This is a genomic window from Mesorhizobium sp. M1312, from assembly GCF_040318115.1.
Taxonomy (GTDB): Bacteria; Pseudomonadota; Alphaproteobacteria; order Rhizobiales; family Rhizobiaceae; genus Mesorhizobium.
Map to the genome: position 1 here is coordinate 57,672 of NZ_JAMYLQ010000008.1, position 57,343 is coordinate 115,014.

A 57,343-nucleotide genomic window follows, 5' to 3' on the forward strand; every position below is an offset into this window, starting at 1 on the left:
CGCTTTTTCATGCTCCGCGGCCTCAGCCTTGCGGCGAGCCTCGTCCTCGGCCGCGGCCTTGCGGCGGGCTTCTTCCGCCTCAGCCTTGCGGCGAGCCTCCTCGGCCGCCATTTGCGCCTCCAGCGCCCGCCGCTGCGCGTCAAGGTCCGCGCCCTCCTGCACGGTCTGATCGACATTATCGGCTTGTTGCGTGCCGTTCTGGTCGTCAGCGGGTGGCGGCACCACGATCTGGTCGATCGTGCCGTCGGCAGGTTGAGGCGGGTCGTTCAACGCCGGCGGGCGGAACTCTGGCGGATTGAAGTTTTCCTCGCCATCGCTGCGAAGCTCGCGCGATACCGGCTCCCGGGGCCAGTTAAGCCATATCAGCGCGCCTACCAGCACTACGCCGAGGCCGACCAGGGCGATCCTGGTACCCACGCCCGCACCACGGCGCGCGACCGTCGGGCTGCCGTCCAGTTGGTTATAGTCGATCTGCGTCATCACCGCCCTCCGCTGGATCCGAACAGGGTGGAACCGCGTGTCAGTTTCGTTGGACCGTAGACTTGCTCGACCGGATCGATAGCGTTGGGTCGCGCCCGGTTGTAGAGGCAGAGCGTCTTGCCATCAGCCCGCAAGGTGAATTGCCGCGCGACCTTGTCGATGACTGTGTATTTGCCCTGCGTGCGAACGTTGACCAGCGACTCATGGCGCTTGTCGTCGACAACGAAAATCGCCGGAATGTCACCCTTGAACTCCAGAAACACCTTGGTGCCGTCGTCGAATACGGTGCGCGGCTTCAGGCTGTCGTCGCCCTTGTAGGCGTAGTCGTAATTGAGATCGGCATAGTTCAGGTCCTTCAAATCCGAATCGGCGGCGCTCTCCTTGGCCTGTGAGAGCAGGCGCGCGTTGATATCTTCGTCCGGGTATTTGAACCGGACCTGGAAGGATGCTCGGTCACGGCTATTGTTAGTGGCCTGCAGCAGCAGGGAATAGACGCGCCGGTTGGTGACGACGTTGACGTTGGTCCACGCATCGCGCTCCAGCGGCTTGACGAACAGAAACCGCGATCCGCGTTTGGGGATGATCGACCAGCCTTTCGTGTCGCCAGCCGACACGGTTTCGATGACTTCGGTCGGACTGAGTTCGACCATCGTGGAAATGCCAAGAGCGGCGCGCACCGACGTCACGTCGTCATTGTTGAAGGTGACATATCGGATGCGGCCATCGCGTGCGGCCGCGCTGTGCATCGCGCCGAGCAGAAGGGCGGCCGATAGGACGAGGCCCGCGCGCCATCTCATTGCAGGCTCCCCGCGGCCGGCGCCGATTCCTGGTCGCGGCGGTAATCCGTAACCTGAAATCCCAACGGGTTGTCGAAACGCCATTCGTTCTTGAGCGGCGTTGAGGTGTAGCGGAATTTTATGACCGCCACCCAATTGTCGGCGGTGGACGAATTGTCCCGCCGCGTCGTCGTGGCAAAGCGCACCGAGGCTGTGTTGCGATTGAGCAGGGAAACCGACTTGATCTCAACCGAGACAGTGACATTGCGGCCAAAAATCTTGTCCAGCGATTGTGGGTTTGCTGGCGTATAAAGCCATGTCAAATCCTTGGACGCGGCGTCGGTCGAGTAGAGCTGTGCCAGGTCGTAATTCTGTTTCAGTTCACGCGAATCGTAGGTTTCGCGGGCCCTGATGTAGCGTACCAGATTGGCGGCCGTGACGGCCTCGTTCTGGGACAAATCTCCAGGCTTCAGCGCGCGCATGATCTCGAGGTAGCCCGTCGATTTGTCGACCTCGACAACATATGGTTCGAACTGCCGGAGCGGCAGTATCAGCACGAGCGCCAGCAGCGACAGCACCGCAACCAGTCCGGAAACGCCGCTGACGATCCAGGCCAATGTACGCGATCGACGCATTGACCTGTGCGTGTCGTCTTCCCAGGTCGCGCCCGCCCTATAATAGCGCTTGTCGACGAGTTCGCTGCTACGGTCAGCAGCTGTTTCCACTGGCATTGCCACGTTACTATTGCCTCGTTTGCGCGACGCATTCTGATCCACGCCGCGATCGGTGATCGTTCTTGTGTCCTAGGCCAGAGGCCTGGAGTTATCGCGCGCACCTTGCTGGATGGCGGACCGGGTTGCGGCATCCGCCCTGGCTGCTCGCGAAGATCGAAAACTGTTTGCCGCGAGCTGCCGGGCGCCGCGAGCGGCACGGCCCGCGGCCCATCGCGCGCCGGAGTAGCGCACAGCGTTTCTGCCGAAGTTCCTATAAGGGTTGTATGCGCCCACAGTGCTGAGATACCCGCCGCCATTCAGGATCGAAGCAATCGAGGGTATCTGTATGAGAACGTAGATCCCAATGATCGTCACCAGCACCAGCGGCAACACCAGCGACATTTTGCTATCCATGGTCGCTCCGCCGGACGTAGCGGTGTTCAGCGCCGCATTGACGAGCGAGAAGTAGAAACCGAGAAAGCCGTAGATCAGGACTTGCTGGATCATCAGAAAGGTGGTCAGCGAAAGGAAGCCTTCGCTCATGCGCGAGGACCATCGGTAAAGCCAAAGAACGATCCATATCGGCGCCAGGGCCAGCGTGATGAACAACATCACTTTGGCGGCGATGATCGCAGCAATGGCAAGCGCTGCGAAGATGATGGCAGACAGCAGAACGAGCAGCGACAAGAGCGCACCAAAAATGTCATAGAAAGATCCGCTGTAGACCTGATTGGCGACGTCCTGCGCTCCTTGGTAGAGATTGTCGATCAGCGCTGGAATTGCCGCTTGGTCGCTAAGCTGATTGCCGGTGGCCCGCGACACGGCGCCGACGATCACCTTACCGACCTCGTCTGGAATGCTTTGCACGAGCTGATAGATCGTCGCGGAAAATGTGCCCCATCCGGTCAGCAGCAGATAGATGATGACGGCGCGGCCGAGGCGATAGGCCGCTTCGATTGGCGAAATCGACTCTCGTCCGCTCAGGATCGAATAGCCCCACCATATGATATAAAGGGTCAGCATCAGGGTAAAGACGTTGCCCATCGCATTGCCCAACTGCATATAGACGGTGCGAACGAAGTCCTCGCCGATGTTGTCAATGCCACCGAGGATGCTTGCGGCGAGACCGTTCATGGATCCTCGTCAATGATGCTGGCGAAAGGCGTTGAATTGACCGGCTTCAGCGCGCCGCAGTCGTCGGCGTGGGCATACGCCAAAGGCCCGCACGGCGCTTTCAGTTCACGTTTTGCGCAACCGAAAAGCCCTGCGCTGAGCCCAACCACAAGGCATATGCGGACCACACGCCTCGACAAGTGCTAACCTCCGCTCTTGCCAAAGTCCGCGAACGGATTGACGTTGCGCGGCGTCATCATCTTCTGCACCTGGCTCTGGCGAAGAAGATCTCCCTTCAGCTTCTCATTCAAGGCCGCGACCGCACCGTTCTGGACGCCGATCAGTTCGTTGACCGCACGCGCGTTTTCCAGCTGCATTCGTGTGTTCTGGTCCACCGAACCCTTTACGTCCTGCGACTGCCCGATCTGGCCGCTCGCTGACTGCAGAGACTGTTGGCGCTGGGTAACTCCCTGGGAAGCCTGCGAGGTCAATGCGCTTAGCAGCGAGGCCACATTGACGCTGCCGCCATAGGCCGTGTTGACGGCGCTCGTCTCCTTGCCGGCAATCTGCTGGAGCTGCTTGACCAGCTGCAGCCCGTTGATGACCGCGCCGGCGATTTTCTGGATTTCGGGCGACAGGCCACCAAACGAAAGAGTCCCGCCGTTCAGGATCGATCCGAACGACGGAGCCTGGGCGATCGACATGTTGCCGCCAAGGCCCATTTGCCCGATGCCGAGCGAACCGTCACGACTGCCGCTGAGAGCCTGCAGGATCTCCTCGCTCTTTTTCAGGATATCCTTGTTGGAGTCCATGATGGAGTTGGTGTTGTCCGCATTCTTGCGGGCGACATCGAGATTGGCGCCATCAATGACGGCAATCTGTGCGTGGGCCGTGCTTGCCCAAAGCGCCAGACTGGCCGCAATCGCGAATTTCTTCATGTCAGCCTCCTATTGCTGTAACGAATCGATCACGCTGGCAGCACCAGCAGGGTCGGTGGTGATGATCATCGAGCGGCTGTCGGCTGAGCTTGCCCCGGCGTTCTCAAGTGCACATGGTGACCACCGGCCGCGATCGATCTTCAACCGTTCCAGTTCGGCGGGATCACAAGAGAACGGGTTTGGAGAGCCGCTCTTCGGCTGTTGCACCAGTTTGGCCGACTGCGATGCCTGAACGTTCTGCAACGATAGAAGTTGGGCCAGCAACGCCGTGAAGTCACCCGCCTGGGCGAGGTACTGGTTGGTGACATCGGCGTTGATCCCACGAGCCGACGAGTTCAGCTCCCAAGCGTCCTTGTATTCGGTCACCTGGCCAACATTGCCCGCCAGGGCGTCGATCGCCGCATTGTTGGCGCCGATCTGCGATGAGCTTGCATCAAGCCCGCCCGCCGCCTTCCTGACCGTGCCCATGGCCGTGTCCTGGGCCGTGCCGCCCGCGCCGTCGGCCGTTACGATCGAGAACGGTGGCGGCGCGGCGGCCGGAGCCTTGCCGCTCGACACATAGTCGTTGAAGTAGCTGTTCCAACGGCCGACGCCGCCGGCCCACTCTCTTTGCTCGCCTGCGTTCGATCCGTTGTAGAAGGAGGCGAGACAGCTGTAATTCGTCGCCCCGCATTGCTTCACGCCCATCCCGAGATATTTGACGCCGCCTTCGACATTCTGCTCGTTCACGTCGCGGTCCAATCCCATGGACTTGCCGGTGCCCTTGGTCAGCTGCATGACGCCTTTGACGCCGGTGTGGCTCCCGGCGCATGTGTCGAAGCGCGATTCCTGATAGGCAACGGAAAGCGCCAGGCCTTCGGGCACACCGTACTTTTGCGCATAGTAGCGGATTAGCTTTACGTTGCCGGCGTCGCGCTGCAACGCGTCGGCCGGCGATCGGCGAAACATCTGTGAGCGGTATTTGTTCGAATAGGTGCAGACGACGCTTTTCTTCCAGTCGATTTCGTCCCTCTTGGCCCCATCCGACTTCGTGCTGTGCTGCTCGTCCTCTCGCCGCTTGTCGAGGTTCGGCCCGTCGATGACCGCGATCTGAGCGGCAGCCACGCTCATGCTTTCCGCCGTCGCGAGAGCCACGGCCAGACAAGCGCTGCTAAGCCGCTTCGTCATGCTCGTTCTCCCATCCGCAGAAGTACGGCAGCCACATCTCCGGCTCGCCGCCGAAGGTCTCCCGGAGCCGTGCGCATTCCTTGCTGTTGGCTTCGTTTGAGGACAAGACCTTGATGAGATCGGGCATCGCCGACAAATCGAGCTTGGCTACGATCGAGTCGCTGTCGTGCTTGACGAGAAAGGTGCGTGTTTCCTTCGCGGTTCGACGCACGAACTCGAATTCCTTCGCCGTCAGCGAGAAGCGCTCCATGTAGGATTCCTTGCTCGCCTTCGGGTTGGGGAAGAAAATGTTGGTCTTCGTTTGCTCGATCAGTGACGACGAGATGGAGGAACTGACGACGTCTTCGGCTGTCTGCGTGCCAAAGCCAACCACGCCATTGCGGCGACGAATGGTCTTCAGGGTCTCATTGATGAAGGCGGCGAAAACCTCGTCGTCCAGCAGCTTCCAACCTTCATCGAGGAAGAGCATGATCGGCGAGCCATCGATGACGTCCTCAAGACGATGGAAGATGTAGAGCAACGCCGCCGAGCGCAGCTTTCGGTCGCCCAGGATCTTCGTCATGTCGAACCCGACAACGGGTTTCGAGAAATCAACCAGATCGACGGGATTGTTGAAAAGCCAGCCCTTGTCCTTCGGGTCGAGCCAGGGTTGTATCCGAGCGGCCAGATCATTCATGCCAGGCATGAGCGAGCCCCGCAGCACTTCAGGCAGCAGGTCAAAGGTCCGCTGTTCGCGCGGAATCTTGTAGATCATGTCGACGGCGGCGTTGATGACGCGCATCTCCGCCACGTCCAGCGTGCCGCCTTCCGGCGTCAGAATGTAGATGAGCAAATCTTCAAGGAAAGAACGGTTTTCTGCCGTGTCATCAAGCTGCAATGGCGCGAACCCGGTTGGCTGAGAAGGTTCCATCACCTCGTAGCGACCGCCGAGCGCCCGAACGAAAATTTCAGCGCCGCGCATGTAGTCGAAATATACACATCGCGGCCGCGGCGTGATGCGCATGGCCTGCGCCATCAGGAATGACAGCACCACGGTCTTGCCCGAGCCAGTCGGGCCGAACACCGTGAAGTGCCCGACATCGTGAACGTGGAAATTGAAATAATAGGCCGTCTGGCTGGTCGTTTCGAGCAAAGCGATAGGGCGTTTCCAGTGCAGCCTCTCGCGTCGGCCGGACGGGAAATTGTGTCCTGAGAAAAGACCGGCGAAGTTAAGCGACGAGATCAACGCACGTCGCGCGATGTAGCTGAAATTTCCCGGCAATTGCGCCCAGAAGGCCAGTTCCGTGTTGAGCGTCTCGCGAACCGGCACGATCGACATGCGCGAAAGCTCGGCCGTGATGTCGGATAGCGCACGGTTGAGCCCAGTCATGTCCGGTGCCAAGGCCATGACGCTCATGTGATGTTGTCCGAAGACGACTTCGCCGCCGGCCAGCTTGTCGGCGCCGTCGTGGACGGACTCCTCGACCGTCGTGCCCGCCTCGTCTGAGCCCTCAACCTGGTTCGCGATCGTGTTGATCCTGCGCATCGCGGTTACACGGTCTTCGATCGCGAAACTCTGCGTCAGGACAAACTCATGTGGCAGGCGCAAGAGACCGTCCAATGAGCCCGGAGCGGTGAACGGTGGGTATTCCTTGATCGACACCATGGCGCCGAGCTTGCCTTCGTCCGGCCCGCGAAGTTCCAGCGCGGATTTGCCGAAAAACAGCTGTCGTGTCGCCAGCACATCGCCAAGGCTCATGCGCGGCAAAGGCATTTCCAGGTCGAGGCCGCCGGCGAGGATCTTCGCCAAAAATTCCGCCGGCTCGGAAAAGAAGCTGTCGCGGCGCTTTACGACGCCGAGAAGACGCGCACCATAAGCCGTGAAATCCTTGACGACGCCGTCGAGAACGTCACGCAGTTCGGCCATCGCCTCTTCGCGGGTTTCTTCCCCCGCGGTACTGATGCGGAACGCATTGAGCGCCTTGTCCACCCAGCCGACGCGGCCGACCATCGGTCGGCGTATGACCGCCAGATACGCCTCGTTGACGAAAAGGTTTTTCGCCCCAAGCTCATCCATGTAGCGGGCGTCGAGCTCGGCCACGAAAGGATTGTCAAAGGCGCCTTCGATCTCCGGCGTCACGTGGCGGCGGATGATCGTCGTGTAGACCGCAAAGCGAGAGGTCGAGAGATTGCGGAACGTCGTGTTGCGGTTGAACATGCGGCTGTTCAACTCGGCCTGGTCCATCGTCTGGAACGGCAGGCCACTGAGCTGGATGACGCCGACGAGAAAGCCGCTCTTCGTCACGATCAGATTGTCATCGACATGGCGAAGGTAGGGGATGTGCATCGCCGCGGGCTTTTCACGCCGGCGCTCGCGACCAAATTTCAGGTCGGCATCGAGGCTCATGGCGAATAGCTCCTCGCCCCCCAGAAGGTAAGGTTCGCCACCGCTCCGCGCTTAGAGACGCGCCGCTCGAAAATATGAAAGATGTAGGGGTCGCGCTGGCACAGATATGCGCTGACCAGATGCACAGCGCCGAACACGCCAAGGCCCAGCATGAAACTGCTCGTGGCAATGAAGCAGATCACCGCCAGGATGCCATTCAGAGCGAAGACCTCATAGCGCACCCCCCATTTCATCGGGGGGCGCGTCAGCGGCAGGCTGACCGGCTCGACATAGACTTCCTCGTCGTCCATGTGTCAGCCGCCTCCTGCAGTGGATCGAACCGCATCCACCAGCTGGGCAGCGCCGAAGATAAGAGCGATGCCGATGATGATGGAAAAAGCCATCATCCACGCCAGCCGGCCCGTCATGGCTAGGAAGCCGAGAAAACACACCGCGATGATGGCGAATGAGCGCGCTATGTTGCCCTGCAGAACGCCGACGAACCACTCCAGCACATTTTCGACTGGTGCCGCCGACTGCGCATACGCAGTGGCTGGCGCGAGAGCTATTCCGACCGCCGAGGCCAAAGCTAGTTTCAGGGCAAATTTGCCCGCTTTCCCGTATTCCACCCTTGGCTCCTTTCAGTTGCCGAAATCCATGACATGACCATCCTGCCAAGCGTCCTCGCTTGCTGGCGGAGCGGCCGCGAGCGTCTCGGATTTGGTCAGGGCGGACTTCTTCACCACACCGCCGAACTTCCAGCGGTTCAGTATTTTCACGATGTATTCCGCCGTCTCCGGATTCACCGGAATACCCTGCGCCTTGTAGACGCTGTTGGGACCGGCGTTGTATGCCGCCAGCATCAGCAGCGGATCTTGGAATTCGTCATAAAGTGACTTCAGATAGCGAAGGCCAGCCCGGACATTTGCCTGTGTATCGCAACGGTCGCTCACCCCTAGATCGGCCGCCGTGCCCCGCATTAGCTGCATGATTCCCAAGGCTCCGGCCTTCGAGGGACCCTGACTGGCGCCGAGATCGCTTTCGGCCCATGCAATTGCCTCGGCCAGATCGGCGTCGAACCCTTCCTCTTGTGCGATTGAACGCACAAGTTGGGAGACCTCAGCACGATTTACGGTCTTACACGCTCCCGGCGTTTGCGCCCCAACCGCGGCGAAGGCTTGCGCCGGCGTTGCAAAGGCGACTGCCACGCGATCTGATGCCATGTCCTGGCCGAGCGCATTGAACGGGATCGTGGCGCCACACAGGGTTAGCAGGAGAGCGAATCGAGTGTTCATAGTGTCGCCAAAATTTAACACTTTACTATGGCTACACGCAGCCCTAGTAAAGTGTCAACACGATATCGATGCAAGGACGGATTTCGATGAAACAGACGGCCCTTTGCACGGTCTTGCTGCTCCAGGGCACCTTGGCTCATGCTGCCGGCGCCGACGCCCCGAGCGCCTTCGCGCAGCCGTCAGAGCAATACCTGCTCCAGTTCGCGAAGCCGGGCGAGAAGGTGTTCGTCTACGAGCGCTACGATGCAAAAGGCGCGCTCTTTCAGCGCGGTGCGGTGCCCCTCATCTCGCCGGTCAAGGTGCCGTCGGCGACCGAGCGCGTCATCAACGGCGTGACGTATCGACTGCGCGGCCTTCAGGCCTGCCCCAAACCGAAGATTACGTACAAGACGCAGCAATGGGACTGCACGAAGGCCGCGCAGGACTATGAAGAGGCAATCTACAACGATCGTGCATCTGTCGTGCTTTGCAAAACGCTTGTGCTGCAAAGCAAGAAGGGTGAACCCGACGCCGTGTCGTGTTTCTCTCTCGTGGGTGCGGGCAACGCAAACGACCCGCACAACGTCGCCTACGACGATGACGAAATGGTTTTTTTCGATATGGCGGCGATCGGACGTAACAAGGACGGCAAGTCGCTGCGCCCCGATCTCGAGCATTCCGCCGACCTCGGTGGACAGTTCCAGGAATGAAGCAGGCGAGCTTCGCAGTGCTGGCCGCATTTGGTTTGTGCGCTTCGGCCCAGGCCCAGTATGCATCCGAGCCTGCCGTGCCAACGCCCTTGGCGGTATCGAAATCGGCTCAACTGCTGACCGGAGATACCTGGCGTGACGGAGATCACCTTTTCCGCCTCTATGGCGTCCAGTCATGTCTTCGAGGCACGTCAGCTGAAGAGCCAAATGGTAACAAAATCGATTGCGGGAACACCTCGCTGGCGCACCTTGCTGCGCTGTTCGATAGCGCGGCGGTTACATGCCAGCCAATCGGCTACGCCCTGGACAAGGCGGTTTTTGTCGTGTGCGGTGCGCAGCTGAATGGCGAAACGATCGACGTTGGCACCGCGCTCATAGCGACCGGATACGCGTTTGCCGCAATGACAGCAAAGGGCAAAGCCGTCAATGAGAACTACCTCGTCGCGGAAATCAACGCTAAGATGAAACGTGCGGGTTTGTGGGGCACGACGTTTCAGCATCCTGTGCAACTGCTGCTGAGCCAAGGGTTGGAGAGACAACAATGAAGCAAGATGATGAAGCGCACAGATATTACTATCCCGTGGAAGGACGCGGTGACGGTGCTATTGGTGGAGCCGCTGCATTCATCGCGATCATATTGGTGCCGGCAGGACTCTATGCGGCCTGGAATACCGTGGCCTCATGGATTTCAGCGCTCTTCTCCTAGGACTGCAGTTTCGCGAAAGAACCGAGCAACGCGCGAAAATCGTCGACATCAACCTCGCACCAGTCATGAGCCGTCAGCCGTTGAAAGTAAGCAGCCTTCATTTTAATTTCCGCGATAGTGGCTACTGGAGCAATGGCAGCACGCCGTCGCACCGCGGCCTCCTCCGCCATCACCGCGTCCAGTCTCTGACCCAACAAGATCGCGTCCTTCCCCCTCGGCCTCCATCGCTTGCTTGCCGATACGTTCAAGCTCGGCGACGCTCTGACGATGTTCCGCAATCAGTTTCGCGACGTCTTCAGCCGCTTCCATCTTTCCATTGCTGCAGACCTGTTGAAGAGGCATCGTCATCGCCCTGGCGTTCTTCGGTCACATACTGGTACCTCTCGAAATGAGGAAAAAAAGGGATGACACCATCCCTTTTTTGAAGCGACCAATTCTGCGAGACAGGGGTGGGGGGCGCCTGCTTAGAGGAACTGGCTTCCGATGTTTCGTGCCCTGGTGGTCGAAGACCAGACACTAATGCGTCTGGCACTGATGAACGAAGTGCAAGCGAGCTTCGAAAAATGCGTCGTCCTGGGCGCTGAAACGCTGACGATCGCCACTGCCGAGCTTCAAAACAATCATTTTGATCTGGTCGTCATCGATCCTGGCTTGCCCGGCTTTGATCCCACCTCACAGGGCGATCGCGTCGCAGTCGTCGACAAGATCATCGAGGCTTCACCCAGTGCAATTCATATTGTCGTCACCGGTTCCGACAACCGTTGCGAAGCAGATGGCTTTCGGCAAATTGGCGCTGCCGCCTATCTCGGCAAGACCGGTCTTGCGCCCGGCGTGTTCAGCGACGTGCTCGACGATATTTCCACCAAGGGGTTCGCCTTGCGCCTTTCGCGGGTTGTCATGACCAAACCCGATTACCGATTTTCAGTTCTTACACCGCGCGAGCAGGAGGCCATCGACATGATGGCGCACCGCGCACCCGGCGTGAAGCGCAAGGAGATCTTTTCGCTCATGGCCGATCGGCTCGCCATTGATGCCAACTCGGCCGAGAAATACTACAAGCAGGCTCGCGCCAAGCTCATGAGGCAAGGTCATCCGCTACCACATGGGCTATGATCGCGATGGCCTCTCTAACCGTTCATGGAATCAAGGTTCCCGTTGAACCGCAGGATGTTTCGCCGGTAATCTGGCGAGCGCTTCAAAGCCAGAGCTATGAGGCGAAGGAAGCGAAGTGGATCTTCAGGGCGGTCAAGGCGCGCGATCGCGTACTGGAGCTCGGCTCCGGCATAGGCATCATCACCGCACTGATCGCGAAGATCCCCGGCGTTCAGGTGTGGGCTTTTGAAGCAAATCCCGCAACAGCGGAACTAGCCAAGCGCGTGATAGCGGCCAACGATCTCGACAATGTCACATATTCCCAGGGTATGCTCACAGCGGGCCCGCCGCGGTCCTTCACCTTCTACGTTCGCCGCGACCTTTGGATGTCTTCCACGGACAAAGACCAAGGACCCTACGAGCGCGAACTTTCGATCGTCTCGGCCGACGTCGATCGTTTCATCACCGATCATCGAATAAACGCCCTCGTCATGGACATTGAAGGGGCCGAGAAAGAACTTTTGCGTGATGCCGAGCTGCCCGGCGTCGAGCGCATCTTTCTTGAGCTGCACGACCATCTGTATGGCCTTGACGGCATCCGCAACATCACTCTTGCCCTGGCAGAAAAGGGATTTGCCTACGATCCGCGGGGCTCCCGAGGACCTTGCGTGCTCTTCGCTAAGAACGATGGACCCCGCGAATACGAGGATGTGGAAGATGTTGCGTAATGCTCTCGCCGTCATATTTGCAATGGCCCTTCCGCTCGCTGTTGCGGCCGAAGAAATCCCGCTCGATCCCAACGAAGTGTCGGTTCAAGAGGCCAGCGGCAAGACCATCGCCGTTTTTTCGGTAAAACAGCTGCGGGCAGAGTTTCCGCAACAGACCTATGACACGCGTACGCCCTGGACGAGCGACAGCGAGAAAATCGAATATCGTGGGCCCCTGCTTGCAAACGTGCTTGCCAAGGCTGGAATCACCGCCGCGCAGGAGGTCAAAGTTGTCGCCTATGACAATTTCGTTTCCGATATTCGCATGGACGAAATACGGTCTTATAATCCGATCCTGGCGGTCGAGCGTCGTTGCAACGAGAACGACAAGGCCGGCTCGCTTTGCCCGCCGGGCCAGGATTTCCGTCCGATCAGCATGGTAGAGAAAGGCCCCATCTTCATTGTTTGGCCTTTCGACCAGTTGCCCGCCTCATATGTTCCCGCAAGAAACTCGATCTGGGTGTTTTTCCCAGTCATCCTGCGCGCCACGCGATGAAGTTCTTCAACGGCCGTTTGCTTACCGTTCTGCCGTATCTCGGTATGGCGGCAGCGCTTGGCCTGAGTGCGTGGACATTCATCCAATCGAATTGTTACCGTCAGGAGACGGATGCCATCCTCAACCAGACCTTCGAGATTCAGTGGCGCGCGGCACAGATTCGCGAGCGCCTTATACGAGTCTATGGCTATCTTCGCATTGCCGACCAGACGGGCAAGCTTGATGCCGACATCGATCGGCAAATGGCGCTGGTGAGCGTCAACGTCGCGCAGTTGGAAAACCTGCCCTATCTGAACCGCTTTTTTCCCGATCATGACGCCGCACTCCTGGGCGAGGTTCGCCAGACCCTCGAACAGAAAATCGCACCCCTTGTGTCGGCGCGCAAAAACTACACTCAGGCCATTGCCGACATGGCCAAGCTGGAACAGTCAATTTACGAGATTTCCAGCTCCACCGTTGATCACAGTGCCACCTTGCAGCAGACCGCCAGCATCGACATTGCCGCCTCACGCAACTGGTTCATCTTCGCCATCGCGCTTGGCCTAGGTGCCACCTTCTATCTCGTTATCCATCAGCGCTATTCCTCAGCCAACCGCCGCGACCAGCATATGCGCTCGTTCGCGTCGCTCTTTGCGCATACGACCCGATCGCGTGTTACAGCCCTGAGGCTGTTCCTTGAGCATTCACAGCCAAATAGGCAGCCGAGCAGCGAAATGCTTGAGGCGGCGCGCAACGCCGCAACGGAACTGGAATCGATCACCAATAGTGTGCTCCAAATCGCATATGCGCCACAAGATTCCAGCACTGCGCCGCTCGGCCGACTGCTAGAAGATATAATGGGAGAGCGCAGCGGTTTGGTGCAAATCCGGATCGATTCCAAAGCGCATTTGCACCCCGTGCCCTCGGCGCCATTCGGATTGGTGGTGAACGAGCTGATCGAAAACGCTCTGGCAGCTTCGTCGGGCGTCAAAGACGCCCGAGTTCTTGTCTCCGCGACAGTCAAGCGACACCCCTTCCTCCCGCGCACCTATCTAGTGCTTGAAGTGGCCGACAAGGGCTCAGGCATGCCGCCCGCGATCGCTGCAAAAGCGACCAACCCTTTTTTTTCAACGCGAGCCGGGAACCATACTGGCCTTGGCCTGACCGCATGTTCGCAGATGGTCTCGACGCTCAGGGGAAAGCTCATCATCAACAGCGCTCCCGGCGTCGGTACAACCGTAGTGGTCAGAATTCCGCTGGCCTCCGCCGCAGCCAGTTTTTGGCAATCGTTTCGCAAGTACGGGCGAACGAAGGAACACTCGTGGGGCGGCTAGGTGTCAGTTCTCCGCTAGAAGGGTAATGACGCTGGATCGGCTCTCGAATGGAAGGCTACCTCTCCGGCTGATCGGAAACAGGTGGGTCAGTTGTTGGCGGGATCTTTTCGGAAAAGAGGAAGGTCGTTGGATCAAGTTTCAACGCCTTGGCGATCGCGGCAATCGTGTCCACGCTGATGTCGCCGCTCGCGCGTTCCAGTTTCGTGAATGTCGCCTCCGCCACGCCGATGAGTTCGGCCATCTCATAGCGGTGCAAAGTACGTCGTTGTCGCTCAAAATCGATGATGTGCGCCAGCCGCTTGCGGATCGCATTGCCGTCCAACCGATGCGCCCATTCCGGAACTTTCTTACCGCCGGCGAGCAGTCCTGCAAAAGACACTTGCAAGCCGTTTGCCATGATCTGCAGCGTCGTCAATGTGACATTATTTTTCTGACGCACAGTCTGAATATAGGTTCGGTAGGCGAGTTTCTCGCCTTCGGCGGTCCGAAAGAGCTCGGCCATGTGCATATGGGATAGGCCACGTTTAGCTCTCTCCCGCTCAAGCATCAGAGCGATGTTAGCGCGCAACGGGTTGTTGACCACGCCCGCATCGTCTCGTTTCATAAATCGGTGTAGGCGCACAAACCTGCCTTTTCGATCTGTCCTTTTTCGCGCGGATCATCCATAGTAAACTATCAAAATCCGTAGCGAGGAAAAGGCTATGACCATACTCAAATTCCTTTTGGTGGGTGCCGTCGCCATCGCCGGCGCCGCAGCTCTTCCATCCCAATCAAAAGCGTCGGAATGGGGCTGTCAGGTCCTCCTATGTCTGTCCGGCGACTGGCAAGGTACCCCCTCGTGCCACCCACCAATTTACAAGTTGATTGCGGCGATGGAAGCCCCGGGTTTTAACTGGCCGACCTGTCCGCAAGCCAACTCCAGCGCGGCCAGATTTGAGAAGTATGAGGATTGTCCGTCTGGCTGGCAAGCAGTTGGTAGCTACGAATCCGATCGGCCGGGCATAGGTCAAGAACGGAACATCTGCCGCATCGCGTCCGACAGGCTCTCCTTGCCCGTCGTTTTCAAAAACAACGCCCTCGGCGGGCATCATGGAGACGGATCACGTCAGGTCCAAATCGAAATCGACGGTAAGGTGGTTGCGGCAACAATCCAGACCGTGGGGAACGATCGAGGGCATTCCCTTGGTAATGGCCCTACCTATTACACCATCGCTCGGCCCATGCGCGGAAAGCCTTGGTTCATCGAGTATAACGACGCGAACGGCGTGCGCCAGAAAAGCTGGTTCAATCTCAACATGCCATAAGCCAAACGATCACGCAGGACGAGGCATATGAGGTCACAATTCAGGGAGGTTTGTAGTGTTCAAGGCGCTTCTCCTGTCCACTGTGATTATGAACACAGGCGCAGTGTTGACGGCGGCTGGTCAGAGCGACAAGCCGCGATCAAGTATGGACAATCCTATGTGGCCCACTTCACTGAAGTGGGACTGCAAGACCGCTGCCAAAATCGTGTGTGAGCGTGATGGCAGTTGCTCAGTGGCTGAGGACCACACCGGATTTGTACTGAACTACGGCAGCAACGAAGCTGAGTTCCCGGCCAGCAATGTCAGGATCAAACGCCACTATCAACAGACCGTGCAGGCAAGCCCTTTGCAGCAGGAAGTTAAAGTCGAACTGGCCGACAATCGCGTTCTTTGGCTGACGGCCGTGGATGCCAGCCGCACTTATTCGGAAGCGTGGGTCGGCGCACTGAGTGAGTTGAAGGGCGGCGCGGTACTCATGGAATCCGAGGGCGTCTATTGCATGCCGCACAAGTGAGTGCGCCGAGAGAGCAGGCGAGCGAAGCCGCTATGGTCTGACCTGGGGCGCCGCCCCCGGGCGTTTCAGAAAAGTTCAGGGGCTTCCCGTGCAATATCATCAGACGATGGGGCGGTCGAGCCGACCTAACGAGACGCAAGAGCTCGTTGCTGCCGCCCTACGCGATGCCGCGAGCACGGGCAACTGACCCATGGACCTCAGGATTTTCGATTTCGAGCACGGACAGTGCTCGCATATCGTCACCAGCACCAACAGGCACATCCTGATTGATGCGGCCACAACTCGACCACCAATTGGCGGCCGTCGACCTATCTGCCGCCCGGGGCTTACCCAAATCGACAAACTCATTATTTCGAATTTCGACGAACACCATGCGAGCGACCTGCACAACCTGGTTGAGGCCGTCAGCATAGGAACTTTGATGAAAAATCCCTCGGTGTCGCCGCAGAACCTCCGGCACCTGAAGGAATTTGGAGGATTCCACCGACTCAAGCTGCCAGCCTTAGGCGGCTTGGGGGATACCCGAAGTACTCCCGGAACGATCGCGAAAAGTGTGATGGGTTGTCGAAGCCTGTCTCGATTGCAATTTCAAGCATCGGTGCTTGCGTCTCAAGAACGAGCCGTTTTGCACGCTCCAAGCGCACTATCCGGTAAACCGCCGCGGGTGAAGAGTGCAGTTTTGTATGGAAAAGGCGTTCGAGCTGGCGTCTGGATAAGCCGATCTCCGCAGCCAACCGCGAAATCGGTACGGCATGTTCGGTGTAGCTTTCCATGAAAATGAGAGCTGCCTTAATCCGCTGATCAGTGCCGCCATAAAGCGGCGGACTTCCAACTTGTACGTGAGAAGCCGGTCTTGCTCTGTCGATCTGAAGAAAGTTCAGGGCGTTCCGTTCCGCCCTCGCGTTGATGTGTCGCCTCACTATTGTTGCGGCCATGTCGGCGACACCACTGCCACCAACACATGAGCCTCTCCGCCGATCTAAATGGAATAGGCGATCTGGACGCGCCTGTTGATCCGGGAATCGCATCTGGAACTCGGCAATGGAGCCAGCTCACACAGGTGCTATGGCCACGCAAGAGGCCGGCTTCCGCTAATATGAATGTTCCCGTGCATATGCCGATTAACGGGATCCGAGCGTTACCAGCCTGCTTTAGATAATCTATGGTCGCAGCATCAACAGGTTCCGCCACTCTGAGAAGACCCCCTACCACAACTATGTAGTTGAATTTGGTAGGATCCGTGAACCGGGAGGTAGGGGTCACCTCGACGCCGCAGCTCGAGATGATCGGGTTCCTTATGTTCGCCAGCACCTCCCAGTCGGCGAAAACACGTCCGGATTTATCCAGAACATCACTCGCTAGGCGAAGTGTATCCACAAACAAGGCAAAGGCCGAAAGAGTGAAGGACCGGGATAGGATAAAGCCTACAGTCAATTTTGACTCTTGCATCCGGCGCGGTCCTTGTCAGCACGTCAATGTCGGTTCAGCAAATCTAAACAGTACCGAATGGTGAGCTCAGTTGTGGGTCGATGTTATCGGAAACGGCGAACGTCGGGGTATGCAGTCCGGATTGCTAGCCCTTCCCGAGAGCCCTCCCTATGATGTTTCCTTGGAACGTCCGTGCATCTGGTATCCCGAAACGATCGAGCATCGACTTAATCAACTGCTGCGTTTCCGTCCTCGCGGTTCGAGAGTTCCAGTCGCCGATGCATTGCATGACGAAGTTCAATAATCGCCTCGCTTTCCACCGTCGAATGAATCTGATTTTCGCGCATGGTTCGCGTCCCGTTCTTGAACTCGGCTATCGAGACGACCAAGCCGCGTCCCCTGATTTGTCGCGAATTCCCCTAACTTCAGAGCTTTCTTCCGAATGCGCACCTCACCTGCGCAAAAGCTCCTGCCAAGAATTCGCGATGATGACAGACGCCACCGGCACGGAACAGCAAGTAAGACGTGCAATTGGGCCAGTTACCACCGCTAAAGCGAACAGCGACAGACTGGGGACGAACACATCGGTTCTGCGAGGGCTGCAATACCGAACTGCTGCGGGGTCGATGCCAGATTGTTTATCGATGCAGATGCCAGGCGTCCGACCCCGCGCTTCTATTCGATCATTCAGTCCCGACGGAAGCATCAAAAACCATAAAGTATTTCTTTATAGTCTCAGTCTGCTTCCAGACGCCGTTGAATCCAGAAGGCATGAAGAAGCTATCTCCAGCCACGAACGTTTCTTCCCGTCCGTCATGATGGATGATGGTGACGGATCCTTCGATCACATGCATGAACTCGTCCTTCGGATAGTTATCGATCTTCTCGCTGTACGCAGTAGCTTCCGAAACCCCGACGCGTACCTGTCCCCCTGATCGATCGCCGCCAAAAAACTTGTGTCTGCGAACCTTTGCTTCTTTCCCCGCAAGCACACGGTGAGCCGGGATATTTTCCCAATCAGAAAGGCCTTGGACATCGTCCCCGTTGGGTGAGAGACGGATAACACGAAGATTTGACATGCTAAGCTCCTTTGCAATTTCCTAGCGCAAGATGAGGGCTAGGACGGTAGATTTGGCGAGCACGAACTGTTTAGCGCCCGACGGGCGCGTGTAGGCGTTCGCGATCGATCCGAACGAGTGTTTCTTATGCTCACGTTCGGGAATACGAGATAGCCGGCCAGCTAGTGGGATTATTCTGCCAAAGATCAGAGAGGAACGCTCTGACCGATGACGTTGACGATCAACGAGGCACTGGGCTGAAAAAACATCGCCAAACGGTTGACGGAACGGGATTTGCCCGCAGCGAGTCGCACGCGTTCTTCCAATGGTGTAATTCCATAGAACGACTTGTAGGCCTTGCCAAACCACGACGCCGACGAGTATCCGCACGCAACTGCTATGTCAGAGAGAGGAAAGGCAGAATTCAGCAGCAGCGACTGAGCTTTCTGTAGCCGTAACGCAGTGTAAAACTTTCCCGGCGAAACTCCAAATTCGGCTTCAAATTTGCGATGCATTTGCCTGAAAGATATGTTAGCCCGCGCGGCAATGTCCTCTAGTGGGAGGACGACGGATGTTGCCTGGCGCATTGCATCCACAGCTGCGAACAGCCGCTTGTCGCGAACCAGGAGACTGGTATCGGCGTCTTTGAGAAAGAAATGTTGCCGAACAAGTTGCGCTACTTCCTCACTTTCAAATTCAGATAAAAATTCGAGCATCATATCCAGTACGGCCATACCGCCACAGCAGGTAAAAATTCGCCCGCTTCGTTCAATGCCAGAGCCGCGAAAGTCGACGTCCGGAAAGAGCTCTCGCGCGCTTTCAAGGTCATCCCAATGGATTGTAGCCCGCTTGCCCATTAGTAAGCCTGCCTCGGCAAGTAGCAAAGGCGCAGTATCGACCGCAAGTATCCACGCGCCATGCCGATGAGCAGCTCGCAGCCAGTTAAAGAGCTTGTCAGACCGAGCCTCCTCGGGAAAGTAAGATACATTCAAAAAAACAATTTCAGCGGGCGCAACAAGCCCGTCAATTTGCGACTGAGCTTCTAAGGTGAAGCCATTACTAGCGCGGGGTGAACCAGACTGAACCCCTCTGATCTTCCAGTCGAAAGCCCTCCGGCGATGGACCAGGTTGGCAAACCGCAACGCTTCAAGAAAGAGAGTAGCTGTCAACATAGAGAAGCCATCCGCTAAGACGACATCAACCATGGTGCTCTTATTCGTTAGCTCTGTCTGAAGACGGTTTTCCATTCGCAACCTAGATGAAACGGCGAGAGCTGAACGGGGTTAGATCGTAGCTACTACGTCCCATAACAATCAAGTCGCACATTGTCTTTCCGATGATCGGCCCTATGCCAAAGCCGTGGCCACTCAGACCTGCAGCGACGAACAGACCACTCGGGTGCTGCAATTCATCCAGGACCGGCAGCTCGTCAGGCATGTAGTCAATGTAACCAGCCCACGCTCGATCATAGGAAATAGGGCCAGCCCCAGGATATTCCTCCAGGAAAAGTCTAGCTGCCTTCCAAAGGCCCCTCAAGTCGGGTTTAGGATCAAGGGTGCGATGAGTTGTGAAGTCGGAAAACTCTCCTGTGAGGCTCTGCAGCAGCGGTTTGCCAATACTGAACCGAACATTTCGCCAGTTGCGTCGTGCAAGCGGTAGAAACCTGAAGCCAGTGGTCAGGCTTTCCAGCATGAGATCATGGAAGCCATCTTCTGCAACTGCAATATTCAAGCGGCCGTCGGGACGTTGACGATAGGCGCACTTGCCCCAAACGACGAGCTTCCGTATTTCAATAGGAAGCACACCTGTTCGGCCCACAGAGCCGCGTATCCACAGGCTGGGGTGGAAGACGCCAAGAGGTTTCAAAAGGCGACTAGTCCACGCTCCGGATGCTAGGAGGATTGTCTCGCATTCTAGTCGACCCTGCTCTGTTTCCACTGCACACACCGCCCCGTTTGTGGTCTCGATCGCCTTGACCGCAGTGTAGTCCATAATGACAGCGCCGTTTCTCGCAGCCCCTCGCGCGAAGGCTGGTGCCGCCTTTTCGGGCTCCGCATTCCCATCTGTTGGTGTGAACATGGCTCCGTCGCATTTGCTGGCATCAAAATGTGGCAGCAAGTCACCAACTTGGCCCCTGGTAAGGAGTTCGGTCGTGAGACCGAACTCCTTAGCTATGGGAAGGAAAGCTTCAGATCGTTCCCTCATCCCTTTGTCGTAGATGACCCGCATCTGTCCCTGCTGTCGCCAGTCGACGCTTTCGCCCAGCTCCTTTTCGATGCCTCTCCAGATGTCAAGGCAGTCGAGCATCATCGGAATCTCGCTCGGATCCCGCCCTTGGCTCCGAACAGCCCCCCAGTTACGGCTGGATTGCTCTCCCGCTATCCGCCCTTTCTCCAAAAGGGCAACGCGCTTACCAGCCTTGGCGAGATAGTAAGCGGCCGTCGTACCAACAATGCCGCCACCCACCACTACGGCGTCATACTGGGCCTTCATTGAGCGGCCGCCCTAGAGGCTGACTCCGGATAGTGCTCGTCAGCGAAGCCACGCGAGATGAAACCATCCCGTACACTGCAGTTAACTTCAGTTCGCGAGCGTTCTTCGGGCGGGCCGAATCCAGCGCCACCCGGCGAAATAAGTCGAACGGCGTCGCCCTTAGCCATGATCCTGTCAACGACGAACATTTCAAGTTCTTCGACTTCTCCATCGGCTCGATGATATTCGAGCGAGGAGCGCCCACCATCCCCACCCCCGAAGATGCCCGGGGCGGGGCTCTTTTTGCCGTCGGCCTTCGTCGAGACCGACACCCCGTCCACTAGCGAGCCGATGTCCCGGATTATGGCAGCACCTCCCTGGGTTCTACCGGGGCCGACGGTGTCCGTGGCAAGACCATATTCACGGACGATAAGCGGGAATTCGATTTCCAGTGACTCTGCTGGAGTGTTTGAAGTATTGGTGGTCCCCACCTGCGTTCCGTGCATGCCATCCTTATGAAGCGTGGCGCCTACGCCGCCCGCTACGGTTTCGACGTAAACAAAGGGCTCACCGGACTTACGCATCCCGTAAAATGCCATCCCAGTGTTAATATCGGCCGATGGAGCGACTGCACGATCTCGAGGCAGTACCTGTGCAAAGGCAAGAGTGATTGCACGAACAACGCGTTGCGCGGTATATTCGCGGTTGCCAATAGCTGCTGGAAACTTCGGATTTAAGATTGTTCCCACTGGCGCGTTGATACGAACAGGTTGAAACATACCAAAGTTTGCAGGAATGCTCGGATCAACCATCATATTGATACCGCAGAAGGCTGCAGCCAAGAGAGGATACTGGCCCATATTGATAGCGCCTTTGGCTTGTGTGTCTGTGCCTTCGAAGTCTAAGGTAAGGTCGCCATCTAGAATTCGAACCGTAAGGCAGATTTTCTTCCGCGGACCGGGGACGCCTTCATCGTCAGTCCAGGCAATAGATCTGTACTCACCATTTGGTAGCTCTTGCAGCCGCTGGCGCATCCGCCGCTCGGTGTACGTCAGAAGATCGGCCATGCTTTTCTGTACACGTGCAAGGCCGTGTCCGCTCGACAGCTTGCGCAGACTCTCCGCACCTTGGCTATTTGCAGCAATTTGTACCTTGAGATCGAGAATTCGCTCCATAGGATCGCGCGTATTGTGGGCGATCATGTAGAGGAGATCTTCATCAAGTTGACCTTCCCGCACGATCCGAACATGAGGGATGCGAATCCCTTCAGCAAATACACTTGTCAGGATGTGGTCCGTGGAACCAGGGATAACTCCCCCAACGTCCGAATGGTGACCAATGTTGCCAATGAAATATTCAATCTTGTCGTCAATGAATACTGGGGTGATGATCGCAATGTCATTATTGTGGGAACCGCCAGCGAGGTAGACGTCATTGCATATGAACACATCACCCTCACGAATATCCTCCAACTTGCGGGTTTTTAGCAGCGTTTCAACGCCTCCCATCACGCCAGACAGAAGCATCGGAATGTAGAGAGCCTGGCAAATAAGCCGGCCCTTCTTGTCGAAGATCGCCACGGAAGCGTCTTTGCGCTCCTTGATGTTCGTCGAGAACGAAGAGCGGATGAGAGTATTCATGACTTCGTCGGTTATCGACAAAAGGCGATTGTTGAATACTTCCATGTCAATTGCATTGATCTCAGTCATGCGTCCAGCCTTTTCCGGGTCAGAATGATGTTGCGCCAATTGTCGACTCTCGCGGTCCAGGTGGCAGGTAGGACCGTTGTGGCCGTAAGTTCTTCGATAATGGCAGGGCCACTAATCGTCGCGTCGACCGGGAGGCGAGCGCGGTCGAACACCACTGCCTCAGTCCACCCGCCATTGTCGTCGCCCATGTGCACGGACCTCGTGCCAAGTGTTGCGTCCTCGACGGTAGAGGTGACCACCGGCGGCTCTTCAAGCGGGTTCGCTATTTTTCCGATTGCTTCGACGCGCGCATTGACAATCTCGATATCACGATCTTCAACGTGGTAGCCATAAACGTCATCGTTTACATGGTAGAAGGCGCGAATGAAGGCTTCTTTGTCGTCCGTGTCTGCCTCTACGCGAACTTCGAAGTTCTGTCCGATGTACCGGGCTTCAATTACTCGTATGTATTGTCTCAGCTGATCCGGAACTCCTTCGCTGACCAACCACTCTTCTGCTTCAGCGGTCAGTCGCGCGGCTTCCTTAAGGACTTCCCCCCAGCTTTCCTCGGACAATGCGATCACGTGTGACTTAACAAAACTGCGCGAAACGTCCGAAAGCAGCACCCCGCGAGCACACATCGTTCCTGGCGCCTCAGGCACGAGCACGGTGGGAATGCCCACCTCGTCCGCCACGAAGGTCGCATGCAATGGACCCGCCCCACCAAAGGCGACCAGAGCGAAGTCCTTCAGGTCGCAGCCGCGCTCGACCGAAATCGACCGGATAGCGCGCGCCATATTTGCCACTGCAATACGCAGGATGCCATCAGCTGTCTCGTCGGCCGAGGCACCTATCTTCGCTGCGATATCCGCTATTGCCCCTTTGGCTGCTGCTTGGTCGACTGGCATGGCACCGTTGAGGAGAGCAACAGGATTCAGCCGTCCCATGTGAAGATTAGCATCGGTTATGGTCGGCTCGGTGCCTCCGAGCATGTATCCCACTGGACCTGGCACTGCCCCAGCTGAATGAGGGCCTGCCTTGAGTGCTCCAGCATCGTCAACCCATGCTATAGATCCGCCGCCGGCGCCGATGACATGGACATCGACCATAGGGCAGCGAACAGGATAGCCCGCTACCTCCCGAAGCGGCGTGTACGCTCCTCTCCCGTTAAGGATCAAGGAGACATCTGTGGAAGTTCCTCCGACGTCAAAGGTCACCGCGTTGGGAAAGCCTGCGGCTAAGGTTACCTGCGCAGATCCAACAACTCCCGCTGCTGGACCGGACAAGCATGTACGGACAGGGTATGCCTTAGCGGTGTCCATCGACATCAGGCCCCCGTTTGAATGTACCGTGTGCGGAACGGCGCGGATGCCTAATGCCTGAGTCCGCCGCATGAGACGATCGAGATAACCGGCCATCTTAGGCGTCAGGTACGAGTTCATAACGGTGGTAGAAAAACGTTCAAATTCGCGGAATTCCGGCTGCACGTCGGAGCTCAGGGAAATTGGAACGTTGGGTAGTTCCTGCTGAAGAATTTCTCCGGCCCGCTTTTCGTGCCCGTCGAACCGATAGGCGTGGACGAAGCAGACTGCAACTGCGGCTACGCCCGCCTCCCGGAATTTGGCCGCGGCCGCGCGTACCGCGTCCTCGTCGAGGGGGATTATCTCGTCGCCATCCGCAGTAAACCGCTCGGCGATCTCAAGCCTTAACCAACGTTCCACCAAAGGAGCAGGTCTGTGGATAGAATAGTCGTAAAGATGCGGCCGCTGCTGACGGGCAATCTCCAAGGTGTCTCTGAAACCCTTTGTTGTGATAAGGCCGGTCAGAGTCCCCTTCCGCTCGATTATCATATTGGTCGCGACGGTTGTGCCGTGCCCGAAGTGGGCAATGGTGGCAGGATCGACACCTGCCGCAATCACCTGCTTTAATCCATTCTCGATCGCCTCTGACGGGTCATGAGGCGTTGAGGGAGTTTTGAAATTGTAAACTTCGCCCGTATCTTCATCTATGAGCGAGAGATCGGTGAACGTTCCGCCGACGTCAACGCCGACCCGAAATTGCTTCTGTGCCATAATAGTCCCGAACCTGATTGCAGCGCCCCAAGAAATTTGGGTTACGCTATGATTTCCGATCCTGCAGTGAGCGACAGCACGATTCTGGCCATTCGATAGCGGAATCTGGTCAACACGACAGTGCGACGTGCCGCCATGTCCGAGCTCAATAGGTCCCTGCTGCGGAACTGCGTCCGCGCGTCGACGCAGTAGCTATGTCCATATAATTCCATAAAATGGCAATTTACTAAGTTCCCCACCTGGTTCAGCGCGCCGAATATCCCTGACTTGAACAGGAGATAGCGGCTATGCCTGTCAGTACCTCCCTATCGAAGGGTTTGCAGGTAGCTCATTTTACAAAGTTCAAGCGGGGCGGCCAACGTTTGATCTGAGGCAGCGTCGGGGGAAGTCATGTCTGGATCGACTAAACTGACTGACACCAAAAATAGAGCGAGAGAGGGATCCCACATGAATAATAGAGAATACCTTCGCAACTTCATCGGCGGTGAATTTGTTGAAGCAGTGAGCGGCGAACGTTACGAAATTATCAATCCTTCCGATGAGACGATTATTGCTTCCGCCCCTCAGTCAGGCGCCGCTGATGTTGAGATTGCTGCGAAGCGGGCGAGGGACGCATTCAAGGATTGGCGGGATACGACGCCGTCAGAACGTTCCAACATCCTACTCGAGTTGGGTAGCCGCCTCAGCGAAGGCAAGGACCGCCTAGCTCAGCTTGAGATGTTGAATGTTGGCAAGCCCTTAGCGATGGCTAAAGGCGAAGTCGACATTGCAATCGATAATCTCAAGTTCTTTGCAGGCGCTGCAAGGGTTCTCGAAGGCAAGTCCGCTGGTGAGTATCTTCGCGGCTATACATCGATGATCCGTCGCGAGCCTATTGGCGTCATCGGGCAGATTGTTCCTTGGAACTACCCTTTAATGATGGCTATCTGGAAGATTGCCCCGGCATTGGCGGCCGGAAATACGATCGTTCTTAAACCGTCCGAACTCACTCCAGTAACGACTTTTGTGATGGCAGAGCTATGCAAAGGTCTGCTTCCGGATGGCGTGCTGAATATCATCTGTGGAGAGGGGGATCCTGTAGGGTCTTCGATTTCCTCGCACTCCGATATCGACATGGTTGCACTGACAGGCAGTGGTCGATCGGGAAAGCATGTTGCAGCGTCTGCGGCCAACAGCTTTAAGCGCGTACACCTTGAACTGGGCGGCAAAGCCCCCGTTTTGGTTTTTGGTGACGCCGACCTGTCCCTCGTCGCCTCTACGGTCAGAATCATGGGGCTTTGGAATTCCGGCCAGGAGTGCGGCTCTCCCTGCCGGATCATCGCCTCGGAAGGCGTTTACACAAAGCTTCTTGATCTCTTGGGAACTGAGTTGTCATCCGTAGCGTACGGCAATCCCGTGGGCGACGAAAGCATCGCCATGGGACCAGTTATCTCTCGCGAACAACGGAACCGCATTCACGGATTTATCGACCGGGTAGATCCCAAGAACATTCTTGTGGGCGGAACAAGCGTTGCGCAACAGCGGGGATTTTTCGTTGCTCCCACCTTAATAGCGGGCGTCTCTCAATCGGACCAGATCATTCAAAATGAGGTGTTTGGACCGGTCGTCACACTGCAGAAGTTTAGCACCGAGGCCGAAGCCATCAAGTTGGCGAACGATGTCTCTTACGGACTGGCTGCGTCGGTTTGGACACGGGATGTAGCGCGCGCTCACTCGTCCATCAGGAACCTGAATTTTGGAACAGTGTGGGTCAACGATCACCTACCTTTTGTGTCGGAGATGCCTTGGGGAGGCTTCAAGCAGTCCGGATACGGCAAAGACCTGTCCCCATACTCGCTGGAGGATTACACGCAAATCAAGCATGCAATGGTTAAGTTTGCCTAAAGTTTGAAGACGCCACCGAGCGTGTTCTCGTAATCAAAGTAAAAAAGGGGAATGCAATGACTAGTAAGTTTCCAAATGAAATCGTCCATGGCTCAACGCGCAGGCAGTTCCTTAAAACGTCTGCGGTGCTGGGAGCGTCAGCCGTGATATGTGCAGCGTTGCCAAGCATCGCGTCCGCTGGCCCCCTGCGAGGAGGGACGCTTAAGGCGGGTATGGTAGGTGGCGCGACGACGGACAGTCTTGATCCTGCTGTGTGGACTAGCAATGTGCCGACCTTTCTCGGCCGGCATTGGGCGGAGCAACTGGTGGAAGTATCGCCATCCGGTAAGGTAGAGCCTGCTCTCGCAGAAGCTTTCTCGTCTTCGCCAGACGCGATGGTTTGGACTTTCAAGATCCGCAAGGGGGTGCAGTTTCACGATGGCAAGGAGATGACGCCTGCCGACGTGGTAGCTACGCTTGAACGACATTCGGACGCCAAATCCAAATCTGGCGCGCTAGGGCTCTTGGGCGCGATCGACAAGATAAGTGCTGTGAATCAGGACGTTGTTATTTCATTAAAAGCGCCGAATGCGGATTTTCCATATCTGATGGCCGACTACCATCTAATGATCCAGCCAAATGGTGGGAAGGACAACCCGACAGCTGGCATCGGAACTGGCCCATATCACTTTACTGTCAACGAGCCGGGGGTCCGACACGTAGGCGAGCGTTTTGCCAATTATTGGCGCACGGATCGCGGTTTTGCCGATCGGATCGAAATTATCATCATCAACGACTCCTCGGCGCGTATGGCGGCCTTACAGGGTGGTATCGTTGACGTCGTCAACCGCGTCGAGCCGAAGGTCGTCGATTTGATCAAGCGTGCACCTGGGGTGACGATCCGCGACGTAGCGGGTAGAGGTCATTATTTGTTCGCTGCCCACTGCAACACAGCTCCTTTCGACAACAAGGATCTTCGTCTCGCGTTGAAGTACGCAATTGATCGCCAGGAAATGGTAGATAAGATCCTAATGGGCTACGGATCAGTTGGCAACGACACCCCAATTAACAAGTCCTATCCATTTTTCACCGACGCAGAGCAACGGTCATTCGATCCCGATAAGGCAAAGTTTCACTTCAAAAAGTCGGGATACGATGGAGCGATAACATTGCGGACATCCGACGTCGCGTTCCCCGGCGCCGTCGATGCTGCGCAGCTTTATCAGCAGAGCGCTGCGAAGGCGGGGATTACGCTTGATATCAGACGCGAACCGGGAGACGGGTATTGGGCCGAAGTTTGGAACAAAAAGCCATTTTGCGCATCCTATTGGGCAGGCCGACCGACGCAGGACCAAATGTTCTCGACGTTGTATTATTCCAAGGCCGACTGGAACGAAACCCGCTTCTTCCGGGATGACTTCGATAAAATGCTGCTGGCAGCGAGAGGCGAGTTGGATCAGGAAAAGCGCGAAAAGCTCTACGCGGACATGAATGAAATGGTACGTGATGACGGCGGCGCCATCATTCCAATGTTCAACGACTTCATTGACGCGACTGGGCCAAGGGTTGGCGGTTGGGTCGATGACGGGAACCAGGAAATGATGGGAGCCTACGCTCTATCCAAGTGCTGGGTCCAGGCCTAAGCATGATCTTGAAACTGATAGCCCAGCGCATTGCGCTGGGCATCGTCCTGTTGTTGGCCGTTTCGGTCCTGATCTTCGCCGGCACCCAGATCCTGCCCGGCGACGTCGCGCAAGCCATTCTGGGACAATCGGCGACACCGGAGTCGCTTGCCAATCTGCGCGAGCAGCTCGGGCTGAACGACCCGGCCTATGTCAGGTATTTCCACTGGCTCGGCGGCGTGCTGACGGGCGACCTTGGCACGGCAATGTCGAGCGGGCAGGATATCGCGACATCGATCAAGGGCCGGTTGTGGAACACGCTGTTCCTCGCCTTCTGGGCGGCGATTGTGGCCGTGCCGCTGGCGATCATCCTCGGCCTGATCGCGGTGCGCTACCGCAATGGCTGGGTCGACAAGCTGATCTCCGGACTGGCGCTCGCCTCGACCTCCTTCCCGGAATTCTTCATCGGCTACGTGCTCGTCTATTTCTTCGCCGTGAAGTGGCAGATCTTTCCCGGCATCTCGACTGTTTATGACGGCATGCCGTTCGGTGAGCGGATGCAGGCGATCGCGCTGCCGGCGACCTCGCTGACGCTGGTGGTGCTCGCCCACATGATGCGCATGACGCGCGCGGCGATCCTCAATGTCATGCAGTCGGCCTATGTCGAGACGGCGGAACTGAAAGGGCTGTCGGCGTTCAACGTCATCCGCAAGCACGCCTTCCCCAACGCCATCGCGCCGATCATCAACGTCGTCATGCTCAACCTCGCCTATCTCATCGTCGGCGTCGTCGTGGTCGAGGTGATCTTCGTCTATCCCGGCATGGGGCAGTATCTGGTCGACCACGTCACCAAGCGCGACGTCCCGGTGGTGCAGGCGGTCGGCCTGATCTTCGCCGCCGTCTATATCAGCCTCAACATCATCGCGGACATTGGGGCGATCGTCGCCAATCCGCGTCTCAGACATCCAAAGTGAGGGGGCGGGCATGCTCGATATAAGACGCATCCCCATCCCCGCCCTGATCGGCCTGGTGCTGACCGCCCTGTTCGTGCTGGCGGCGATCTTTGCACCGTGGATCTCGCCGCACGACAATGCCGAGATCGTCGGCGACGTCTGGGAACCAATGTCGGCCGCGCATTGGCTGGGCACCGACAATCTCGGACGCGATCTGTTGTCGCGCATGATCCACGGCGCCCGTATAACCCTGTTCATCGCGGTGCTGGCCACCGCGCTGTCGTTCTCGCTCGGCGCCATACTGGGCTTCTCGGCGGCAGTGTTCGGCGGCTGGTTCGACACGATCCTGTCGCGCCTCGTCGACCTGCTGATGTCGATCCCGACCCTGATCATGGGCCTGGTCGTGCTCTCCGTGCTGCCGACGAACCTTGTGACGCTGATCCTGGTCATGGGCATTCTCGACTCGACCCGCGTCTATCGCCTGTCGCGCGCGGTCGCCGTCGACATCAACGTGATGGACTATGTCGAGGCGGCCAAGCTGCGCGGCGAAGGCAGCGCCTGGATCATCTTCCGCGAGATCCTGCCCAATGCGCTGTCGCCGCTGGTTTCGGAACTCGGCCTGCGCTTCATCTATGCGGTGCTGTTCCTGTCGACGCTGTCCTTCCTCGGCCTTGGCGTTCAACCGCCGGATGCCGACTGGGGCGGCATGGTCAAGGAGAACAAGGACGGCATCGTCTTCGGCATAGCCGCGGCACTCATTCCGGCGGGAGCGATCGCGGCGCTCGCCATCTCGGTCAACCTTGTCGCCGACTGGATCCTCAACCGCACGACAAGCCTGAAGGGAGGACGCGGGTGATGGCTGACAGCAACGCGAAGCCCGGACAACCCAAGCCAGGCGTGCTGCTCGATATCCGCAATCTGCGTATCGAGGCCACGGTCTACCCGCCCGGCGAGGCGCCGAAGACCATCACCCTTGTCCATGATGTCTCGCTGACGCTGGAGAAAGGCAAGGTGCTCGCTTGATCGGCGAATCCGGCGCCGGCAAGTCGACGATCGGTCTGTCGTCGATGGGCTATGGCCGCGGCGGCGTGCGCATCACGGGCGGCGAAGTGATCCTCAACGGCCGCGACATCCTGAAGGGCGGCAAGGAAGGCTTTCGCAAGCTGCGCGGCCGCGAGGTCTGCTATGTCGCGCAATCGGCCGCCGCCGCCTTCAACCCGGCGCACAGGCTGATGGATCAGGTGGTGGAAGCCACGCTGCTGCACGGCACGGCGACACGGGCCGAGGCTGAGAAACGCGCCGTCGCGCTGTTCAAGAAGCTCAGCCTGCCAAATCCCGAAACCATCGGCGAACGCTTCCCGCACCAGGTCTCGGGCGGCCAGTTGCAGCGCGTGATGACGGCGATGGCGCTGTGCTCCGAACCAGACCTGATCGTCTTCGACGAACCGACGACAGCGCTCGACGTGACGACGCAGATCGACGTGCTGGCGGCGATCAAGGACGCCATCCGCGATACCCATGTCGCCGCGCTCTACATCACCCACGACCTTGCCGTCGTTGCCCAGGTCTCGGACGAGATCATGGTGCTGCGTCATGGCAGGCTGGTCGAATGGGGCACGACCAACGAGATCATCAAAGATCCGAAAGAGGTGTATACCAAGGCCCTCGTCTCGGTGCACCAAATATCGCATGAGGAGAAGCAGCCGACACCGGCGCCGATCCTGTTAGTCAAGAACGTTACGGCGGCTTATGGAAATGGCATCGTCAAGGTGCTGAAAAGTGTGTCCGTCGACATCCATCCCGGCCAAACACTGGCGGTGGTTGGCGAGTCCGGCTCGGGAAAGTCATCGCTGGCGCGTGCTATCACGGGACTTCTGCCGGTCCAGCAGGGGGAAATTACGTTTGATGGTCACAGGTTGTCTAACCGGCTTAGGGATCGAACCAAGGAAGATCTGCGCCAAATGCAGATGGTCTACCAAATGGCCGATGTTGCGATGAATCCGCGCCACACCGTCGGGACGATCATCGGCCGGCCATTGACCTTCTATTTCGGGATGAGGGGTGCCGAACGTGACAAGCGGGTGAAGGAACTACTCGAGGAAATCGAGATGGGCACGGGCTTCATCGACCGTTATCCTGCCGAACTGTCGGGCGGCCAGAAACAACGCGTCTGCATCGCCCGCGCGCTCGCGGCCAAGCCCAAGCTGATCATCTGCGACGAGGTGACGTCGGCGCTCGATCCGCTGGTGGCCAATGGCATCCTGAAGCTCTTGCTCAATCTCCAGCAGATCGAGCAGGTCGCCTACCTTTTCATCACCCATGACCTGGCTACGGTGAAGTCGATCGCCGATTCCATCGCCGTAATGTATCGCGGCGAGGTGGTGCGCTATAGCGCGAAGAGCCAGGTGCTGACGCCGCCCTTCGATGACTATACCGATCTACTGCTGTCGTCCGTACCGGAGATGGAAATCGGCTGGTTAGAAAGAGCAATCGCTGGGCGGAAGATTGAGAGTGCAGGGAACTAGGATGGAACCTTGGCGATCCCGGCAGTTCTGTGACGTCCCCGCGCCGCGCCTCTTGCATTGAATGGCGTGGAACCGATGCAAGCGCGTCGTCTTCCCCTATCCCGTGCGGATCAAACGAAGTTTTTGATCCTGCTGCGTGGCTTTCCCGAACCTTGCGGAGAAAGGCATTCATCTGTGGCCTGGGAGTTGGTGACGAGGTGACGGATTTCATTTGGGGATCTCGTATAGCGACGGTGCCGACAACATCGAACTCTTTAAAACGATTTTCGCGAGGACGCCGCTTCAGAAGTCTCGGCCAAAAGCGCCCACTCCCGCTCAGCCCGGTTCGGATTAGCGAAAGGGCCAATACCCCATTGCCTCAATTCAGAAAGTAAGAAGATGCTAGACTTCGACATGATAACCAAGGCTGCCCGCACCCTAAAAGGCGTGACGCGTGTCACCCCTCTGTCGGAATCTGAACTCCTCAACAAACGAATCGGTTTCCGCCTCCTAGTCAAAGCTGAATGCCTTCAGCGCACTGGCTCCTTCAAGATTCGCGGCGCCTATGTAAAGATTGCTTCATTGACCAAGGCAGAGCGATCAGCCGGCCTCGTCGCTTTTTCGTCCGGCAACCACGCCCAAGGCGTCGCAGCGGCGGCTTCGTGGCTTGGTGTCACGTCTACCATTGTGATGCCTGATGATGCTCCTGCGGTGAAGCTGCGCAACACTGCCGAATACGGCGCTGAGGTCATCACCTATCACCGGGTCACCGGTGATAGAGTCAAGATCGCCCACGATGTGGCGGCGGAAACGGGTGCAGTGCTTGTTCCTCCCTATGACGACTACGTCTTGATGTCAGGCCAGGGCACGATCGGGCTCGAAATTGTTAGTCAGTTGGCGAAACAAAATACAACGGCGGATGCCCTTTTATGCCCGGTCGGTGGGGGTGGTTTGATTGCTGGCATCGCAACTGCGATGAAGGAATTAGCTCCTCGAACTCTTGTCTACGCCGCCGAGCCTGACAACTTCGACGATACCAAGCGATCGCTCATGGCAGGCGAGCGGATCGGAAATGAACCTGGTCACAATTCAATCTGCGATGCGATAGTAACGCAAATCCCAGGAGAGAAGACGTTCCCGATCAACAAGAATCTCTTGGCTGGAGGGTTTTCCGTGTCTGAGGCAGACGTGATCTATGCCATGCAAGCACTCGCAAACGACCTAAAAATTGTCACTGAGCCTGGGGGCGCTGTTGCTGTTGCAGCAGTTCTGCGTGATCGCGAGAGATGGAAGGGAAAGACAGTCGTGGCGGTAGTTTCCGGCGGAAACGTCGACCTCGATATTTTTTGCGACCGCGCGTATGGTAGTCGCTAGCAGTCCGATGCAACGCAATGCCTGCGCGTGTTCCAATCTCGTAGCCAATCACCAGGCCAGCGAGAAAGGCACGATCATCAAGTTCCCCCTCGGCCTCAGACATTGCCATAAGGGCAGGCAATACGGCCATCGAACAGGCAGGGGTGCCCGAAGGTGCCGTGAACCTCCTATGCGGGTACGGGAAGATAACAGGTGCGGCGCTGGTCAGCCATCCGGATATTGATCAGATCGTATTCACGGGCTCCGTCCAGACGGGCGTGTCGATCATGAAGGCGGCTTCTGAGCGATCGGTGCCGTGCGTCATGGAACTCGGAGGCAAGTCGGCGGGCATCGTTTTCGCAGACGCCAATCTCGACCAAGTGGTCGAGAGCGTGAAGTCGGGCACTTTTTACAACGCGGGCCAAGTCTGTTCAGCTTTGTCCCGTCTGGTCGTACACGACTCTATCTATGACATGGTCGTCGAGAGGGTGTCGGCAATGGCCGAAGCCTTGGAGGTCGGAGACGGTTTGGTGGGAGCAGATATGGGCCCGGTGGTATCTGAAAATCAGCTCGGGAAGATTGAGGGCATGTGCGACCGTGCCAAAAGCGCTGGGGCAAGGCTGGTTACGGGAGGGCAGCGCCTGCACGACAAGCGCGGTTGGTTCATGCAGCCGACCGTTTTTGCAGATGTCGATCCGAATATGGAAATCGCTCAAGAAGAGGTCTTCGGTCCGGTTCTGTCCATTATCAAGTTCCACAACGACGATGAGGCTTTTGAGATCGCTAATGCCACCCGGTTCAGCCTGGTCGCGGGCGTCTTCACACAGCGCCTCGATATCGCTCTCAAGGCGCCGCCTCGCCTGAATGCGGGGCAGGTCTTCGTCAACGAGTGGTTCGCTGGCGGTATTGAGACCCCTTTTGGAGGAAATAAAATGTCGGGACACGGGAGGGAAAAAGGGCAGGAAGCCATCTACAGCTATGTCCGAACCAAGAATGTGGCAATCTCCCTAGCTCGTTAGAATCGCGATACCAGCAATTTCTCTGGGATACAATTCGGGTTTTTGTGGCCGGCGCTGCTCGTTGTCGAAGACAGTGCCGGGCAAGGAGCATGCCTTCCACCGAACCCCAGGCAACCGTCGGCGAACTCGTAAAGATCGACACATCCGCATGAGATGTCGTTCTTCTCCAGGATGATCTGTTTGCGACCGTAGAGAATTAAAACTGCTGGCCGACATAGCGCTGCTCGCGCTTGCAAAGCACGTCGCGCAGCCGAGCGGGCGCCATGTCCAATGCGCGGCCGAGCAGGGACCTTGGAGAAATTCTCGTTGAAGCTCGTCGTGAACGCCTGCAGGAAGGCGTTGGCGGCCTCGATGTCGAAATCGATCTGGGAGTAGGTGCGTTTCATGTGCGGTTCCATGCAGCCATTGGTATCGCTGCAGGATAGGAATTATGGAACGGGGCTGCAATTTTCTGGATGTTGCTTTTTTCTGCTCAAACCGCCGTTCACGTAGTTGGGCTTCGGTTGACACGCACCGGCAGAATTTGGGGCGAGGGTCCCTCGCGCCCCACCCTCGCGTTCCCGCCCACGCGATTATGTGACGATCACGGTATTGCTGAGGGCGAACTTCCTTGAGCATTTTTGGCACCCAATGAATTTTTTTCGCTGGGTGTGGCCGCATATTTCTGGTTTCTCTACGTCATCGAAATCAACGGCAAAACGTCACCGGTCGGGTGGTCTAAGACCGCCCGAGGCGCTTTTTGCAACCATTGTGAGGGCATTATGCGCAGCGGCGGGCAGGTTCTAGTTGAAGCATTGCGGATAAACGGTGCCGAGGTGATATTTGGGGTGCCCGGAGAGAGTTATCTCGCTGCGCTTGATGCCATTCACGATCAGGGTAATGCCCTGCGCTATGTCACCATGAGGCAAGAGGGCGGCGCGAGTTTTGCCGCCGCAGCCTATGGGGATTTGACGGGGCGCCCTGGGATCTGTTTCGTAACGAGAGGACCTGGCGTAACCTCTGCCACTATCGGCTTGCATACGGCAATGCAGGGCTCGACGCCGATGATCCTTCTCATCGGCCAAATTAGCCGGCCCTATCGCGATCGGGAGGTTTTCCAAGAGATTGATTACCGACGCTTTCTAGGTGAAACCGTGAAGTGGGTTGCGGAAGTCGATGACGCGGCGCGGCTTCCCGAGTATGTCAACCGAGCGTTCAAGATTGCAGTGTCGGGACGGCCAGGGCCGGTTGCGCTTGCGCTTCCCGAAGATATGCTGTTTTCGCTGACCGACACCCCAGACTTAGCTGCGGCTCGTGCGACGCCAGCCACCCCTTCGCCCGCAGACATCTCCGCAGTCGGCAAATTGCTTGAGCAGTCAAAAAAACCGCTTTTGCTACTGGGAGGAACGATCTGGACACCAGAGGGGCACGCGGCCGTCATCCGGTTTGCCGAGGCGCACGACTTGCCCGTCGCAATAGGCTTCAGGCGCCAGGGACTGTTCCCGCATGATCATCCCAACTTTGTAGGCAGTGTTGGCTTTGGGGGTATACCGCAGCCGAACCAATATGCCCGCGAGGCCGATTTGGTTATCGCATTGGGCTCCCGCCTAAATGATCCGACCACGTTGAAACACAAGATCATTGCAGCGCCTAGGCCCGAGTGCCAGCTTGTGCATATCCATCCGGGGGCGGAGGAGCTAGGGCGGCTTTATCAGGCCGATTTGCCAATACTCGCGGACCCCAGCCTCGCGGCTTTGGCGCTCTCTGAGCTTCGGCCAACGCGCATCCACACCGCAGCGACGTCGGATGCATTGGCCGGTTACACGGCACATGTGACGTTGCCGCCTCAGCTCGGGCCCGTCGATATGGCCGAGGTGATGCGCGTGCTCAACGAGCGCCTTCCGCGCGACACGACAATGACTACTGGGGCCGGAAACGCCACCGACTGGCCTAATATTCACTATTGCTATCGTCAGTTCCTGGGAGCGGCGGCCCCGGTAAACGGGGCGATGGGCATGGGCGTTCCGGCTGCCGTTGCGGCCAAGTTTGCGCGCCCACACTCACCTTCCGTCTACATCGGCGGCGACGGCGACTTTCTGATGAACGGCCAAGAGCTCGCAACTGCGATCCAGTACCAACTGGACCCATTGTTCATCATCATTGACAACGAGAGCTACGGCACAATTCGCGGCAACCAAGAGGCACGCTACCCTGGTCGCGTTTCCGGGACCGATCTGCGAAACCCCGACTTTGCCAAGGTCGCTGAGGGCTATGGCGCACATGGTGAACGGGTTGAAGCAACCGAAGACTTCGAACCCGCGCTCGAGCGCGCCCTGTCATCGGGCCGCGCCGCGGTGATCCATGTTTTGGTCGGCCCGAAGAGCCTCGGCCCGAACCACTTCCTGGCGGAGGCTTAATAGCGATGTTGTCAGAAACGATCCGCAAGGTACCCGCATCTCCTATCGGTGCGATGTTCGACCGTGCCACCGAAATGCGATCGCGAGGCATGGATCTGATCGACCTATCCTTGGGCGAGCCGGACTTCGATACTCCTGAGCATATAAGGAAGGCGGCGATCGAAGCCATCAATGCGGGGCATACTCGATACACCGCGGCGGATGGTTCGGTAGCTCTCAAGGATGCTGTCCGGCGCAAGTTCGCGCGAGACAATGGTTTGACGTTTGACCGCTCCCAAGTCGTGATAGCGTCCGGCGCAAAGCCATTAATTGCGAGCGCAATGCAGGTGGTCCTGGACCGAGGGGATAAGATCATCATCCCCACCCCAGCATGGACGTCACATGTAGGCATGGCGCAGGTATGTGCAGCAACGCCTGTGCTGCTGGAAACCACGGAGTCTCAGGGATACGGGATTGACGCCGGCAAGCTTGAAAAGGCGATCACCGCTGAAACAAAGCTCCTTCTTCTCTGCTCGCCTGGCAATCCCACGGGTGCAGTAGCGTCCGCTGAGGAGCTCAGTGCTATAGCTGAGGTGTTGCGGCGACATCCCCACGTCAACGTAATCTCAGACGATCTGTATGAGCATGTCGTTTTCGCGCCGGCGACCTTCGCAACTTTGGCACAAGTAGCTCCGGACCTGGCCGACAGAGTTTTGACCGTCAACGGACTGTCGAAGGCTTACGCGATGACTGGGTGGCGCATCGGATATGCGGGCGGTCCATCCTGGTGGACGACCGGCTTGCGCGTCCTGTTCTCCCAGACCAGTGGGGGGCCGTGTTCAATTAGCCAAGCTGCGGGCATCGCCGCTCTGGACGGTCCACAAGAGTTTTTAGCGGAATGGCGCGAGGTATACCGCCGGCGGTGCGCTCTTGCCGTCGACGGCCTCGCCAAGGTACCTGACCTTAGGCCCCGGATGCCACAAGGCGCATTCTTTTTGTATGTGGAATGCGGAGCGTACATTGGCAGACACGCGCCCAACGGCAAGGTCATCGCGTCGTCGACTGACTTTGCGGATCATTTGTTGGCTACAGGCGTTGTCACGGTGCCCGGAGCCGCCTTTTATGGGGATCCGTTCATAAGGCTGTCGGTGGCAACGTCTGATGCGAACATCGTCGAAGGTATCCGTCGCATTGCGGTGGGTTGTAGCCAGCTGAGATCGGCGGACATAACGGCCCCTGTCCATCTGATGACCAGCAAAGAGCTTATGTCTTAAGAACAGGGCGGGTCGACGGCAGGGCGAGCCGTCGACCGGGATCGCTGATGTCAGCCTCCGTCTCGCCACTTGGGCGGGCATTTCCGTGCCTCAAAGCGATCGCGGCACGGCCGCTTCCTCCTAGGAGGCGGTTGACCGCCACGTGGCTAACTGCACAGTTGTCTCAGACGAAAAGAAGGTCTCGCGACACAAAATTCAGGCACTCGGCGCCGGTGTCCGTAATCAGCCACATATCCTCGATGTTGAACTCTCCGACGCTAGGCGGGTAGTACGGAAGCTCGAGGCAGACCACCATGCCGGGCTCAAGAACGGTATCATTCATGCCAATGAACGGCCGCTCTTCGACCAGGTTGTCGGTTCCAATCGAATGACCAAAATGCCCACGTGTGTAGTTCGGCAAGCCGTTCGCCCGCACCGTCTCCTCTGCAACCTGGTGAACCATTCGCATGGTATTGCCTGGCTTCAGCTGCAAAGCTGCTGCGTCGTATGCCCTGTGGAGAGCTTCATAGACGAGCAGCGCCTCTTTCGAAGGTTCACCAAAGATTGCGACGCGCGCGCAATCACTGTAGTAGCCACTAAGGCGGACGCCAGCGTCAACCTTGATCACGTCGCCATTCTTCACTCGGTTGGTATCGCCTATGCCGATGGCGTTGAAGGCCCAACTACCTTGATATTCTCCGATCGCTGGGTTGGCCCTAAAGGTCTCAATTGCGCCAAGCTCGCACTCGACTCGCATCTCTTCGAGGGAATAACCCTCTTTGATGCCCCCGAAAGAACGCTCGAGCATTTTGTCGAAGACGATGGCAGCGTTGCGCAGCCGTCTGATTTCCTCGGGATGTTTGATCGCGCGCAGCCTGTAGATGGCATCGGCCCAGTCCACGAACGTGGCCTGACTGCACGCATTGGCCAAGTGTGTCCGTGTTTCGACTTGCATGAAGTCCAGATCGGTCGCGATCCGTCCGCCAGCACATTTCCATTCATCAAGGATACCGGCAACGATCGCGGCGATCTCGGCGTGCCTGTATTGCTCCGGGCGCACCGGCCGCAAATCTGGTTGCGCCTCGTTGGGCCGAGACGCGACAATATCAAGGTCGCGCGCCTCAATCCACATTGAATACGGACGGATATCTCGAATGTCGGTGGCCCGTCCCGCCGCACCTGATAGGAAGTCGCTGACGATCATGACCGGCTCCAGGCCAGGATCGGCCGGAATCAAGACCATGTCAGTGCCTGTCATGCGCCAACTCAGGTCGAGAAAACTGCTATGGAAGCCGGACGTGTAGAAAAAATTGGCAGGAGTGATCGCGAGGTACGCCGAGAAGCCGCAATTCTGCAGCTCAGTCCGGATCTTTCGGCGTACCTCAGAGTGCATACTCACCATCTATCTCTTTCATCTGATTGCTTGATGGCGGTTGAATGAACCGCCTGAAATGGCGATTCTACGCGTTAAACCACCAACGCTCGTGGCATTTGTGCCCGTCGTGAGGCCAGTTCCAGGCCACGACCTCGGGAATGTGAAGCTTGGTCGTCACGCCGTCCACATAGTTATTGAACAGAGGCACGGTCGCGCCGCCATCATCACTGAGAATGGCCTGCATCTCGTAATACATCTGTCTGCGCTTGTTGTCGTCGAACTCGGACCTTGCTGTTACAAGGAGTTCAGAAAACCGCGGGTTTTCCCAGAATGTCTCGTTCCAGTTGCCTCCAGGTGCGTAAGCGGTCACAAATGCCCAGTCTTCGGTCGGCCGCCCGCCCCAGTAGGAAAAGGACCACGGCTTTTTCATCCAGATATTCGACCAGTAACCGTCATTAGGTTCGCGAACGACGTTGATGTTGATGCCGGACTGCTTTGCATGCTGTTGATAGAGCACCGCCGCGTCCACAGCGCCGGCAAACGCTGCGTCAGAAACATACAGATCGACCGAAAGATCCGACGCCCCGGCCTTCTTCAAGTGGAACTTGGCCTTGTCCGGATCGAATTTCTTCTGGGGCACTTCACCATTGTGGTACCGGTTCTTGGAGCTGATCGGATGGTCGTTGCCGACCTCACCATGACCCAGCAGAATCGTTTCTAAAAGCTTTTCGCGATCGAGGGAGTATTTCAGCGCGAGGCGGACATCAATGTTGTTAAATGGCGCTTTTCGTACATCCATCGGGATGGTGTTGTGCCCTGTACCCTTGGTTTCGAAAATCGCGAGGTTCGGCACCCTTGCCAGCAGGTGCGCCGTTTTCAGATCAATCCGATCGATCAGGTCGAAGCTGCCAGATCGTAGGGCCGTTTGACGAGCAGTTGCGTCAGGGACCGATAGGACCGACACACCGGCGAAGAATGCCGCGTTCTCTTTGTAAAAGTTGGGTTGGCGCGAGAACTCCGCCCGCACACCCGGATCGAAGTTTTCGATCTTGTAGGCACCTGTACCGATACCGGACTTCCAATCCGCAGTGCCATCCGCGTTGGCGGGCATGATCGCGAAGTGGAAGTCGCTCACAATGTACGGAAAATCAACGTTGCCGCCACTAAGGGTAAAAATGACCGCATCGTTGCCATCTGTCTTTATATTCACCCCTTCCAACAGCGCCTTGGCGGCTGAAGTTGACTTTTTACCCATGTGATGGCGGAAAGAGGCTACAACATCAGTGGCATCCAATGTCTTCCCGTTGTGAAACTGGATACCCTTGCGGAGCTTGAATCTCCAGGTCTTGGCATCGGAGCTAGGCTCCACGCTCTCGGCAAGATCGCCAATGACTTTTCCATCTGGCGCGATCTCGGTCAGATGACCGCGATAACAATAGCCTGTGAAGATCGTAAAATCATTGTCAAAAAGCCCAGGATCGAGTGTATCCGTGGTGCTCCCGTGGCCTAGGCCGACGCGTAGCGTCCCGCCTTTGTTCGGCGCAGCTTGCGCCTTAAGCGCCGGGAGGGACGAGAGAGCGATGGCTCCAATGCCTGCCATTGCACCTTTGATTACTTCCCGGCGCGTGGCGCCAGGCGAAAGCTTGTCGTCTAGTCGGGCCATTGGTAGCTCCTTATTCGCGGCCGGCGTTGTGCCTGACGCTACGATCCCCATTGTGACCAATTTGCGAAGCTGCGGGCCTGCGAGCAATCCAATTAGATTCAAGCCCAAACGAAAAAAATGTGACTAGACGGAAACGTTTGGTAACCGGGCACGTCGGGTGAGAAACACCTGCGCTGCCGCTTAGAACTTGAAGGCTACTAAAGCCTGCCGGAGCGGATTTCAATTGCAGCACGCCACTGCCACGGGAACAATTAACCACCGAGCAGCGGCTTGAGTCACTTGTGCGAGCATTGCTGGGTCATGCGACGACGGACAAGGGCTGGTTATTTACCGATGGACCCGATGCTCTCTTGGCCCAGGGTCCGGTACGCTCCGATCGGCAAGTTCTAAGCGCGGCACAATGCCGTGAAGCATTACCGATAAGTGGATGTGCCTGCCCTCGAATGGGAAGCAAGGGAATAAGATGCGTATTGATCGAATTACTCTTTACTCGATTCCGGTAACTATCGGCTTGGACCTGACGCGATACGTTGCGAGCCAGTCGTTCGACCCCGCTCTGGATGACCTTGTCGTTAAGATCGAAACGGATAACGGCCTGGTTGGGTGGGGTGAGGTGGTGTCAGCACCGCCATACTTTCTTCCTGAAATTTCCGCCGGCGCCCGTGAAGGTATCCGGCACGTTGCACCCGTGGTGCTGGGCCGGGATCCGCGCCAAGTGGCAGCGATATTTCATGACGTTGCTCTTGCACTAAGGGGCCATGGAAACGCCAAAGCGGCCCTGGAGATGGCACTATGGGATTTGGCGGCAAAGTCTCACGGCTTACCTCTCGTTGACCTCTGGGGTGGGCGAATCTCCAACAGTTTTCCCGTTCACACTCTCGTCCGGATCGGTACGCGCGAGCAGACTCTGGCCGTGTTGGAAAAAGAGCGTGCTCGGGGTGTTTACCGCTTCCAAATTAAAGTGGGAGCCGGCGAAGCCCATGAGGACATTGAAACCATTCGCATGGTCCAGGGCATGGCTCTCCCTCATGAGCGGTTCTGGTATGACTCTAATCGGGCGTGGCTTGTAGACGACGCAATCAGGATCATTTCTGCCGTTCGAGATCTATCCCCCATGATCGAGAACCCTTGCGATACTTACGAAGAATGCAGGATTGTCGCCAAGAGAACGGGAGTTCCGTTCATGCTCGACGAGGTTATCGACAGCCCACGCCGGTTTTTGCAGGCTTCCCAAGAAGGCATCCTGGACGCCGCGACGCTCAAGATGTCTTGTGTCGGCGGATTGGAGGCCGCTCGTCAGGCCATGAGTCTGGCGAAGATCTTGGGCGTGCCAGTCCGGATAGAAGATTTCCATGGGACGGGCATTCTGGCGGCCTGCGTAACCCATATGGCGCATACATTGCCGCGAAACCTCATTTGGACACTGTACGACTATGACAGGGATAACCTCATACCTTTGGTCAAGAACCCGCTGGTCGTTACCGCGGGAGACATACGTATTCCCGATGATTGCGGTCCGGGGCTGGGCATCGACGTGGACGAAAGCTTGCTCGGAAAACCCGTTGCCGTACTCGAGAGGGATTGATGCCACTGCGGGTTGAGTCGGGGCAATCTGGCTCTACCGGACGCTCATGGCGTCCTCCGACTTGTCGACAAACGTCGAGCGCTTGCCGGCTGTCGAACTGCGCATGGTCTTAGAAGTGAATTACCCGACCACAGACCAACAAGACACAGGGGATTGAAATGGACAAATGGGATACAAGTTTGACCTCAGCTTCGGGCGTGAGCCGCAGGCGTTTTCTAAAATCTGCGGCAGCTGTGGGAGCGCTTGCGGTCAGCTCCTCAGGGTCCATATTTCCGGCAGTCGCGCAAAGCGCTACGGCTAAGAAAGGTGGGCACTTCAAGATCGGCGTCGCAGACGGTTCTACGACCGACTCGCTCGATCCGGCCACATGGTCGAGTTCGTTCACCGAAACGTTCGGCCACAGTTTGCACGGCTACCTTACCGAATTGGATCCCGACGGGAATCTGGTCGGTGAACTCGCCGAAGCTTGGGAACCGTCAAAGGACGCAAAGACGTGGACCTTCAAACTTCGGAAAGGGGTAGAGTTCCACAATGGCAAGACCCTAAGCGCCGAAGATGTCATCGCGTCGATTAATCATCACCGCGGTGAACAATCCAAGTCCGGCGCAAAGACGATCGTCGATCCAATCGAAGACATTCGGTCCGATGGCCCGCAGACCGTTACCGTCGTTCTGAAACAAGGCAATGCAGATTTTCCGTATCTTCTGGAGGATTACCACTTAGCGATCATGCCTTCTAAGGACGGAAGTGCAGACACCTCCGGCGTTGGTGTCGGCGGCTATGTGCTCGATGCCACTGATTTTGGCGTCAAGGCATCGTCTAAGCGTTTTGCAAACTATTGGAAGCCAAACGCCGCCTGGTTTGACTCTTTTGAAATTTTGGCCATTCATGACGTTGCGGCCCGCACAACTGCTCTGTCGACCGGTCAGATCCATGCAATGGACAAATGCGAGCTTAAGACCCTCCACCTCCTTGAGCGCAACAAGAACCTGAAAATATCGTCATTGACTGGCACCCAGCATTACCAGTTCCCAATGCTTGTCGATGCTGCCCCGTTCGACAACGTCGATGTGCGCTTGGCTCTGAAGCATGCAGTTAACCGGCAACAGCTGCTCGACACGGTGCTCTATGGATATGGCCAACTAGGCAACGACCATCCTATATCCCCCTCAAATCGCTTCTTCGCAAAAGACCTCCCACAGCGAGAGTTCGATCCCGACAAAGCCAAATTCCATCTGAAGAAGGCCGGTGTATCGGACTTGAAAGTGAGCTTGTCGGCTGCTGATTCAGTCTTCACCGGGGCGGTCGACGCCGCGCTCGTTTATCAACAAGATGCTGCCAAGGCGGGGATCACTATCGATGTCATCAGGGAACCTAGTGACGGCTACTGGGATAATGTCTGGATGAAAAAGCCCTGGTGTACAACCTATTGGGCAGGTCGGCCGACTGCAGACTGGATGTTTTCCCAAGTTTACGCGGCAGATGCAGTGTGGAACGAAACGCACTGGAAGAACCCTCGCTTCAACGAGCTTCTCGTTGCGGCAAGAGGTGAACTTGACGACGTCAAACGGCGTGAAATGTACGCGGAAATGCAACTTCTTTGCAGGGACGACGGCGGCACAGTCATCCCACTCTTCGCCAATTATGTAAGTGCACTGTCTGCAAAAGTCGGTCACAACAAAATCGCATCGAACTGGGAATGGGACGGCTACCGTTGCGCAGAGCGGTGGTGGTTCACCGATGTATAGAAAGTTGTGAAGGAATGACGGCGATTTCGAAAGTCATTGGTCAGCGCGTCGCCTTGGGCGCGCTGACTTTGTGGATTGTTTCACTCATCATCTTCGCGGGGATTCAATTCCTTCCCGGCGACGCCGCCACCGAGATTCTAGGGCAGTCGGCGACACCCGAAACGGTCGCAGCGTTCCGCAAGAGCCTAGGGCTCGATTTGCCATTCTACATTCGTTACGTTGATTGGCTTTGGGGCGTGTTGCACGGCAATTTTGGAAATGCTTTAGCCAGTGGCAGAGACATTTCTGAAGCGATCCGACCGAGGCTTGTGAACACTTTGATTCTCGCGGCAAGCGCGGCAGCCATCTCTGTTCCCTTGGCCCTGTGCGGAGGAGTTGTCGCGGCGCTTTATAGAAATACGTTCATAGACCGCGCGATCAACGTGATCACTCTTACCTGGATCTCTTTCCCAGAATTTTTCGTAGCTTACATCCTTATATTGATCCTCGCCGTCCATGCCGGCGTCCTTCCAAGCCTTTCCGACGTCGATCCCAACACGAGTATTATGGGACGCGTGGAAACCATTGCGCTTCCGGCACTAACGCTCTCGTTCGTAGTCATTGCCCATATGATGAGAATGACGCGCACGTCGATCGTCACCCTATTAGGAAATCAATATATTGAGACAGCACGCCTGAAAGGATTGCCCGAATGGCGAATCCTCGTCAGTCATGCCCTTCCTAATGCGCTAGCGCCAATAGCCAACGTCGTCGTTCTCAACTTGGCATATCTCATAACTGGGGTTGTTGTCGTTGAAGTCGTTTTTGTATACCCAGGCCTTGGTCAACTTATTGTAGATTCAGTACAAAAACGGGACATTCCGGTTGTCCAAGCATGCAGTCTTATATTTGCGGCTACCTACGTTATGTTGAATCTTACAGCCGACGTTCTATCAATCGTCGTCAACCCAAGACTCATGCATCCGAAATAATTCCGACCATCGGGACAGTGGCGAGTAACACTCATGACAATTCTACACCCGCACGGTGCACTCAGATCTGGAGCTAGAAAGCTCGCTTCCGTGCCTTTAAGTGCCCAAATCGGGATGACAATCATCGGGCTCTATTTGCTAACGGCTATTTTTGCTCCCTATTTGTCACCCTATGGGGAAGCGGAAATAGTAGCGACGCCGTTCGAACCTTGGCGAGGCCAGTTCTGGCTTGGCACCGACAGCCTGGGGCGTGATATGTTTACCCGGCTCGTGTTCGGCGCTCGGAACACCATCGGAATCGCTCTGATCACAACGATCCTGGCTTTTACATTGGGTGCTACCGCGGGCCTGGCAGCTGCCGCTTTCGGGAGGTGGACGGATCAGATCCTTTCGCGTCTGGTCGATGTTCTGATGTCGATCCCGCAACTGATCTTTGCGCTTCTTCTCTTATCAATTTTCGGCACCTCCATACCCACCCTCATAATCGTTATTGCCGTGCTGGATTCCACCCGTGTGTTTCGGCTCACCAGGGCCGTGGCAATAAACGTAGCCGTTCTCGACTACGTGGAGGCCGCGAGGCTTCGAGGGGAAGGCCCGATCTGGATTATGGGCCGGGAAATTCTGCCTAATGTAGCGCCTACGCTAATAGCCGAATTTGGACTTCGGTTCTGCTTCGTTTTCCTGCTGATCAGCGGCCTTTCGTTCCTTGGTCTCGGTATCCAGCCACCCACTGCAGATTGGGGGTCTATGGTGCGAGATAGCGCGACCTTGATCACCTACGGCGACATTACACCATTGCTCCCTGCTGGCGCCATCGCTCTCCTGTCGGTTGCCATCAACCTGGTCGTTGACTGGTTCCTTCATTGGGCGAGTGGGCTCAAAGAGGACTAGAGAATGCCCGATGGACAGGTCGAACTGGACGGCCCGGAAGGTTGGATAAACAACATGACAATTCTGCAGGCCGACCTTAGTCAGCCGAGCCGACAGCCGTGTATCCCATTGTCCGGGCTGCGTGCCTAGAGAAGCCTCTAGTACTCCAGTATCTGGCGTTTCGCGAACTACTACTTAGACATCGGCTTTCCCCAGCAGGCTACATAAATGGCCGCAGCAAATGCCACATCCGGCGTCGAAGCCTGGAAACAAAAACACTAAAAAGAAGGGAACCGCGTTGTTGAGCAAAGTCGTGTTTTTGAAAGCACCTGGCAACGCCACGGTCGAGGGCCAGGATAGCGATGCGGAGCCGAGCATGGTGCTCGAAATACGCAATCTACGGATCGAGGCAACTGTTCAATCGCCGCAAGAACCGAACAAGGACATCACCCTCGTGGATGACGTGTCGTTGACACTTCGCCGCGGCAAGGTGTTGGGGCTTATAGGTGAGTCCGGTGCCGGCAAGTCGACGATAGGGCTGGCGAGCATGGGCTACGGCCGGGGAGGGGTTAAGATCACTGGCGGCGAGGTTATCCTCAACAGGCGCAGTATACTTGATATCGGCAAGGGGGCTTTGCGGGCGCTCCGCGGCCGGGAGGTCTGCTATGTCGCACAATCTGCGGCCGCTGCTTTCAATCCCGCACACCGGTTGATGGATCAGGTGGTTGAAGCGGCGCTCCTCCATAGCACAGCAACGCGCGCTCAAGCCGAAGAACGAGCGGTCGCCCTGTTCAAAAAGCTGGGCCTTCCTGATCCCGATAGCATTGGCAGGCGCTTTCCTCATCAGGTATCGGGTGGACAATTGCAGCGCGTGATGACAGCGATGGCGCTGTGCTCCGAGCCTGACCTGATTGTCTTCGACGAACCCACTACGGCGCTCGATGTCACCACGCAGATCGATGTGCTGGCTGCAATCCGGGATGCCATCCAAGATACCGGAGTCGCGGCGCTTTATATCACTCATGATTTGGCTGTTGTTGCGCAGGTCGCTGACGAAATAGCCGTTCTGCGCCACGGAAAGCTCGTCGAGCGTGGAACTACGCAGCAGATTATAAAACAGCCGCAAGAGGCTTACACTCGTGCGCTGGTCTCCGTCCATCAGGTCGATCACCAGCAAAAAGCTCCTCATTCATTGCCTATTCTGTCAGTCGGCGGCGTGACGGCGGGCTACGGCAGCGGACTAGTCAAGATTTTGCGCAATGTGTCGCTCGACCTTCGACCCGGCCAAACCCTGGCGGTAGTCGGAGAATCCGGTTCGGGCAAATCAACGCTTGCACGCGTCATAACTGGGCTGTTGCCACCGCTTGTCGGCCGAATCCAGTTCGACGGCCACGAACTTCCGCGAAGGCTCTCCGAAAGATCCAAGGAAAATTTGCGCCAGCTTCAAATGATTTATCAAATGGCCGATGTCGCGATAAACCCACGCCAGACAGTCGCAACCATTATAGGGCGGCCACTCGAATTTTATTTTGGCATGGGCGGCAAAGAGCGTGATCAGCGCGTGGCCGAGTTGCTCGAGAAAACCGAGATCGAAGAGAGCCTTGCAAATCGCTACCCGGCGGAACTGTCGGGCGGGCAAAAACAGCGTGTTTGCATCGCAAGGGCGTTGGCGGCAAGGCCGAAGCTAATCATCTGCGATGAAGTGACGTCAGCGCTGGACCCTCTGGTCGCCAATGGGATCTTGAAGCTTCTTCTGAAGCTGCAAAAGGATGACGGGATCGCATATCTCTTCATTACGCATGATCTGGCGACCGTTAAGTCGATTGCCGATGCCATGCTGGTTATGTATCGCGGGGAAGTCGTCCGGTACGGGCCGAAAGACCAAGTGTTGAGACCCCCTTTCGATCCGTACACCGAACTGCTGCTGGCGTCGGTCCCTAAGACAGAAGTTGGGTGGCTGGATGAGGCGATCAGATCGAGGCGCATGGAAAGCGCGGGAAACTAGCATGAACACTAGCGACCGCTCTCAAGCAATTTGCCCATAGGTGTCGGGCCGGGATTTCAGTCCACCGGTTCGGCGGCCAAGAACGGATTCTCCGCTTTGGCTGCTGCGGTCAGCCATGTACTGAAGGTTCGCACGTTACGTGCGCTCCACGAGCGGGCCGGCGCCACAAGGAAGTAGGTCATTCCCGTGAGGATTGGTTGCTTGAAAATCGGCACCAGTGTGCCCTGAGCCAGCGCTAGATCTGCGAATGGTCGGCGCCCGATGGCGATGCCCATGTTTTGCTGTGCAGCCTGTAGCGCCGCTGATCGTGTGTCCACCTCCAGCCAATGGCCCACATCACCGAGAGAAACCTGGTTTTGCTCCATCCACATTCGCCATTCGTCGGGGGAGGACGCGCAATAGATAAGCGGATGGCCCAGAAGGTCAGATGCCTGCGTGATTGGCCCACGCCGTGCCAGGAAGGTTCGCGAGCACACCGGGGCGATGGTCTCTTGGATGAGGGCAATCGACTTATATGCCCCTGAAGGCTCCACCCCATACTGGAAGGCAAGGTCAATATCACTGCCCGACAGGTCCACCTTCTCTGGGCTTGTGATGAGAGTGACGGAGATCTCGGGGTATTGCTCTGCAAATCGGGCCAATAAGGGCACCATCCAAAGCTCGGCGAGAGAGGGGAACAGATTTATTGAGATTCGCCCTGTCTTTCGCGCCAGAGAGACCTTGATCATCGCTGCTTCCAACTGGTCGAGGATCTCGCGCAGCTCGGACGCCAACTGTGATCCAGCCTTTGTAATTCTGAGGCGATTGTCAGATTTTATCAGTAGTTTGGTTCCGACGTGGCTTTCGAAAGACTTCACCTGGTGGCTAATAGCGCTCGCTGATATGCCGAGCTCGTCACCGGCCGCCTGCAAATTGCCGTGACGTGCCAGAGCTTCGAATGCTCGGATCGCGGCAAAGGGCGGAATCTTGCGTCCCATCAGGTTCTCAGCGCTCCTTGCGCCTCGTCCGGCACATTGGTAGTGTCAGCATATTAGCAGCTTGTCGACAGCGATAGCCAACAAATGACCGCGTTGCGCTCGCTTGCTGGAAGGCCCAAACAACCCTCCGTTCCCTCAAAGCTAGCATGGTTCAACGTCGCGACGCATTGGCGCGCAACTCTCGCCAATGCAACTCCCCACGGCGGGAAATATCTCAAACAGGACTGAAATTCTATTCAATTGAAGCGGTCCAGAGTTAGGCGGATCAACCCTTCCGACAGGAATCCAGGCCGAGTGGAGCAAATCATGGCGCCGGTTGAGATCGCAGCGGACTATCCGGACACGCAACTTTTCATTGGCGGGAGTTGGCGATCTGGCACAGCCGAGATCGAGGTCATTAGCCCCTCGACCGGAGAGGTGATTGGATCTTGCGCTAAGGCGACAATTTCAGATCTTGATGACGCAGTGGCGGCTTCGATAAGTGGCTTTCAGATTTGGTCCGCTACCCCTGCGCACGATAGAGCCGTGATCTTGAGGCGATCAGCAGATATCCTCGATGCCCGGGCAGAGCTAATTGGCAGCCAAATCTCTGCCGAACAAGGCAAGCCTGTCCATGAAGCGGTAGGCGAGGTTCTTTATTCTGCGGAGGTCTTGCGGTGGAATGCCGGCGAGGGGGAGCGTATTTACGGCAGAGTGATCCCGTCTCGTCAATCAGGCGAACGGCTTATGGTTCTCCCGACACCCGTCGGACCCATTCTTGCTTTGACACCCTGGAACTTCCCGATCTACCAACCTGTCGCAAAAATCGCCCCCGCCTTGGCCGCTGGTTGCTCGGTCATCGTGAAGCCGGCAGAAGAAACGCCAGCGGGTGCTGCGGCGTTGATCAGGGCATTGAATGATGCAGGATTGCCGGCGGGGACGATAAACATGGTGTTTGGCAACCCGGACGAGATCTCAAGTTACTTGATCGCCTCCCCTGGCATTCGTAAAGTGTCGTTCACTGGATCCGTTGCCATTGGACGCTTGATCGGTGCCAGAGCGGGACAAGCGCTTAAGAAGGCGACCCTGGAGCTCGGAGGGCATGCGCCTGTTATCGTTTGCCCTGATGCTGACCCCGTCCTTACCGCCCAGCTGTCTTCTGCACATAAGTTTCGGAATGCCGGTCAAGTCTGTGTCTCCGCCAGTCGCTTTATCGTGCATCATTCGGTTGCCGAACGGTTCACAAACGCATTTGTAGAAGCCACGAAATCACAGGCAATCGGGCCGTTGATCAATGCGCGGAGGGTAGCATCGGTAGACGAGCTTGTTGGGGACGCGGTGAAGGCCGGCGCAAAGTTGGCCGTTGGAGGCGAACAGCGGAAGCAGCCTGGATACCACTACCCGCCCACCGTCCTCAGTGATGTGCCTCCTACGGCCCGGATCATGCAGGAAGAGCCGTTCGGCCCGGTAGCTGCGATCTGTACCTACGACCGCCTGGACGAAGCCCTGGAAATCGCAAACAGCCTGCCCTTCGGGTTGGCCGCTTACGCATTCACTGACTTAAGTGACGCGGCCGAGCTGCTGATCAATGGACTGCATGCCGGTATAGTCCAGATCAACAGCTTCGGACTGGCCTATCCGGAGGCTCCCTTCGGGGGTGTCAAGGATAGCGGCTTTGGCAGCGAAAACGGCATTGAGGGCGTCCAAGGCTATCTGCATCCCAAATATGTAGCGCTGACCCGGCCCGTCAGGTAACCCACAGCTGACAGGCGACGGCGATGAGGTACAACGCCTGTGCCTGTCGCGCCGTTCCCGGACGCGGCAGAGCCCGTTTGCGTTTAGGCTTAGCGTGTGATCATGCATTTCAATTAATGAGGCAGCGCATTGGGACATAACCTGCTGAAGTCGTAAGTATTATTCTTTGCGGAAGCGCTTTTTAGGGATCCCTAGTCATCAGCGCACTGCCAATCCAGAACCATTCAAAGGCGTTGTTTTTTTTTCAATTTCGAGAGCCGTGCTTGCCGGGTATGGGTTCGCATCAGGCTAATCCGCCTGCTGACGAGGACTCGTCGAGAGGAGCTTGACCGGCGAATGCGTATCATTCCTACAGAAGACGAAGCCGCTGAATTGCGTGGTCGCGTCCTCGATTTTTGCCAGAAGACGATTCCGTTAACCGTCCGCGGACTGGAGCGCCAGGGCACCATGAGTGACGGTGATTCCGCAGCCTTCTTCAAGGCTCTCGGGGAAGCAGGCTGGATTGGCCGCCACTGGCCCGAACAGTACGGCGGGCGCAGCGCGAGCCACCTGGAGACCGCCATCATTGACGAGGCGCTCGGCTACGCGCGCGCTCCCCTTTCCGCCTACCTGCTCTCCGTCAAGGTCTTTGGCAACTCGTTGATGCTGTTCGGCACAGATGAGCAGAAGAGCAAGTACCTTCCGATGATCACGGCCGGCGACGCAATGTTTTGCCAAGGGTTCTCGGAACCCATGGCCGGATCGGACTTTGGCTCCCTGCGGACCTCGGCAGTCCGGACAGGTAACGAATATGTCGTCAACGGCCACAAAATCTGGACTTCCTCTGCCGAGGTCGCAACGCACATGTACCTCGCCGCGCGAACTGACCCAAAGGCCGTCAAGCATCGTGGGATCAGCCTTTTTGTTCTCGACATGAAGACGCCGGGCATCACCGTCAACAGCTTTGCAACACTAGGCGGCGGGGTCCTGAACGAAGTGTTTCTGAGCAATGTGCGAATCCCAGCGGAAAACCTCTTGGGCGAGGAAAACCGCGGCTTTCATCAGGCCATGCGCAGCCTTGACCTGGAACGATCCTGTATGGACAGAGTCGGGGCCGCCCGGCTCTCCCTCGATCGACTCGTCGAATATGTTAAGCGCGAAGGGAGCGACTGCGGCAGGGGACGCCTCGCCGACGTCAGCATGGTCCAAGACAAAATCGGTGAGCTCCGCACAAAGCTCCAGGTTGCCCGCAGTTTCGGGTACATGATTGCGCGCAACCTAGACGCAGGGAAGGGGGTCAGCGCCGAGTTCTCCTTCGGAAAACTCTACGTCGGTTTGTTGACCCAGGCCCTCGCGGACGCAACGGTCGACATTGTCGGTCCGCTGGCTCAGTTCGAGTACGGCTCCGACCTAGCAATCTTTGACGGCCTCTTCCCAGCCGTTTTCCGCGCCTCACCGGCCCTTACCTTGGCTGGTGGGTCAAGCGAAATCCAGCGCGGGGTCATTGCCACACGTGGCCTGGGGTTGCCGAAATGACCTCTTCAGGTCCTCTGGACGGCATACGTGTCGTCGATTTTTCAGGCTATATTGCCGGTCCGTTCTGCACCCAACTGCTGGGTGATATGGGCGCCGACATTATCAAGGTTGAGCCACCGGCCGGCGAGCAATGGAGAGGCCAAGACCCGTTCTCGCCAGGGTTCAGCAAGAGCTTTGTTGCGCTCAATCGCAACAAACGATCCATCGTGCTCGATCTGAAGACGGACGAGGCCCTCAACACCGCGAAAGCCCTGATCGCATCGGCCGACGTAATGGTCCACAACTACAGGCCAGGCGTCGCTGAACGCTTGGGTATCGGATACGAGGCGGTTCGCGAGCTCAACCCCCGTCTGATCTATGCTTCGAATTCCGCCTACGGACAGAAAGGGCCCCGGGCTCTCCATGCCGGCTATGATCTCGTAATCCAAGCGGTTTCCGGCTTGATCGCGTCAAATCCCAACCCGGATGGGAGAGCCCCGCGGCGATACGCCGGTATCGCGCTGATTGACTTCACGGCCGGTCAGACGCTGGCGATTGGAGTGCTGTCAGCGCTGATCCAGCGACAGCGAACCGGCGTCGGACAGAAGATCGAGAGCACGCTGATTGAAGCAGCCCTCAGCCTGCAGCGGCAAAAATTGGTGTCGATTGAAGCCGTGGATGGGCAAAACCCCCAGAAGTCGCAAGGGACGGTGAGGGATCGCATGCGAGCATCCGCCAAGCACATGCATGACCTGGTCGCGCGTGAACTCTACTACCGCACCTACGAAACAAGTGACGGCTATGTCACGGTAGGGTGCCTGAATGTCCCCCAGCGACGGCATTTCATGTCCATCGTCGGTCTGGAGGATCCTTGGTTCGAAAATCCGGATGCACTGCCGCAATCGGACGAAGAGGACACTAGTCGGCGGGCTCTCACCGCATATGCTGAGCACGAGTTCACCAAACGCAGCACCGCTGAATGGGTTACCGCGTTCGAGGCTTGCGGCGTCCCTTGCGCCCCTGTGCAGATGTCAGACGACTTGATGTTTGACCAGCAGGTCGAGGCGGGGGGCTACTTCGTCGATTTCGTCATGCCCGAGTTCGGCCGAGTTCGAACCATGGGCTTGGGCATAGCCACTGACGGTCGCCCCAAATCCCATCGTCCGCCCCCCGCACTGGGGCAGCATACCAAGGAAATTCTTGATGAACTCGCCGCCCGCCAAGCCGCAGAGACATCAGCAAACGGAGTTCGTTGACATGAATCAAGGCGCGGGTGCACTCGAAGCCAGTGAAAGCGTCGTCGACCAAGCTGATTTTGAAATGATTCAGGAGGTCGCTCAAGCCTTTGTCGCGAAGGAGCTGACCACAAAAGTCGTCCGCCAAGCCGAACGTGGCGACTGGACTGCCGCGAACGAACTCTGGAAGGCGGTTGCCGACTTGGGCTGGATCAGCCTGCTGGCTCCCGATGCGTTCGGCGCGCAGGGGCTGCCCGTTGTCGCAATGATTGCAGAGGAGCTGGCGACGGCAGCGTTTCCGATGCCCTTCGCGGAAACTGCAGCCTTTGTCATACCGCTTTTGGCAAAGTTCAACGATGGATCCCTCTCCAATTTGATCGAAGCTGTCACCACCGGCCAGAAGCTTATAGCTATTGCCATGCCGGCGAATGGGTTGCCCGCAAGCATAGAAGACTGCGCCATTACACCGTTGGCAGATAATGCGGGCGGTAATCCATGGGTCGCCGAGCACCTTGAGCGTGCCGATGCGGTCATTATCCCCGTACAGGCGGATGTGGGTGTCGCGTTCGCGCTGGTGGACAGGCCCATTGCCGGATGGGGCGGAGCGGCGAACCCGGATATTGCCAACAATGGATATCGCACCCTGGACTGGGCGTTGGTGGCCGACGGCGAGACCGTCATCATCGGCAATGGTGAATGCCGATGGAAGGATTTGGAAGCAGCGCTGAACGTTCTGCGCACGGTCCTGTCAGCCCAGGTCGTTGGTCTTTCCCGAGGGGCGCTGGACCTAGCCGTTGCCTATGCCAAGGAAAGGGAGGCGTTCGGGGTGGCCATCGGCTCGTTCCAAGCCGTCCAACAGCGACTTGCGGAGGCATATATGGAGAACTTCGCCGCACGTCTGCTTGTCGGAAACGCAGCGATCTCGCCCACTTCCGTTTATGTGGCCATGGCCTCGATCCAAGCCGGGGAGAGCAGCCGCAAATGCACTTTCACGGCGCAGCAGATTTGGGCGGGTATGGGATACACGCTCGAAACGGATGTGCAGCTTTACTTTCGGCGAGCCCGTGCTCGGCAGCTGCTTCTCGGTTCGCCCTGGCACCACCGCGAGACGGTTTGGCACGAGGCAGCTCAACAGAAGTGGGCAGTTTAGCATCAGCGGCGCGAAATTGCGTGGTTGGCGACTTCCCGAAACGTCCAAGAGGCAGGGACATGTTCCAGACCAAACTGACCAGACTTCTTGGTATCCAGCATCCTATCATCTGCGGGGGCATGTTCCGGATCGGGCGTGCCCCATTGGCGGCGGCTGTGTCCAATGCAGGTGGGCTCGGCATCATTACATCCGCAACTTTCTCTGATCTCGAGACGTTTTCCGCAGAAATCAAGATGTTGCGCAGCCTTACCGACAAGCCTTTTGGCGTGAACATCAACCTCTTTCCCACGGCGCGACAGTATTCGCCGGAAGATTTCTTGGAGATTTGTATCAATGAAGGCGTACCCGTTCTTGAGACTTCCGGCCAAAACCCAGAAGCCTACATTGAAAGGATCAAGAACGCGGGCCTGAAGATAATACACAAGGTGCCGGCCGCCCAGTACGCGCTCAAGGCTCAAAACATTGGTTGCGACGCCGTTGCAGTGGTCGGAAACGAAACGGGCGGCCATCCCGGAATGACCGACGTCAGCACTCTGATCATGGTTCGGCAGGCGGCGTCGCGGATCGAGATTCCTCTTATCGCCGGTGGAGGATTTGGCGACGGCGAAGGGTTGCTAGCGGCCTTGAGTCTTGGCGCCGACGGCATCGTCATGGGGACGCGATTCCTCGCGACGCGGGAGGCGGGCGCCCACCAGGCCGTGAAGGACTGGATGGTTGCTGCGAAGGCTGAGGATACTCTAATTGTTCAAAAATCAATCGGCTCGCCGATGCGGGTCGCCAAGAACGCCCTCGCAAGCAGGGTCGTGCAGATGGAAGCCGCAGGCGCAGGTCTGGATGACCTCTTGCCCCTAATCACCGGCAGCAGGAACCCCTCAGTTTACTTTGAGGGAAAACTCGATGATGCGATTTGGTCCTGCGGACAAGCTGTTGGATTGATTAAGGACGTCCCTAGCTGCGCCGAGCTGATCGATCGGATCATCACGGAAGCCTCAGCTGCTTTGGCGTCCATCAACGCCGGAGTGGTTTGACGCACGAAGCTTGGCCCATTCTCCCTGCGCTAGTGATGAAAACAGCGCCCTGGGGCAGCGTTTACTCCAGCATTGTTCAACCAGCCAAGGCCGTTAGCAAGGTTTAGAGATGTCAGAATCAGCAACACGGCAAGCGGTGAGGCTCGAGCGGCGAGGCGGTATTGGCGTCATCATTATCGACAACCCGCCAATCAATGCCGGTTCACTCGAGGTTCGTCACGGGCTTCTGAAAGCAGTCCTTTCCGTGGACTCTGATGAGGAATTGTCGGGTGGCCTGTTGATCGGCGCCGCCGGGATGTTCATGGCCGGCTCCGACATCCGCGAATTTGGAACCCCGCTGAAAGACCCGCAGCTTCCATCGGTCATCGCTGCCATCGAGGACAGCGCCAAGCCGTTCGTGGCCGCAATTGCCGGCGCGGCCCTGGGTGGTGGGTATGAGCTCGCGCTGGCTTGTGATGGTCGCATTGCCAGCCCGGAAGCTGTAGTCGGTCTTCCAGAGACCACCCTCGGCCTTATTCCGGGGGCCGGGGGTACACAACGCCTTCCGCGTCTGGTTGGGCAGGAGAAGGCAGTGGAGCTAATCTGCGCGGGCACCCGCGTACCTGCAATCGAAGCAGTCAAGTTAGGCATGATCGATGCGGTGGCCCAGAGGGATCTCGAATCTGAAGCTCTTGCTTTCCTAGCCGGTCTTCAGTCCGCCAAACGCAGGGTATCCGACAAGCAGGTTCCGGAAAGCGACCCTGTCTCATTCGCCAAGACCAAGGCCCATGCGCTAATTTCTGGCCGCCATAGGCCACATATCAAGGCGGCGATCACTGCCATCGAACAATGCGGCCGCTTGCCGTTCAAACAAGGCCTGGCCGACGAGCGCGCGGAGTTCCAAAAACTGAGGGTGGGCCGAGAGGCTTCGGCCCTGCGCCATCTGTTCTTCGCAGAGCGCAAGGCTGTGAAAGTTGCTGAAGCCGCTGCGTCCGGGGCCATCCCGATTGAGGTGGTTGCTGTGATCGGCGGGGGCACCATGGGTGCCGGGATAGCGGCTGCGCTCCTTGGAGCCGGAAAGTCGGTTATTATCGTGGAATCCACTCTTGATGCCGCGGCTCGTGCACTCGACCGTGTCCAGCAAGGATTTCAGCGACGCGTCGAGCGCGGACGACTGGACCCCGCACAATTGGGCCTTTTTCTATCCCGGCTTACAGTCACCGCAGATGCTCGGCGTGTTGGCGAAGCCGATGCCGTCGTCGAAGCCGTATTTGAGGATATCGGCGCAAAGCAGCAGGTATTTGAGGCCCTTGGGAGCGCAGCGCGACCAGACGCGGTGCTTCTGACGAACACGTCGTACCTCTCGGTCTCCGAGATCGCAGCGTTTTCCGGCCGCCCCCAGGACGTGGCGGGAATGCATTTTTTCAGCCCGGCTGATGTGATGCGCCTCGTTGAGATCGTTCGACATGCGGACACGTCTGCGCGTGTCACAGGCGCGGCCTATGACCTCGCACTTACAATGGGAAAACTGCCTGTACTCTCGAAGGATTCGTTTGGATTCATCGGCAACCGCATTTTTGCGGCGTACCGCCGCCAGTGCGAATTTATGCTGGAGGAGGGGGCGCTTCCGCACGAGATTGACTCTGCACTGGAAGCGTTCGGGTTCGCCATGGGGCCGTTCGCAGTGGCCGATTTATCAGGCCTGGACATCAGCTGGCGCATGCGCCAAGCGACAGCACCACTCCGCAAACAGACAGATCGTTATGTCATAATCCCGGACCTGTTGTGCGAAGCAGGCCGGTTCGGCCGCAAGACGGGAGCCGGTTACTATCTATACCCGGCGTCAAGAGGCCGCGGCGAAGTTGACCCCATCGTAACCGATCTCATCATAAAGGCGTCGAGCGAAGCGGGGCGCGTTCGTCGACCGATCTCAGCTTCCGAGATCGTCAACCGTGCAATGGCCGCTATGGCAAGTGAGGCTGCATGGGTTATTTCCGAGGGCGTAACCCATTCGCCGTCAGATATCGACCTGGTGCTGACCAATGGCTACGGTTTCCCCAAGCATGAAGGAGGAATTCTTTTTTGGGCGCGAAATCAGGACCGAGCCTCGTTGGACGCTGCCTTCACGGACCTCGTCGAAA

The 57,343-nt window shown here is 57.4% G+C and carries 50 protein-coding genes and 2 pseudogenes (2 of these 52 only partly in view); 29 read left to right on the forward strand and 23 right to left on the reverse strand.

The features are described from left to right. The 10 genes from virB10 to NKH36_RS12065 form a co-directional block, all read right to left on the reverse strand. On the reverse strand, nt 1-480 hold the beginning of the coding sequence (gene virB10, locus NKH36_RS12020; protein WP_352960406.1) for a type IV secretion system protein VirB10. 984 nt of this gene lie to the left of the window's left edge; 480 of the gene's 1,464 nt are visible here — the first part of the coding sequence; the start codon lies at nt 478-480; its stop codon lies off the left edge, out of view. Then, nucleotides 480-1,277 (reverse strand): TrbG/VirB9 family P-type conjugative transfer protein, encoded by a 798-nt coding sequence (locus NKH36_RS12025; protein ID WP_352960408.1) that lies wholly within the window; start codon nt 1,275-1,277, stop codon nt 480-482. The genes virB10 and NKH36_RS12025 overlap by 1 nt, the downstream gene beginning before the upstream one ends. Continuing rightward, complete coding sequence (locus tag NKH36_RS12030) at nt 1,274-1,987, reverse strand: VirB8 family type IV secretion system protein (RefSeq protein ID WP_352960410.1); 714 nt, start codon at nt 1,985-1,987, stop codon at nt 1,274-1,276. Before NKH36_RS12030 ends, NKH36_RS12025 begins: the two co-directional genes overlap by 4 nt. Nucleotides 1,988-2,059: 72 nt before the next feature. Then, nucleotides 2,060-3,103, reverse strand: a complete 1,044-nt coding sequence (locus NKH36_RS12035; protein WP_352960412.1) for a TrbL/VirB6 family protein — start codon at nt 3,101-3,103, stop codon at nt 2,060-2,062. 182 nt (nt 3,104-3,285) lie between these two features. Continuing rightward, on the reverse strand, nt 3,286-4,020 hold the full coding sequence (locus NKH36_RS12040) for a type IV secretion system protein (RefSeq protein WP_352960414.1): 735 nt from the start codon (nt 4,018-4,020) through the stop codon (nt 3,286-3,288). 9 nt (nt 4,021-4,029) lie between these two features. Further along, nucleotides 4,030-5,187 carry a transglycosylase SLT domain-containing protein gene (locus tag NKH36_RS12045; RefSeq protein ID WP_352960416.1) on the reverse strand — a complete coding sequence of 386 codons (1,158 nt, stop codon included), beginning with the start codon at nt 5,185-5,187 and terminating at the stop codon, nt 4,030-4,032. Then, complete coding sequence (locus NKH36_RS12050) at nt 5,171-7,573, reverse strand: VirB4 family type IV secretion/conjugal transfer ATPase (RefSeq protein ID WP_352960418.1); 2,403 nt, start codon at nt 7,571-7,573, stop codon at nt 5,171-5,173. The genes NKH36_RS12045 and NKH36_RS12050 overlap by 17 nt, the downstream gene beginning before the upstream one ends. Then, complete coding sequence (locus NKH36_RS12055) at nt 7,570-7,863, reverse strand: VirB3 family type IV secretion system protein (protein ID WP_352960420.1); 294 nt, start codon at nt 7,861-7,863, stop codon at nt 7,570-7,572. The genes NKH36_RS12050 and NKH36_RS12055 overlap by 4 nt, the downstream gene beginning before the upstream one ends. Nucleotides 7,864-7,866: 3 nt before the next feature. Further along, entirely contained in the window at nt 7,867-8,181 is a 315-nt protein-coding gene (locus tag NKH36_RS12060; RefSeq protein WP_352960422.1) for a TrbC/VirB2 family type IV secretion system protein, read from the reverse strand. 12 nt (nt 8,182-8,193) lie between these two features. Continuing rightward, nucleotides 8,194-8,760 carry a lytic transglycosylase domain-containing protein gene (locus NKH36_RS12065; RefSeq protein ID WP_352960424.1) on the reverse strand — a complete coding sequence of 189 codons (567 nt, stop codon included), beginning with the start codon at nt 8,758-8,760 and terminating at the stop codon, nt 8,194-8,196. Nucleotides 8,761-8,933: 173 nt separating this feature from the next. Between NKH36_RS12065 and NKH36_RS12070 the strand changes: the two genes are divergently transcribed. The 3 genes from NKH36_RS12070 to NKH36_RS12080 are packed head-to-tail and all read left to right on the forward strand — an operon-like array spanning nt 8,934 to nt 10,242. Further along, on the forward strand, nt 8,934-9,536 hold the full coding sequence (locus NKH36_RS12070; RefSeq protein WP_352960426.1) for a hypothetical protein: 603 nt from the start codon (nt 8,934-8,936) through the stop codon (nt 9,534-9,536). Then, nucleotides 9,533-10,081, forward strand: coding sequence for a thermonuclease family protein (locus NKH36_RS12075; RefSeq protein ID WP_352960428.1), 549 nt, complete (start codon nt 9,533-9,535; stop codon nt 10,079-10,081). The genes NKH36_RS12070 and NKH36_RS12075 overlap by 4 nt, the downstream gene beginning before the upstream one ends. Continuing rightward, nucleotides 10,078-10,242, forward strand: a complete 165-nt coding sequence (locus NKH36_RS12080) for a hypothetical protein (protein ID WP_352960430.1) — start codon at nt 10,078-10,080, stop codon at nt 10,240-10,242. The genes NKH36_RS12075 and NKH36_RS12080 overlap by 4 nt, the downstream gene beginning before the upstream one ends. Here the strand turns inward: NKH36_RS12080 and NKH36_RS12085 are convergent. Beyond that, nucleotides 10,239-10,412, reverse strand: coding sequence for a hypothetical protein (locus NKH36_RS12085; RefSeq protein ID WP_352960432.1), 174 nt, complete (start codon nt 10,410-10,412; stop codon nt 10,239-10,241). The genes NKH36_RS12080 and NKH36_RS12085 overlap by 4 nt on opposite strands. Nucleotides 10,413-10,725: 313 nt before the next feature. On the opposite strand from NKH36_RS12085, the gene NKH36_RS12090 reads away from it, so the two are divergent. From NKH36_RS12090 to NKH36_RS12105, 4 genes are read left to right on the forward strand one after another with little or no spacing between them, the layout of a single operon-like run. Next, nucleotides 10,726-11,355: a response regulator gene (locus NKH36_RS12090; protein WP_352960434.1), complete on the forward strand. Its 630-nt coding sequence runs from the start codon at nt 10,726-10,728 to the stop codon at nt 11,353-11,355. A gap of 5 nt (nt 11,356-11,360) precedes the next feature. Then, the gene (locus NKH36_RS12095) at nt 11,361-12,062 is read left to right on the forward strand and encodes an FkbM family methyltransferase (protein ID WP_352960532.1); all 702 of its coding nucleotides are present in this window, start codon (nt 11,361-11,363) and stop codon (nt 12,060-12,062) included. Further along, entirely contained in the window at nt 12,043-12,597 is a 555-nt protein-coding gene (locus NKH36_RS12100; RefSeq protein ID WP_352960436.1) for a putative pterin-binding protein, read from the forward strand. Before NKH36_RS12095 ends, NKH36_RS12100 begins: the two co-directional genes overlap by 20 nt. After that, nucleotides 12,594-13,910, forward strand: coding sequence for a sensor histidine kinase (locus NKH36_RS12105; RefSeq protein WP_352962202.1), 1,317 nt, complete (start codon nt 12,594-12,596; stop codon nt 13,908-13,910). The genes NKH36_RS12100 and NKH36_RS12105 overlap by 4 nt, the downstream gene beginning before the upstream one ends. A 55-nt stretch (nt 13,911-13,965) precedes the next feature. Here the strand turns inward: NKH36_RS12105 and NKH36_RS12110 are convergent, their stop codons facing one another. Beyond that, nucleotides 13,966-14,493, reverse strand: coding sequence for a helix-turn-helix domain-containing protein (locus tag NKH36_RS12110; RefSeq protein WP_352960440.1), 528 nt, complete (start codon nt 14,491-14,493; stop codon nt 13,966-13,968). Between the two features lie 118 nt (nt 14,494-14,611). Here NKH36_RS12110 and NKH36_RS12115 point away from each other — a divergent pair, with 118 nt between their 5' ends. After that, complete coding sequence (locus NKH36_RS12115) at nt 14,612-15,214, forward strand: hypothetical protein (protein ID WP_352960442.1); 603 nt, start codon at nt 14,612-14,614, stop codon at nt 15,212-15,214. 55 nt (nt 15,215-15,269) lie between these two features. Continuing rightward, nucleotides 15,270-15,728 carry a hypothetical protein gene (locus NKH36_RS12120; protein ID WP_352960444.1) on the forward strand — a complete coding sequence of 153 codons (459 nt, stop codon included), beginning with the start codon at nt 15,270-15,272 and terminating at the stop codon, nt 15,726-15,728. A gap of 157 nt (nt 15,729-15,885) precedes the next feature. On the opposite strand, the gene NKH36_RS12125 is transcribed toward NKH36_RS12120, so the two are convergent. From NKH36_RS12125 to NKH36_RS12155, 7 genes and pseudogenes are all read right to left on the reverse strand, one after another. Beyond that, the gene (locus tag NKH36_RS12125; RefSeq protein WP_352960446.1) at nt 15,886-16,212 is read right to left on the reverse strand and encodes a hypothetical protein; all 327 of its coding nucleotides are present in this window, start codon (nt 16,210-16,212) and stop codon (nt 15,886-15,888) included. A 4-nt stretch (nt 16,213-16,216) separates the two neighbouring features. Beyond that, nucleotides 16,217-17,177 (reverse strand): annotated as a pseudogene (locus NKH36_RS12130) (GlxA family transcriptional regulator). 662 nt (nt 17,178-17,839) lie between these two features. Next, the gene (locus NKH36_RS12135) at nt 17,840-18,235 is read right to left on the reverse strand and encodes a cupin domain-containing protein (RefSeq protein ID WP_352960448.1); all 396 of its coding nucleotides are present in this window, start codon (nt 18,233-18,235) and stop codon (nt 17,840-17,842) included. A 185-nt stretch (nt 18,236-18,420) separates the two neighbouring features. Further along, the gene (locus NKH36_RS12140) at nt 18,421-19,419 is read right to left on the reverse strand and encodes a GlxA family transcriptional regulator (RefSeq protein WP_352960450.1); all 999 of its coding nucleotides are present in this window, start codon (nt 19,417-19,419) and stop codon (nt 18,421-18,423) included. Nucleotides 19,420-19,468: 49 nt separating this feature from the next. Continuing rightward, nucleotides 19,469-20,707, reverse strand: coding sequence for an NAD(P)/FAD-dependent oxidoreductase (locus tag NKH36_RS12145; RefSeq protein WP_352960452.1), 1,239 nt, complete (start codon nt 20,705-20,707; stop codon nt 19,469-19,471). Further along, a complete protein-coding gene (locus NKH36_RS12150; RefSeq protein ID WP_352960454.1) occupies nt 20,704-22,395 on the reverse strand; it encodes a hydantoinase B/oxoprolinase family protein in 1,692 nt (563 codons plus the stop codon). The genes NKH36_RS12145 and NKH36_RS12150 overlap by 4 nt, the downstream gene beginning before the upstream one ends. Next, nucleotides 22,392-24,446: a hydantoinase/oxoprolinase family protein gene (locus tag NKH36_RS12155; protein WP_352960455.1), complete on the reverse strand. Its 2,055-nt coding sequence runs from the start codon at nt 24,444-24,446 to the stop codon at nt 22,392-22,394. Before NKH36_RS12155 ends, NKH36_RS12150 begins: the two co-directional genes overlap by 4 nt. A gap of 447 nt (nt 24,447-24,893) precedes the next feature. Here NKH36_RS12155 and NKH36_RS12160 point away from each other — a divergent pair, with 447 nt between their 5' ends. The 7 genes and pseudogenes from NKH36_RS12160 to NKH36_RS12190 all read left to right on the forward strand — a co-directional run bounded on the left by NKH36_RS12160 (nt 24,894) and on the right by NKH36_RS12190 (nt 33,760). Beyond that, nucleotides 24,894-26,330, forward strand: coding sequence for an aminobutyraldehyde dehydrogenase (locus NKH36_RS12160; RefSeq protein ID WP_352960457.1), 1,437 nt, complete (start codon nt 24,894-24,896; stop codon nt 26,328-26,330). 56 nt (nt 26,331-26,386) lie between these two features. After that, nucleotides 26,387-27,952 (forward strand): ABC transporter substrate-binding protein, encoded by a 1,566-nt coding sequence (locus NKH36_RS12165; RefSeq protein WP_352960459.1) that lies wholly within the window; start codon nt 26,387-26,389, stop codon nt 27,950-27,952. Between the two features lie 2 nt (nt 27,953-27,954). Further along, on the forward strand, nt 27,955-28,905 hold the full coding sequence (locus NKH36_RS12170; protein ID WP_352960461.1) for an ABC transporter permease: 951 nt from the start codon (nt 27,955-27,957) through the stop codon (nt 28,903-28,905). A 10-nt stretch (nt 28,906-28,915) separates the two neighbouring features. After that, the gene (locus NKH36_RS12175; RefSeq protein WP_352960463.1) at nt 28,916-29,740 is read left to right on the forward strand and encodes an ABC transporter permease; all 825 of its coding nucleotides are present in this window, start codon (nt 28,916-28,918) and stop codon (nt 29,738-29,740) included. Then, nucleotides 29,740-31,409, forward strand: a pseudogene (locus tag NKH36_RS12180) (ABC transporter ATP-binding protein). Before NKH36_RS12175 ends, NKH36_RS12180 begins: the two are co-directional and overlap by 1 nt. A gap of 378 nt (nt 31,410-31,787) precedes the next feature. Then, nucleotides 31,788-32,762 carry a threonine ammonia-lyase gene (locus NKH36_RS12185; RefSeq protein ID WP_352960465.1) on the forward strand — a complete coding sequence of 325 codons (975 nt, stop codon included), beginning with the start codon at nt 31,788-31,790 and terminating at the stop codon, nt 32,760-32,762. A 128-nt stretch (nt 32,763-32,890) separates the two neighbouring features. After that, nucleotides 32,891-33,760 (forward strand): aldehyde dehydrogenase family protein, encoded by an 870-nt coding sequence (locus NKH36_RS12190; RefSeq protein WP_352960534.1) that lies wholly within the window; start codon nt 32,891-32,893, stop codon nt 33,758-33,760. Here the strand turns inward: NKH36_RS12190 and NKH36_RS12195 are convergent. Further along, nucleotides 33,757-34,146: a hypothetical protein gene (locus NKH36_RS12195; protein ID WP_352960467.1), complete on the reverse strand. Its 390-nt coding sequence runs from the start codon at nt 34,144-34,146 to the stop codon at nt 33,757-33,759. The two genes, NKH36_RS12190 and NKH36_RS12195, sit on opposite strands and share 4 nt — an antisense overlap. 234 nt (nt 34,147-34,380) lie before the next feature. Here NKH36_RS12195 and NKH36_RS12200 point away from each other — a divergent pair, with 234 nt between their 5' ends. Both NKH36_RS12200 and NKH36_RS12205 read left to right on the forward strand, forming a co-directional pair. Further along, on the forward strand, nt 34,381-36,156 hold the full coding sequence (locus NKH36_RS12200) for a thiamine pyrophosphate-dependent enzyme (protein WP_352960469.1): 1,776 nt from the start codon (nt 34,381-34,383) through the stop codon (nt 36,154-36,156). A gap of 5 nt (nt 36,157-36,161) precedes the next feature. Further along, nucleotides 36,162-37,409: a pyridoxal phosphate-dependent aminotransferase gene (locus tag NKH36_RS12205; protein WP_352960471.1), complete on the forward strand. Its 1,248-nt coding sequence runs from the start codon at nt 36,162-36,164 to the stop codon at nt 37,407-37,409. Between the two features lie 163 nt (nt 37,410-37,572). Here NKH36_RS12205 and NKH36_RS12210 read toward each other — a convergent pair whose 3' ends face one another. After that, entirely contained in the window at nt 37,573-38,790 is a 1,218-nt protein-coding gene (locus NKH36_RS12210) for a M24 family metallopeptidase (protein WP_352960473.1), read from the reverse strand. Between the two features lie 58 nt (nt 38,791-38,848). Beyond that, nucleotides 38,849-40,426, reverse strand: coding sequence for an ABC transporter substrate-binding protein (locus NKH36_RS12215; RefSeq protein ID WP_352960475.1), 1,578 nt, complete (start codon nt 40,424-40,426; stop codon nt 38,849-38,851). A gap of 463 nt (nt 40,427-40,889) precedes the next feature. Here NKH36_RS12215 and NKH36_RS12220 point away from each other — a divergent pair, with 463 nt between their 5' ends. From NKH36_RS12220 to NKH36_RS12240, 5 genes are all read left to right on the forward strand, one after another. Continuing rightward, nucleotides 40,890-42,011, forward strand: a complete 1,122-nt coding sequence (locus tag NKH36_RS12220; RefSeq protein WP_352960477.1) for a mandelate racemase/muconate lactonizing enzyme family protein — start codon at nt 40,890-40,892, stop codon at nt 42,009-42,011. 158 nt (nt 42,012-42,169) lie between these two features. After that, nucleotides 42,170-43,759 carry an ABC transporter substrate-binding protein gene (locus NKH36_RS12225; RefSeq protein ID WP_352960479.1) on the forward strand — a complete coding sequence of 530 codons (1,590 nt, stop codon included), beginning with the start codon at nt 42,170-42,172 and terminating at the stop codon, nt 43,757-43,759. A gap of 14 nt (nt 43,760-43,773) precedes the next feature. Next, on the forward strand, nt 43,774-44,730 hold the full coding sequence (locus tag NKH36_RS12230; protein ID WP_352960481.1) for an ABC transporter permease: 957 nt from the start codon (nt 43,774-43,776) through the stop codon (nt 44,728-44,730). A gap of 114 nt (nt 44,731-44,844) precedes the next feature. After that, nucleotides 44,845-45,621 carry an ABC transporter permease gene (locus tag NKH36_RS12235; RefSeq protein ID WP_502912020.1) on the forward strand — a complete coding sequence of 259 codons (777 nt, stop codon included), beginning with the start codon at nt 44,845-44,847 and terminating at the stop codon, nt 45,619-45,621. Between the two features lie 355 nt (nt 45,622-45,976). After that, a complete protein-coding gene (locus NKH36_RS12240) occupies nt 45,977-47,605 on the forward strand; it encodes an ABC transporter ATP-binding protein (RefSeq protein WP_352960536.1) in 1,629 nt (542 codons plus the stop codon). 56 nt (nt 47,606-47,661) lie between these two features. Here NKH36_RS12240 and NKH36_RS12245 read toward each other — a convergent pair whose 3' ends face one another. Beyond that, nucleotides 47,662-48,582 carry a LysR substrate-binding domain-containing protein gene (locus NKH36_RS12245; protein WP_352960485.1) on the reverse strand — a complete coding sequence of 307 codons (921 nt, stop codon included), beginning with the start codon at nt 48,580-48,582 and terminating at the stop codon, nt 47,662-47,664. Nucleotides 48,583-48,888: 306 nt separating this feature from the next. On the opposite strand from NKH36_RS12245, the gene NKH36_RS12250 reads away from it, so the two are divergent. From NKH36_RS12250 to NKH36_RS12275, 6 genes are all read left to right on the forward strand, one after another. Continuing rightward, the gene (locus tag NKH36_RS12250; protein ID WP_352960487.1) at nt 48,889-50,316 is read left to right on the forward strand and encodes an NAD-dependent succinate-semialdehyde dehydrogenase; all 1,428 of its coding nucleotides are present in this window, start codon (nt 48,889-48,891) and stop codon (nt 50,314-50,316) included. 336 nt (nt 50,317-50,652) lie between these two features. Then, entirely contained in the window at nt 50,653-51,831 is a 1,179-nt protein-coding gene (locus NKH36_RS12255; protein ID WP_352960489.1) for an acyl-CoA dehydrogenase family protein, read from the forward strand. Further along, nucleotides 51,828-53,066, forward strand: a complete 1,239-nt coding sequence (locus NKH36_RS12260; RefSeq protein WP_352960491.1) for a CaiB/BaiF CoA transferase family protein — start codon at nt 51,828-51,830, stop codon at nt 53,064-53,066. Before NKH36_RS12255 ends, NKH36_RS12260 begins: the two co-directional genes overlap by 4 nt. Next, the gene (locus NKH36_RS12265) at nt 53,014-54,195 is read left to right on the forward strand and encodes an acyl-CoA dehydrogenase family protein (RefSeq protein WP_352960492.1); all 1,182 of its coding nucleotides are present in this window, start codon (nt 53,014-53,016) and stop codon (nt 54,193-54,195) included. The genes NKH36_RS12260 and NKH36_RS12265 overlap by 53 nt, the downstream gene beginning before the upstream one ends. 59 nt (nt 54,196-54,254) lie before the next feature. Then, nucleotides 54,255-55,223, forward strand: a complete 969-nt coding sequence (locus tag NKH36_RS12270; protein ID WP_352960494.1) for an NAD(P)H-dependent flavin oxidoreductase — start codon at nt 54,255-54,257, stop codon at nt 55,221-55,223. Between the two features lie 109 nt (nt 55,224-55,332). Continuing rightward, nucleotides 55,333-57,343: the 5' portion of a 3-hydroxyacyl-CoA dehydrogenase NAD-binding domain-containing protein gene (locus NKH36_RS12275; protein ID WP_352960496.1), read on the forward strand. 71 nt of this gene lie beyond the right edge of the window; the window shows 2,011 of its 2,082 coding nt (coding positions 1-2,011); the start codon lies at nt 55,333-55,335; its stop codon lies off the right edge, out of view.

Excerpts from the sequence above, each read along its gene's own strand:
- NKH36_RS12230 (WP_352960481.1), top strand. The coding sequence starts at position 43,774 with ATGACGGCGATTTCGAAAGTCATTGGTCAGCGCGTCGCCTTGGGCGCG.
- NKH36_RS12165 (WP_352960459.1), top strand. The coding sequence starts at position 26,387 with ATGACTAGTAAGTTTCCAAATGAAATCGTCCATGGCTCAACGCGCAGG.
- NKH36_RS12070 (WP_352960426.1), top strand. The coding sequence starts at position 8,934 with ATGAAACAGACGGCCCTTTGCACGGTCTTGCTGCTCCAGGGCACCTTG.
- NKH36_RS12135 (WP_352960448.1), bottom strand. The coding sequence starts at position 18,235 with ATGTCAAATCTTCGTGTTATCCGTCTCTCACCCAACGGGGACGATGTC.
- NKH36_RS12215 (WP_352960475.1), bottom strand. The coding sequence starts at position 40,426 with ATGGCCCGACTAGACGACAAGCTTTCGCCTGGCGCCACGCGCCGGGAA.
- NKH36_RS12210 (WP_352960473.1), bottom strand. The coding sequence starts at position 38,790 with ATGGTGAGTATGCACTCTGAGGTACGCCGAAAGATCCGGACTGAGCTG.
- NKH36_RS12150 (WP_352960454.1), bottom strand. The coding sequence starts at position 22,395 with ATGACTGAGATCAATGCAATTGACATGGAAGTATTCAACAATCGCCTT.
- NKH36_RS12265 (WP_352960492.1), top strand. The coding sequence starts at position 53,014 with ATGAACTCGCCGCCCGCCAAGCCGCAGAGACATCAGCAAACGGAGTTC.
- NKH36_RS12105 (WP_352962202.1), top strand. The coding sequence starts at position 12,594 with ATGAAGTTCTTCAACGGCCGTTTGCTTACCGTTCTGCCGTATCTCGGT.
- NKH36_RS12250 (WP_352960487.1), top strand. The coding sequence starts at position 48,889 with ATGGCGCCGGTTGAGATCGCAGCGGACTATCCGGACACGCAACTTTTC.
- NKH36_RS12175 (WP_352960463.1), top strand. The coding sequence starts at position 28,916 with ATGCTCGATATAAGACGCATCCCCATCCCCGCCCTGATCGGCCTGGTG.
- NKH36_RS12095 (WP_352960532.1), top strand. The coding sequence starts at position 11,361 with ATGGCCTCTCTAACCGTTCATGGAATCAAGGTTCCCGTTGAACCGCAG.
- NKH36_RS12090 (WP_352960434.1), top strand. The coding sequence starts at position 10,726 with ATGTTTCGTGCCCTGGTGGTCGAAGACCAGACACTAATGCGTCTGGCA.
- NKH36_RS12155 (WP_352960455.1), bottom strand. The coding sequence starts at position 24,446 with ATGGCACAGAAGCAATTTCGGGTCGGCGTTGACGTCGGCGGAACGTTC.
- NKH36_RS12035 (WP_352960412.1), bottom strand. The coding sequence starts at position 3,103 with ATGAACGGTCTCGCCGCAAGCATCCTCGGTGGCATTGACAACATCGGC.
- NKH36_RS12115 (WP_352960442.1), top strand. The coding sequence starts at position 14,612 with ATGACCATACTCAAATTCCTTTTGGTGGGTGCCGTCGCCATCGCCGGC.
- NKH36_RS12100 (WP_352960436.1), top strand. The coding sequence starts at position 12,043 with ATGTGGAAGATGTTGCGTAATGCTCTCGCCGTCATATTTGCAATGGCC.
- NKH36_RS12050 (WP_352960418.1), bottom strand. The coding sequence starts at position 7,573 with ATGAGCCTCGATGCCGACCTGAAATTTGGTCGCGAGCGCCGGCGTGAA.
- NKH36_RS12085 (WP_352960432.1), bottom strand. The coding sequence starts at position 10,412 with ATGGCGGAGGAGGCCGCGGTGCGACGGCGTGCTGCCATTGCTCCAGTA.
- NKH36_RS12040 (WP_352960414.1), bottom strand. The coding sequence starts at position 4,020 with ATGAAGAAATTCGCGATTGCGGCCAGTCTGGCGCTTTGGGCAAGCACG.
- NKH36_RS12205 (WP_352960471.1), top strand. The coding sequence starts at position 36,162 with ATGTTGTCAGAAACGATCCGCAAGGTACCCGCATCTCCTATCGGTGCG.
- NKH36_RS12185 (WP_352960465.1), top strand. The coding sequence starts at position 31,788 with ATGCTAGACTTCGACATGATAACCAAGGCTGCCCGCACCCTAAAAGGC.
- NKH36_RS12220 (WP_352960477.1), top strand. The coding sequence starts at position 40,890 with ATGCGTATTGATCGAATTACTCTTTACTCGATTCCGGTAACTATCGGC.
- NKH36_RS12145 (WP_352960452.1), bottom strand. The coding sequence starts at position 20,707 with ATGAAGGCCCAGTATGACGCCGTAGTGGTGGGTGGCGGCATTGTTGGT.
- NKH36_RS12140 (WP_352960450.1), bottom strand. The coding sequence starts at position 19,419 with ATGGTTGATGTCGTCTTAGCGGATGGCTTCTCTATGTTGACAGCTACT.
- NKH36_RS12245 (WP_352960485.1), bottom strand. The coding sequence starts at position 48,582 with ATGGGACGCAAGATTCCGCCCTTTGCCGCGATCCGAGCATTCGAAGCT.
- NKH36_RS12075 (WP_352960428.1), top strand. The coding sequence starts at position 9,533 with ATGAAGCAGGCGAGCTTCGCAGTGCTGGCCGCATTTGGTTTGTGCGCT.
- NKH36_RS12080 (WP_352960430.1), top strand. The coding sequence starts at position 10,078 with ATGAAGCAAGATGATGAAGCGCACAGATATTACTATCCCGTGGAAGGA.
- NKH36_RS12160 (WP_352960457.1), top strand. The coding sequence starts at position 24,894 with ATGAATAATAGAGAATACCTTCGCAACTTCATCGGCGGTGAATTTGTT.
- NKH36_RS12260 (WP_352960491.1), top strand. The coding sequence starts at position 51,828 with ATGACCTCTTCAGGTCCTCTGGACGGCATACGTGTCGTCGATTTTTCA.
- NKH36_RS12170 (WP_352960461.1), top strand. The coding sequence starts at position 27,955 with ATGATCTTGAAACTGATAGCCCAGCGCATTGCGCTGGGCATCGTCCTG.
- NKH36_RS12270 (WP_352960494.1), top strand. The coding sequence starts at position 54,255 with ATGTTCCAGACCAAACTGACCAGACTTCTTGGTATCCAGCATCCTATC.
- NKH36_RS12225 (WP_352960479.1), top strand. The coding sequence starts at position 42,170 with ATGGACAAATGGGATACAAGTTTGACCTCAGCTTCGGGCGTGAGCCGC.
- NKH36_RS12045 (WP_352960416.1), bottom strand. The coding sequence starts at position 5,187 with ATGACGAAGCGGCTTAGCAGCGCTTGTCTGGCCGTGGCTCTCGCGACG.
- NKH36_RS12030 (WP_352960410.1), bottom strand. The coding sequence starts at position 1,987 with ATGCCAGTGGAAACAGCTGCTGACCGTAGCAGCGAACTCGTCGACAAG.
- NKH36_RS12055 (WP_352960420.1), bottom strand. The coding sequence starts at position 7,863 with ATGGACGACGAGGAAGTCTATGTCGAGCCGGTCAGCCTGCCGCTGACG.
- NKH36_RS12025 (WP_352960408.1), bottom strand. The coding sequence starts at position 1,277 with ATGAGATGGCGCGCGGGCCTCGTCCTATCGGCCGCCCTTCTGCTCGGC.
- NKH36_RS12240 (WP_352960536.1), top strand. The coding sequence starts at position 45,977 with ATGGTGCTCGAAATACGCAATCTACGGATCGAGGCAACTGTTCAATCG.
- NKH36_RS12255 (WP_352960489.1), top strand. The coding sequence starts at position 50,653 with ATGCGTATCATTCCTACAGAAGACGAAGCCGCTGAATTGCGTGGTCGC.
- NKH36_RS12235 (WP_502912020.1), top strand. The coding sequence starts at position 44,845 with ATGACAATCATCGGGCTCTATTTGCTAACGGCTATTTTTGCTCCCTAT.
- NKH36_RS12195 (WP_352960467.1), bottom strand. The coding sequence starts at position 34,146 with ATGAAACGCACCTACTCCCAGATCGATTTCGACATCGAGGCCGCCAAC.